Below are 56,574 nucleotides of genomic sequence, written 5' to 3' on the forward strand. Positions count from 1 at the left end.
AGGCCTTCCGCGACCAAGCGGAAAGCTTCGCTCGCGTCCCTGGTTCCTATGCAATACCCAGCCCGATTGCCGCTCAAATTCGGAGTGGCTCCCACAGTTTCCTACGGCCAAGCGGACGAGCGGTGGGCCAAGCTGGCAGCAAGGTAGATACGCGCGGGGCCTCCCAAAATCAACCAATGACACTCTGGAGGATTAGTTAGCGATGCGCGCCTGTCGGACTACGGCTGAACAACATCCGCTACGACTTCCAAGGTGCTGCCACCAGTCCTGTGACCATGACTCTCTTACGAGATAGGTCCTACGCCAACCTTGCTGCTCCTCCAGCAAACCGGCTGCGATGTAAACCACTTCAACGATTGACTCAACTCAACCCGGAGCGTTGCCTGGCGCTGCGCACTAGTTGGGGTCGCTTCCCCGGCAGCTGAAGCGGCGCCTAACGTATCTGGCGTTGGCCGATGCATTAGCGACTTACACGCCGCAAGTCTCCATTTGTCAAGCTTTGTCAACAGTAAAAAGACAAAAGGCCTCTGACCTGCGGAAACACTGTGCCCGAGGTGGGACTCGAACCCACACACCTTTCGATACCGCATTTTGAGTGCGGCGCGTCTGCCAATTCCGCCACTCGGGCGCGGAATACGTGAAGTCCAGCGGGTACGCCCACAGCTGATTGTGAGCAACGCGATCGCTTCACGTACGCGGAATTACTCTACATGCAGATAGGCTGAAGTCCAGAATCGCGCCGCCGCTGCCGCACCAGACCATGCAGTCCAAGTAACAACCGCGGTGGCACCTAAGATAGTGATGTCCCGCCGTACCCCTCCAAGGAGATCCCGTGACTGAACAGACGGAGTCCAAATCCACATCCCAGCCGGCGCGCCGCGTCATTGTGGCTGAGGATGAAACCCTCATCCGCCTCGACATCATCGAGATCCTGCGCGGCGAAGGCTACGACGTTATCGGCGAGGCGGACAACGGCGAAAAGGCCGTGCAGCTGGCCGAGGAACTCAAGCCGGACCTGGTCCTGATGGACGTCAAGATGCCCGTCATGGACGGAATTTCCGCTGCGGAGAAGATCGTCAAGGCACGCATTGCCCCGGTGGTACTGCTGACCGCCTTCAGCCAGAAGGAACTGGTTGAGCGCGCCCGCGACGCCGGCGCCATGGCCTACGTGGTCAAGCCCTTCACTCCCGCGGACCTCATCCCCGCCCTCGAGATCGCGCTCTCCCGCCACGAGGAGATCAAGGCCCTCGAAAGCGAGGTGTCCGACCTCCAGGAGCAGTTCGCCACCCGCAAGCTCGTGGAGCGCGCCAAGAGCCTGCTCACCACCAAGATGGGCCTCACCGAGCCCGAGGCCTTCCGCTGGATCCAGAAGACGTCCATGGACCGCCGCCTCAGCATGCGTGAGGTCGCCCGAGACCATCATCAATCAGGTCAACTAGTCGGGCCAGGCCCGGAGCGATTACGACGACGGGCCGCACCAAAGCGAAAAGGACCCCTGCCAGCCGGCAGGGGTCCTTTTCCGTTCAGAAGAGCTAGGCCTTCTTCTTCTTTTCCGGCCAGGGGCCGAGCTTTTCCTTGTTGCTGGTGACTTCTCCCGCACGTGTGGAGTCGGCGAGGTCGCCCACCTTGTGCACCTTCAGGGAGTTCGTCGAACCCGCCTTTCCGGGAGGCGAACCGGCGGCGATGACCACCAAGTCACCGTCCTCAACGAGTCCCATGTCCGAAAGGCTGCGGTCCACCTGCGCGGTCATCGCATCGGTGTGGTCCACCATCTGCACCAGCACCGGCTGGATACCCCAGGTCAGGGCCAGCTGGTTCCAGACCTGCTCCACCGGAGTGAACGCAAAGACCGGCTTAATGGGACGCAGGCGGGACAGGCGGCGGGCCGAGTCACCGGACTGTGTGAACGCACAGATGTACTTGGCATCCAACTGGTCGGCGATTTCGACGGCGGCACGGGTGATGGCGCCGCCACGGGTCTTGGGCTTGGTCCCCAGCGGGGGAACGCGCTCCAGGCCGTGGACCTCGGTGGACTCGATGATCCGCGCCATGGTCTTGACCGTTTCAATCGGATACTTGCCCACGCTGGTCTCACCGGACAGCATGACGGCGTCGGCACCATCGAGCACGGCGTTGGCGCAGTCGGATGCCTCGGCGCGGGTGGGCCGCGGGTTGTCGATCATGGACTCGAGCACCTGCGTGGCCACGATGACCGGCTTGGCCCAGCGGCGGGCCAGTTCGATGGCACGCTTCTGCACGATCGGAACTTCCTCCAGCGGAAGTTCCACACCAAGGTCGCCACGGGCCACCATGATGGCATCGAACGCGTCGACGATTTCCGGCAACTGGTCCACGGCCTGCGGCTTTTCGATCTTGGCGATGACCGGTGCGCGGCGGCCTTCCTCGTCCATGATCTCGTGGACGCGGGTGATGTCAGAGGCGTCCCGGACGAAGGAGAGTGCCACCAGGTCCACGCCGCGGCGCAGTGCCCAGCGGAGGTCGTCCTCGTCCTTTTCGCTCAGTGCGGGAACGTTGACGGCCACACCCGGAAGGTTGATGCCCTTGTTGTTGGACACCATGCCGCCCACGGTCACCTCGGCAACGACCTTCACGTCGTCGACCTCGATGGCACGCAGCGCCACCTTGCCGTCGTCGATCAGGAGGGCGTCGCCCACCCTGACGTCTTCGGTCAGGGTCTTCAGGGTCGTGGAGCAGATTTCCTGCGTGCCGGGAACGTCTTCGGTGGTGATGGTGAAGATGTCACCGACGGCCAGGGCGTGCGGGCCGTCAACAAAGCGGCCCAGACGGATCTTGGGACCCTGCAGGTCGGCCATGATGGCAACCGGCTTGCCCAGGTCCGCGGCGGCCTTGCGGACGTTCTCGTAGGTGTTGTCGTGCACGGTGTAGTCGCCGTGGCTCATGTTCATGCGGGCAACGTCAACGCCGGCTTCCAGCACCGCGAGGGTGTTCTCGTAGCTGGCGATGGCCGGACCGAATGTCGCCACAATTTTTGCGCGTCTCATATACCTACCCTATTGGTCACTTGCATTGGTTAAGTTGTCGAGGAGGTGAACCCTCCATGCACCGCTGGAGGACGGCGGCTAAAGGACAGCGATGGCGCGGTCCGTCGGGGCAACCGGCGCCGGCAGGATGGTGCTGCCCATCAGGTACTTGTCCACTGCCGCAGCGGCGGCGCGGCCTTCCGCGATCGCCCAGACGATCAGTGACTGGCCACGTCCGGCGTCGCCGGCAACGAAGACGCCCTCGGTGTTCGTCATGTAGTAGCCGTCGCGGGACACGTTCCCGCGGCCGTCGAATTCGGCCTTCACCTGTTCGGTGATGTTTGCAGGCTCTGCGCCGGTGAAGCCCAGCGACAGGAACACCAGGTCGGCGGGGATAACCCGCTCGGTGCCGGCTTTGGGCAGCCGCTTGCCGTCGACAAACTCGGTTTCGGCAACCTTGACGCCGGTCAGTTTGCCGTTTTCTCCAACGAACCCGATGGTGGAGGCAAGGTAGGTACGCTCGCCGCCTTCTTCGTGGGCGCTGGCAACTTCGAACAGGGTGGGGAACGTGGGCCACGGCTGGTGGCCGGCCCGCTCGGCCGGCGGCTGCTTGCCAATGGCCAGCGTGGTCACAGATGCAGCGCCGTGCCGGTGCGCCGTGCCGAGGCAGTCCGCTCCGGTGTCGCCGCCGCCCAGGATCACAACATGCTTGCCCTGCGCATGGATCTGGTTTTCGATGGTCTCCCCCGCCACTGCGCGGTTGGCCGGAACCAGGTAATCCATGGCGAAGTGCACGCCGTCCAGGTCGCGGCCCGGGATGGGCAGGTCGCGCGGCACGGTGGCGCCGGTGGCGATGACCACGGCGTCGTACCGGCGGCGCAGCTGCTCCCAGGTGACGTCCGTACCAACAGCAACACCCGTGCGGAAGCGGGTGCCTTCGGCCTTCATCTGCTCGAGCCGGCGGTCCACCTGCTCTTTTTCCATCTTGAAGTCGGGGATGCCGTAGCGCAGCAGGCCGCCGATCTTGTCGTCCCGTTCGTAGACGGCGACGGTGTGGCCCACGCGGGTGAGCTGCTGGGCAGCTGCCAGCCCGGCCGGGCCCGAGCCAACGACGGCCACAGTCTTGCCCGTGAGCCGGTGCGGCGGCAGCGGGTTGACCCAGCCGTTGTCAAAGGCCTCATCGATGATGGAGACCTCAACCTGTTTGATGGTCACGGCGGGCTGGTTGATGCCCAGCACACAGGACGCTTCGCAGGGGGCAGGGCAAAGCCGGCCGGTCCATTCCGGGAAGTTGTTCGTGGCGTGCAGGCGCTCGATGGCTTCCTCGCCCTTGTCCCGCCACGTGAGGTCGTTCCATTCAGGAATCAGGTTGCCCAGCGGGCACCCCTGGTGGCAGAACGGAACGCCGCAGTCCATGCAGCGGCCTGCCTGGGCCTTCAGCGTGCCCTTCTCCTGGGCCTCGTAGACCTCTTTCCAGTCCATGATGCGGACAGGAACGGGACGGCGCGGCTGGGTTTCACGCTGGCGTACTTTCAGAAATCCGCGTGGGTCAGCCACCGGTCACCTCCAGGATTCGAGACCAAACTTCTTCGCCGTCGGGGTCAAGGCCCTCTTCGATGGCGTCAAGACGGGTTTGCAGCACGGCCGCGTAGTCGCGCGGCAGCACCTTGGTAATGCGGGCAACGGTGTCATCGAAGTTCTCCAACAGGCGCGCGGCCAGCTGGGAGTCGGTTTCCTCGATGTGCTTCACCAGCAGCCCGTGGACGATGTCGCGGTCCTCGGCGTCCAGTTCGCGCAGCTGCAGTTCACCGGATTCGAGGGCCTGCTTGTTGACGCGGGTGGTCCGCAGGTCAAGGACATACGCGGTTCCGCCGGACATGCCGGCACCGAAGTTGCGTCCCGTGCGGCCCAGGATCAGCGTCTGGCCACCGGTCATGTACTCGCAGCCGTGGTCGCCAATGCCTTCGACGACGGCGGTGGCACCGGAGTTGCGGACCAGGAAGCGTTCGCCCACCTGGCCGCGCAGGAACATCTCACCACTGGTGGCACCGTAGCCGATGACGTTGCCGGCAATGACGTTGGTCTCCGCCTTGAACACGTTGGTACGGTCCGGGCGGACAATGATCCGGCCGCCGGAGAGGCCCTTGCCCACGTAGTCGTTGGAATCGCCGAAAAGCCGCAGCGTGATGCCTGCCGGCAGGAAGGCGCCCAGCGACTGGCCGGCAGTGCCGTTCAGGGTGATGTCGATCGTGTCCGTGGCCAGCACATCCGTGCCGAACGCCTTGGTGACCGTGTGGCCCAGCATCGTGCCCACCGACCGGTCGGTGTTGATGACGTCCACGGTGATCTTTACCGGGCTGCGGTCCGTCAGCGCTTCGGTGGCCATGGTGATCAGGCGCTGGTCGAAGTGCTTGTCCAGCTCGTGGTTCTGGCCGGTCATATTGCGCAGCGGCGCGTCGTCGTCGAACTCAAGGCCGTGCAGGATCGGATCCAGGTCCAGGCCCTCGGCCTTCCAGTGGTCGATGGCCTCACGGGTGTCCAGGACCTCGGCGTGTCCGATGGCCTCTTCAAGGCTCCGGAAACCGAGTTCCGCCAGGATCTCACGGACTTCCTCGGCCAGGAACTCGAAGAAGTTGACCACGAACTCGGGCTTGCCGCTGAAGCGGGCCCGCAGCTCGGGGTTCTGGGTGGCAACGCCCACCGGGCAAGTGTCCAGGTGGCAGACGCGCATCATGATGCAGCCTTCCACCACCAGCGGAGCAGTGGCGAAGCCGAACTCCTCACCGCCCAACAGCGCGGCGATGACAACGTCGCGGCCAGTCTTGAGCTGGCCGTCCACCTGCACCACCACGCGGTCGCGCAGCCCGTTGAGCATCAGGGTCTGCTGGGTTTCGGCCAAGCCGAGCTCCCAGGGAACACCCGCGTGCTTCAGCGAGTTCAGCGGCGAGGCGCCGGTGCCGCCGTCGTGTCCGGAGACGAGTACGACGTCGGCCTTCGCCTTGGTCACGCCGGACGCCACGGTGCCGATCCCCACTTCCGAGACGAGCTTCACGTGCACACGGGCCGAGGGGTTGGCACGCTTGGCATCGTAGATGAGCTGCGCGAGGTCCTCGATCGAGTAGATGTCGTGGTGCGGGGGCGGCGAGATGAGTCCCACGCCGGGGGTTGAGTGACGGGTCCGGGCTACCCAGGGGTAGACCTTCTGCGCCATCAGCTGGCCGCCTTCGCCGGGCTTGGCCCCCTGGGCCATCTTGATCTGGATGTCGTCGGCGTTGGTCAGGTAGAGGCTGGTCACGCCGAACCGTCCGGAGGCGATTTGTTTGACGGCGGAGCGGCGCTCCGGATCGAGCAGGCGGTCCACGTCCTCGCCGCCTTCACCGGTATTGGACTTGCCGCCCAGCCGGTTCATGGCGATGGCCAGGGTCTCGTGCGCTTCCTTGGAGATGGAGCCGTAGCTCATGGCTCCGGTGGAGAACCGCTTGACGATGCTGGAGACAGGCTCCACTTCCTCGAGCGGAACGGCGGGGCGCCCGTCCTTGAACTTGAGCAGGCCGCGCAGCGTCATCAGGTTTGTGGACTGGTCGTCCACCCCCTTGGTGTAGGCCTTGAAGATGTCGTAGCGGCGTTCGCGGGTGGCGTGCTGCAGCCGGAAGACCGTCTCCGGGTTGAACAGGTGCGGTTCGCCGTCGCGGCGCCACTGGTATTCGCCACCACCAAGCAGCGGGCGGTGCGGCTGCTCGATGCCGCCCTCGGGGTAGGCCATCTGGTGCCGCGCGGAAACCTCGGCTGCGATGACGTCGAGGCCGACGCCGCCGAGCTGGGAGTGGGTGCCGGCGAAGAATTCGTCCACCAGGTCCTGGCCCAGGCCGAGGGCCTCGAACGTCTGCGCACCGGTGTAGGAGGCCACGGTGGAGATGCCCATTTTGGACATGATCTTGAGGACGCCCTTGCCGAGGCCCTTGATCAGGTTGTAAACACCGTCCTGCGGGGTCACGCCGGTGACGTCGCCTGCCGCGATGAGCTGCTCCACGGATTCCATGGCCAGGTACGGGTTCACGGCGGAGGCGCCGTAGCCGATCAGGACTGCAACGTGGTGCGTCTCGCGGACGTCGCCGGCCTCGACCACCAGGGCGGTCTTGGTGCGGTTGGCGCTGCGCAGCAGGTGGTGGTGCACGGCGCTGACCAGCAGCAGCGACGGGATGGGCGCCCACTGGGCGTTGGAGTCGCGGTCGGACAGCACGATGTACTGCACGCCGCGGTTGATCGCACCGGAAACCTGTTCGCAGATTTCGGTGAGGCGGGCGCGGAGCGCGTTCTCGCCGCCTTCGGGGCGGTAGAGGCCGCGGACCTTCATGGACAGGCGGTCGCCGTCGGGGCTTTCGATGTTGGCGATCTTGGCGAGCTGGTCGTTGTTTATCACCGGGAACGGCAGCTGGACCTGGGGCTGGCGGACCTGCTTGGTGTCCAGCAGGTTGCCGTTGGGGCCGATCGCACAGGTCAGGGAGGTGACCAGTTCTTCGCGGATGGCGTCCAGCGGCGGGTTGGTGACCTGCGCGAACGACTGGACGAAGTAGTCGAACAGCAGGCGCGGGCGCTTGGACAGCACGGCCACCGGCGTGTCGGAACCCATGGCGCCGAGCGGCTCGGCACCGGTGCGGGCCATCGGGCCCAGCAGGATCTTCAGTTCCTCGGTGGTGTAGCCGAAGGTCCGCTGGCGGATGTTCACGGACGCGGCCGTGTGCACCACGTGCTCGCGCTCGGGCAGTTCGTTGAGGTCGATCAGGTTGTCCTTGACCCACTCAGCCCACGGGTTGGCGGCGGCCACCTCGGCCTTGACCTCTTCGTCGTCGATGATACGGCCGGCGTCGGTGTCCACCAGGAACATCTTGCCCGGGGACACGCGGCCCTTCTTGACCACGCGGGAAGGCTCGACGTCGATGACGCCCACTTCGGAGGCGAAGACGATCAGGCCGTCTTCGGTGATCCAGAAACGCCCGGGGCGCAGGCCATTGCGGTCCAGGGTGGCACCCACCAGGTTGCCATCCGTGAACGACACTGCAGCGGGGCCATCCCACGGCTCCATCAGCAGCGAGTGGTACTCGTAGAACGCGCGGCGGGCCGGATCCATGGTGGCATGGTTTTCCCAGGCCTCAGGGATCATCATCATGATCGAGTGCGTGATGGGACGGCCCGAAAGCCACAGCAGCTCGGCCACCTCGTCGAAGGACGCGGAATCGGAGGCACCGGGGGTGCAGATGGGGTACAGCTCTTCCGGCGAGTCACCGAGCAGCGGGTTGGCCAGCTGTGACTGCCGGGCGCGCATCCAGTTGCGGTTGCCCTTGACGGTGTTGATCTCGCCGTTGTGGGCGATGGTCCGGAACGGCTGCGCGAGCGGCCAGGACGGGAACGTGTTCGTGGAGAACCGCGAGTGGACGATCGCCAGCTTGGTCTTGAAGCGCTTGTCCGATAGGTCCGGGTAGAACGGCTCCAGCTGGGCCGTGGTGAGCATGCCCTTGTAGACGATGGTCCGGGAGGACAGCGACGGGAAGTAGACGCCGAACTTGTTCTGGGCGCGCTTGCGGATCCGCCAAGCACGGGAATCGAGCTCGTTGCGCTCCAGGGTCTCGCCGGTGGCGGACGCCAAGAACGGCTGGGAGAAGTACGGCATGCAGGCGCGGGCCATGGCTCCGACGAGGTCGGCGACCACCGGCACTTCGCGCCAGCCGAGGACGGTGAGGCCCTCGTCAGCGGCCAGGCCCTCGATACCGGCCTTGGCGGCGTCGGCCTCGCGCTGTTCAGCCGGAAGGAAAGCGGTGCCGGCGACGTACTGGCCGGGTGCCGGCAGTTCGAATTCGGTGACGGCCCGGAAGAACTCGTCCGGGATCTGCATCAGCAGGCCCGCGCCGTCACCGGTGCCCTCGTCGGCGCCGACAGCGCCGCGGTGCTCGAGGTTGCGCAGCGCCGTGAGCGCGGCATCGACGATGTCATACCCGGGCTCGCCGCGGAGGGTGGCGATAATCGCAAGACCGCAGGCATCCTTCTCCTGCTCCGGGTTGTACAGCCCGGCGGCCTCCGGCAGGGCCGCGAACCGCTTAAACGGCGACATGGCGGCCTCGGGCTGATCCGGTTCGGACCAGCTGGGAGTTTGAAGAGTTTGGGTCATGGGAGACGTCCTTCCTCCTGATCGTGCGTATGGAAGGGACACCGTTGGCCCCACTCGTCGGCGCCACTGTGATGGGCACAACAAAGTGTTATTTACTGGAAATTGTAGGTCAGCCCGGCCTGCTGAACTAACAGTTACGCAGGCCCCTGCCCAGGGCCTCACCGGACGGCAGCTCTATGCTGTCCAAGTTCGGCCCCATGCCACGACGTTGTGGTTTCGGGCCCTTCGAGCGGTGGCTCTGCTGCCCTGCCTTGGCCGGCGCCCTACTTGGTGCTGCCGGTTTCCGGTGCCGTTCCGGTGGCCGTGCTGCCGGAGTGTCCGGAAGCCGCTGCGTCCGTGCCTGGCTTGCCGCCGGCCGGTGCTGCCTGGGCCTTCTCCGCGGGGACGGAAGCAGGCCTGGAACCGCTTTGGTTATCAGGGAGATTATCACGCGATTCACTATCTGAGACAACAGAGTCCGCATCACGGACTTCTTCATCTGTGTGTGTGACGCCTCCCGGAGCATCCGCGTCCGCGGGCTTTTCCACCGCTTTGTCCGCGGGCTTCCGGCCCGGAAGATACACCGTGTCCGGCTCCGTGCGCTTCTTCAGGCCAAGCAGGATGAAGGCCGCCAGCGCCACAACGAAGACCAGGATGCTGGTCCAGACGTTCAGCCGCGTAGTGATCCCGAGCAGCGAAACCTGCTCGGCGTCGTCAATGCGCATGGCCTCGATCCACACACGCCCCAGCGTGTAGTACATCGCGTAGAGCCAGAAAAGCCGGCTTCGGCGGAAGTCAAAGCGGCGGTCCAGGGCGAGCAGGATCACGACGCCGGCAATGTTCCACAGCGATTCGTAAAGGAACGTGGGGTGGAACAGGGTGTCCGCCGGGACGCCGGCGGGGAAGTTCGGGTTGTCCGCGTCAATTTGGAGTCCCCAGGGCAGGGTGGTGGGACCACCGAAGAGTTCCTGGTTGAACCAGTTGCCCCAACGGCCCAGGGCCTGTGCGAGCAGCAGACCCGGTGCTGCGGCGTCCAGGAAGGCGGAGAGCTTGACGCCGCTGCGCCGGCAGCCGATCCAGGCACCGACAACTCCGAGCACCACGGCACCCCAGATGCCCAGTCCGCCGCGCTGGATCTGCGGAATCAGCGACAGGTCGCCGGTGCCATCGAAACCCGGGCCGAAGTAGGCATCCGGCGATGAGAACACGTGGTAGAGCCGGCCACCGATGATGCCGAACGGGATGGCCCAGATGACGATGTCCCAGACGCTGCCTTCCGGAGCTCCTCGCTTCGCCCAGCGGACGGACGTGAGCCAGAGGCCCGCGATGATGCCGGCCAGGATGCACAGAGCGTAGGCGTGGATGCGGAGGGAACCCCACGGCAGGGGGATGTCGAAGCCCGACCAGCCGGGGCTCGGGATGCTGGCGGGAACCAGGGTGGGCGCCAGTTCAGCGGCGGCGAGGAGGGTCTGCATCCCCCTAGGCTTCTTCCCCGGCGTGGCCGGTTTCCCGCGCCAGGCCAGTGCTCAGGTCTTTGGTGAGTGCCGCGACGGCGTCAACACCGCCGTCGCGGACGGCTGCCACCAGCGCGGTTCCCACGATGACGCCTTCGGCGTACGCAGCGATCTCGCGGACCTGGCCGGCGGTGGACACGCCGAGACCCACGCAGACGCGCTCGGCGCCGGCGGCGTGGGCGGCGGCCACCACGTCCTTGGCGGCGGAGCTCACGGAGGTCCGCGCGCCGGTGACGCCCATGATGGATACGGCGTAGACGAAGCCGCGGCTGGCGTCGACGGTGCGCTGCATGCGCTCGGCGGTGGACGACGGCGCGACCAGGAACACCCGGTCCAGGCCGTACTTGTCGGACGCTTCAAACCATTCGGCGGCCTCGTCCGGGATCAGGTCCGGGGTGATGAGCCCTGCTCCCCCGGCCTCGGCGAGGCGACGGGAGAATTCGTCCACGCCCATCCGGACCACGGGGTTCCAGTAGGTCATGACCAGGACGGCGGCATCGGTCTTGCTGGTGATGCCTTCCACAACGTCGAAGACCTGCCGCACGTGGAAGCCGTTGGCCAGGGCCTCGGTGGTGGCGGCCTGGATAACCTGGCCGTCCATCACGGGGTCCGAGTACGGGATGCCGATCTCGATCAGGTCGGCGCCGTTCTCGGCCAGCGCGATGCCGGCGGCAATGGTCTGCTCCACGGTGGGGTACCCCGCGGGGAGGTAGCCGATCAGTGCGGCGCGGCCTTCGGCACGGGCCTTGTCGATGGCTGCTGCGGACTTACTGATGGTCTGTGCCTTACCGGCCGCCTGTGCGCTGCTCACAGCTGTTCCCCTTCTTTGCCGATCTCCGATTCGGCGGAATCCTTGTCCAACAGGTCGAACCATTCAGCCGCGGTGGCCACGTCCTTGTCACCGCGTCCGGAGAGATTGATGATGATGATCTTGTCCGCGGCGGTTTCGCCCCCGTCAGCCGCTTCGGCGGCGAGCCGCTGGCCCACCTTGATGCCGCCGGCCAGGGCGTGCGCCGACTCGATGGCGGGAATGATGCCCTCGGTGCGGCACAGGACGCGGAACGCCTCCATCGCTTCACTGTCGGTGATGGGCTCGTAGCTGACCCGGCCAATGTCGGACAGGTAGGAGTGCTCAGGTCCGACGCCGGGGTAGTCCAGGCCAGCGGAGATGGAGTGGGACTCGATGGTCTGGCCGTCGTCGTCCTGCATGAGGTAGGAACGGGCACCGTGCAGGACGCCCGGCTTGCCGAGCGTGATGGTGGCGGCGTGCCGTCCGGTTTCCACGCCGTCGCCGCCTGCTTCGAAGCCGTAGATCCTCACGGACGGGTCGTCCAGGAAGCCGTGGAAAATACCGATGGCGTTGGAACCGCCGCCGATGCAGGCGCACACGGCGTCCGGAAGGCGGCCGGTCTGCTCAAGGATCTGGGCCCGGGCTTCCTCGCCGATGACTTCGTGGAAGTAGCGGACCATTGCAGGGAATGGGTGGGCGCCCGCGGCGGTGCCCAGCAGGTAATGGGTGCTTGCCACATTGGCCACCCAGTCGCGGAGGGCATCGTTGATGGCATCCTTCAGGGTCTGCGAGCCGCTGGTGACGGGGATGACGGTCGCGCCGAGCAGCTCCATGCGGGCCACGTTGAGCGCCTGGCGGCGGCAGTCCTCGGCCCCCATGTAAACGACGCACTCGAGCCCCAGCAGCGCGGCGGCCGTCGCGCTGGCAACGCCGTGCTGGCCCGCGCCGGTCTCGGCGATGATGCGGGTCTTGCCCATCCGCTTGGCCAGCAGGGCCTGCCCCAGGACGTTGTTGATCTTGTGCGAACCGGTGTGGTTCAGGTCCTCGCGCTTGAGGAAGACGCGGACTCCCCCGGCGTGCTCTGAGAAGCGCTTCGCCTCGGTGAGCAGTGACGGCCGGCCGGAGTAATTCTTGTTCAGGTCTGCGATCTGGGCCCGGAAATCGGGATCGTTTCTGGCCTTGTCAAAGGTTTCCTCGAGCTCGTCCAGGGCGGCGATGAGGGATTCGGGCATCCAGCGCCCGCCGAAGCTGCCGAAGTACGGCCCCGGGGCGTGGCGCAGGGAACCGCCCTGCAGGAAGGCGTCCGTGGCATTGTTGTCAGCGTTGCCTGAGGGTGCGTGGGCCATCAGTCCCGTCCTGTTCCAGTAGTTCGATCAAAGTATGGGTCCGGGCGGGGCCGCCCGGACTGTTGTACCGCGCCAATGGACCGGCATCAGCAGCCTCGCGGCCTGCCGGCAGGCGTGTGCCGGTCAGCCCCGGGCCGCTATGGCGGCGGCACCTGCGGCGGTGAACTCCGCGATGCGCTCCAACGGCGTGGAGTGGCTGACCAGGGCCTCGCCCACCAGGATGGCGTCGGCGCCGCTGGCGGCATAGTGCGTGACATCGTCCACATCGCGGACTCCGGACTCGGCCACCACCACTGCGCCGGCCGGAATCCGGCCCGCAAGGGAGGCAAACACGGACCGGTCGACGTCGAGCGTTTTCAGGTTGCGCACGTTGACGCCGATGATGCGGGCGTTCGCCGCGGCGGCGCGGTCGATTTCCTCTTCCGTGTGCGTTTCCACGAGGACGTTCATGCCGAGCTCATGGCTGAGCGCGCTGAAGTCGGCCAGTTGGGCGTCGGACAGCGCTGCGACGATCAGCAGGATCAGGTCCGCACCGTGCGCCCGGGCTTCCCAGATCTGGTAATCATCCAGGGTGAAGTCCTTGCGCAGCAGCGGGATGTCGACGGCGGCGCGGACGGCATCGAGGTCGGCAAGGGAGCCGTTGAAGCGGCGCTGTTCGGTGAGGACACTGATGACGGCGGCACCGCCGTCGGCGTACTGCCGTGCGAGGGATGCGGGATCGCCGATGCTGGCGAGGTCCCCTTTGGAGGGGCTCCGCCTTTTGATTTCGGCGATGACCTTGAGCTGGTCGCGCGAGGGTGAGGGTCCGCCCAGTGCCGTCCAGGCGTCACGGGCGGGCGCGACAGCCTGCGCGAGGTCCTTCAGTTCAGCCAGGGAAACGAGCCGCTTCCTGGCCTCCATATCCTCCCGGACACCTGCGTTGATGTCGTCGAGAACAGTTGCCATCAGTGGCCGGAGTTCTTGAGCTTGCTGCCCTCGACGCCGTAACCTGCCTTGCGCATGACGTAACCGAGGAGCAGGCCCACCACCATGACGACGCCACCTGCGATGAAGATGGGGGTGTTGGCGATGACGAAGGCGATGGACATGATGAGTGCACCGACGAGCATGACGATGACGCAGGTCCATGCGGCGGGGCTGTTGCCGTGGCCCAGTTCCTGGCTGTGGTCAATGGCGCCCGGGGCTACCTGGCGGGTGCCGGACTTGGAAACGGACGCAGGTGCTTTGCTCATGGAAAATCTCCTCAGGGTGGATACTGCTTACATTCTGCCATTTTTTGGCCGGTGATCCGGAACCGGCCCGCTGCCCTGCGGGCCTGTACCGGTGGCTATCTGCCGGATCAGGTGGGGTCGTCCCCGCGCGAGAGCCTGTCCCAGCTGTCGATCTCATCCACGGGGCCGCTGGCCGCCGCAGTTCCGGCCATGGCGCGGGCGTCATATTTGGTCCGTGCGGCCCAGTGGCGGGACGCGGGCAGGATCAGCAGTCCGCCCAGGGCAAGCAGGCAACCGGCCACGACGGCGAGCACAGGGAAAGCGGTGACCGCCACCTGGGCCTGGGTGCCGGTGACGCCCGTGGCCGCGCCGATGGATCCCTGGGACGCCGCCAGCGGGTCGGCCAGGACGGTCCCCGCCGCAGCGACGATGCCGGCCGAGGCCAGGACGATGATGGCGGCAATAATCCAGCGGGCGATCCTGCCGGCGATGGCTGCGGCGAGCCCGCCTGCCAAAGCCACCAGGGCAAGGGCCGTCACCGCGGTGGCAGCCTTGCTGCCTTGGACCTGCAACGGTTCCTGGCCGGCGCCGGCCTGGCTGGGGTCGAGGGTGACGGTCATCCAGGTCTGGGTGGTGGTGCCGAAGACGGCCAGGGCCAGGACAGCGATGAGCAGCACCACACTGGACTTCCGCGCCCACGCAGGAGCTGCCGTCCGGGTTTTCACTGCGCCGCTCGGTGCGGGGCTTGGGTCAGGCATCAGGAATCGCCGCCGGGCAGGGAGTCTGCGGTGATGTCGTGAAGGGAACCGGCGGTGTGCACTGCCCGCAGCGGCGCGGCCGCCTTGTTGACGGTCTCGAGTGCTTCGGTGGGGTTCACGGAGTCAGCCACGATGCCGCCGCCGGCCTGCACATAGGCCCGGCCTTCCCTCACCAGGGCGGAGCGGATGGCGATGGCCATGTCCATGTCCCCGGCGAAGTCCAGGTAGCCCACCACACCGCCGTAGATGCCGCGGCGGTGCGGTTCCAGCTCGTCGAGCAGGCGCAGCGCCCGCGGCTTGGGGGCGCCGGAAAGCGTGCCGGCCGGGAACGTGGCCTTCAGGACGTCGTAGGCTTTTGCGTCCGGGGACAGCTGTCCCACCACGGTGGACACCAGGTGCATGATGTGGCTGAAGCGCTCCACTTCCATGAACTGGGTGACGTCCACGGTTCCGGCAACGCAGACCTTGGAGAGGTCGTTGCGCGAGAGGTCAACCAGCATGAGGTGCTCGGCGCGTTCCTTCTGGTCCGCGAGCAGTTCCTCCGCCAGGGCCTTGTCAGCCTCCACCGTCTTCCCGCGGGGCCGGGATCCGGCGATGGGGTGCGTGATGACCTCTTCACCGGTGACCGTCACCAGGGCTTCGGGTGAGGAGCCCACGATGGAGTACTCCCGGCCATCGGCGTCTTCGAGGCTGAAGATATACATGTACGGGCTGGGGTTGGTGTTCCGCAGCACGCGGTACACATCCAGCGCGGAGGCCTTGCACTCTATTTCGAACCGGCGCGAGATGACCACCTGGAACACTTCGCCGTCGACGATCGCTTCCTTGCCGCGGTCAAGAGCGGCCAGGTAGTCGTTTTCATCCCAGCGTTCCTGGACACTGGAGGCAAAGTCCAGGGCGGCGGGGGCAAGGACGGAGACCGGCTGCACCACGGGGGTGCTGACTCTGGCCAGGAGCGCCTTGACCCGTGCCACGGCATCGTGCCAGGCCTCGTCCACGCGCTCGGTGCTGTTATCGAAATTGATGGCGTTGGCGATCAGCAGCACCGTACCGTCCACGTTGTCGTGAACGGCCATGTCGGTGACCAGGTTGAGCGCCATCTCCGGCAGGTGGAGGTCGTCTTCGGGCGGGCTTACCAGCCGCTCCCAGTGCCGCACGGTTTCCCAGCCGAGGAAGCCCACCAGCCCGGAAGTGAACGGCGGCAGGCCGTCGAACCGGTCCGTACGGAGGGCATCGATGGTGTCCCGGATGGCGTCCACGGGGCTGCCGTCCACGGGTACGCCCGCCGGCGGTTCGCCCAGCCAGTGCGCCTGGCCGTCCTTGGTGGTGAGGGTGGCACGTGATTTGGCACCGATGAAGGAGTAGCGGGACCACGTGCCGCCCACGGCAGCTGATTCCATGAGGAACGTGCCGGGCTGGCCCTGTGCGAGCTTGCGGTACAGGCCGATGGGAGTTTCGGCGTCCGCGAGCACCTTCAGTCGTACCGGAATGACCCGGCTGTGGCCGGCCAGCTCCCGGAATTCCTCAAGGCTGGGGCTGATGGTTCCAAGGTCCTGCATGGCTATGCTATTCCGCCTGTTCTTAGAAGGGCCGGCTGCGCCGGGCGCCTGAAGTTCTGCGGGGAGCCGGACTCCCCTTCTGCCGGGTGGGCCTGCGGTGCGGGGCTCAGCCGGCGGCCGCGGTCACCACGTCCAGGTCCCTGCCGTCGAAGCAGGTCCTGGTGCCGGTGTGGCATGCGGCACCCACCTGGTCCACCCGCACCAGCAGGGCGTCGCCGTCGCAATCCATGGCTACGGACTTGACCCACTGGACGTGGCCGGACGTGTCGCCCTTGCGCCAGTACTCCTGGCGGGACCGGGAGTAGAAGGTGACCCGGCCGGTGGTCATGGTCCTGTGCAGCGCCTCGTCATCCATCCAACCGAGCATGAGGACCTCGTTGGTGTCGTACTGCTGCACGACGGCGGCCACCAGGCCTGCGTTGTCACGCTTCAGCGCGGCGGCAAGCGCCGCCGGAAGGGGGCTGGCCGGTGCATAGCCTTCCGGAGCGCCCCCGGCGGCGCCGGGCAAGGCAGCGCCGGGCAGGGCGGCACCGGGCAAGGCAGCGCCGGGCAGGGCGGCACCAGTGGTTTGGGCGGTGGTTTGTGCGGGGGCAGGCTGCTCAGACATCAAGTCAAGTCTAGTGCCTTGGCCACTGCCGGACCCGATGTGAACAACGGCACGCCAGCCGCAGGGGCCGTGCTGCCCAACTCCGGGCCTCTCATGCTAGTTTTCCAAGTGATGCATTTCGTCGAACCGTCCCGAGAAGTCCTGGCCGAAACCTTGCTTGCGGCCGGCCCTGACGCGCCCACGCTCTGCAAGGGGTGGCGCACCAGGGACCTCGCCGCGCACCTTTACCTGCGCGAGCGGAAGGCTGCGGTGGGGCTTGGCCTGATCATCAAGCGGCTGGCCAAGGCCTCGGACCAGGCCACCGCAAAGCTGGCTGCGAAGCTGACGAACACCGAGGACTACGCCGGCCTGGTCAACACCTTCCGCGCCGGGCCCCCGGCGCTCTCGCCAATGAGCATCAGGGCATTGGATGAGAGTGCCAACCTGATCGAGTACTTCGTGCACACCGAGGATGTCCGCCGTGCCGTCGACCGCTGGGCGCCCCGCGCCCTCGACGAGGCCTACTCCGACGCGCTCTGGGATGAACTCGTCAAGCGGGCAGCCATCCTGTACCGCGGTGTGGATCTGGGCATTGTGCTGGTCCGGCCGTCGGGTCCCCGCCACGTGGCCAAGCGCGCACCCGTATCAGTGGCCATCGTTGGCGAGCCGGGCGAACTGCTGATGCACGCCCACGGCCGCACCCGCCACGCACTGGTCACCTTCGAAGGCCAGCCGGACGCCGTCGCGCTCCTCCAGTCAGCCGAAGTCGGCCTTTAACCTACACAACTGAGTAGCACTAAATGTCGTTTTGAGCCCTCAAAACAGCATCCGGTGCTACCCACTTGGGTTGGGACATTCTTTAGCGGACCTCGAAGCCGGCGTTCCTGATGGCGTCCTTGACCTGGTGCATCATATCGTTCGGGCCCCAGTGGAAGATCGAGGCGGCCAGGACGGCGTCGGCCCCCGCCGCGACAGCGGGCGGGAAGTGTGCGGGCTCCCCGGCGCCGCCCGAGGCGATCAGCGGCACCTTGACGGCGGCGCGGACCATCCGGATCATTTCAAGGTCAAAGCCGTCCTTGGTCCCGTCCGCGTCGATGGAGTTCAGCAGGATTTCGCCCACCCCGCGGTCGGCCGCCTCCTTCGCCCATTCGATCGCGTCGATGCCGGTCCCGGTCCGCCCGCCGTGGGTGGTCACTTCGAAGCCCGAGGCCGTGGGCTTGGATCCGGGACGGGTCCGGCGGGCGTCCACGGACAGGACGAGGACCTGGGAACCGAAGTGCCGGGTGATCTCGTCGATGACGTCCGGGCGGGCGACGGCGGCGGTGTTGATGGCTGCCTTGTCCGCGCCGAACCGCAGGAGCTTGTCCACCTCGGCCACGCCGCGGACGCCACCGCCGACGCACAGCGGGATGAAGACTTCCTCGGCGGTGCGGCGGACCACGTCAAAGGTGGTCTCGCGGTTTCCTGAGGATGCCGTGACGTCGAGGAACGTCAGTTCGTCGGCCCCGGCTTTGTCGTAGCGGTGGGCCAGCTCAACGGGGTCGCCGGCGTCGCGGAGGCCCTCGAAGTTGACGCCCTTGACGACGCGGCCGGCGTCAACATCAAGGCAGGGAATGACGCGGACTGCTACTGCCATGGGTACTCCTGGAGAAATCAGCGGTGCTGTGGGGGTTTCCGGCGCTAAATGCGGCAGGCGTGGATGCTGCTGACCAGGATGGCACGGGCACCGAGATCGTAAAGTTCGTCCATGATCCGGTTGGTTTCCTTCTTCGGCACCATGGACCGGACAGCAACCCAGTCGGAGTCGCGCAGCGGTGACACGGTGGGCGATTCCAGGCCGGGGGTCAGGGCAGCCGCTTTTTCCACCAGTTCCTTGCGGATGTCGTAATCCATGAGGACGTACTGGCGGGCCACCAGGACACCCTGGAGGCGGCGGATGAGGACGTCGACTTCCTTGGCGGTTCCGTTGGCGCCTCCACCGGTACGGCGGATCAGGACAGCCTCGGACTTGAGGATGGGGTCGCCAAAGATTTCCATGCCGGCGGCCTTGAGGGTGTTGCCCGTTTCCACGACGTCCGCGATGGCATCGGCGACACCAAGGCGGACTGAGGACTCAACAGCACCGTCAAGGCGGACCACCTTGGCGTTGATGCCGCGTTCGGCGAGGTAGCCACGGAGAAGGCCGTCATAGCTGGTGGCAAGGCGCTTGCCGTCGAGTTCCTCGGCGGAGGCAAAATCGCCCACGGGTCCGGCGAACCGGAAAGTGGAGGCTGCGAACCCCAACGGCAGCAGTTCCTCGGCTTCCACCTCGGCGTCCAGCAGGAGATCGCGGCCGGTAATGCCGACGTCGAGGGTTCCCCGGCCCACGTACACGGCGATGTCGCGCGGGCGGAGGAAGAAGAACTCGATGTCGTTGTCCGGGTCAACCATGACCAGCTCACGGCTGTCGCGGCGCTGGCGGTAGCCCGCCTCGGACAGCATCGCCGAAGCGGCTTCGGACAGGGATCCCTTGTTGGGGACGGCAACTCGCAGCATGGGGGTGTTCTTTCTGGATGGAATGTCTGGTGGTTCAGGCAGTGCAGGCCACGGCTGGACCAGCGGCAGAGTGCGCGCCGGGCCGGTGGCTACAGATGCTTGTAGACGTCTTCCAGGGTCAGGCCTTTGGCGAGCATCAGAACCTGCAGGTGGTACAGCAGCTGGGAAATTTCCTCGGCCGCGGCTTCATCGGATTCATATTCGGCAGCCATCCAGACTTCGGCTGCTTCCTCAACGACTTTCTTACCGATGCCGTGCACACCGGAGTCCAATTCAGCGACGGTGCGGGAGCCTTCCGGGCGGGTGGCTGCCTTCTCGCTGAGCTCAGCGAACAGCGTCTCGAAATTCTTCACGCCCTCCAGCCTACTTGCTGCGGCGCGGCGGGCGCTTCCCGGGCCGTTCCATGACGGACGCGATGTGAGCGAATACACACCGCGCCCGCCCTTGGACTTCGACGTTGCCTGCTCTCAGGCGGCTACGTGTACTGCTTGAGGACGACGGCGGTGGCCAGCACCGCGGTAACTGCCTCATGCCCCTTGTCTTCCTTGGAGCCGGGCAGTCCGGCGCGGTCCAGCCCCTGCTGTTCCGTGTCGCAGGTGAGCACGCCGAAGCCCACCGGCACCCCGGTGCGGACACTGACGTCGGTGAGTCCCGACGTCGCGGCCTGGCAGACGTACTCGAAGTGCGGGGTACCGCCACGGATGACGACGCCGAGCGCCACCACGGCGTCGAAGTGCGGGGCCAGGCGTGCTGCCGCTACCGGGAGCTCAAAGCTGCCGGGTACGCGGATGACCGTGGGTTCGTTGATGCCGGCGTCTTTGGCCGCGCGCAGGGCGCCGTCCAGGAGGCCGTCCATGATCTGGGTGTGCCAGCTGGCCGCGACGATTGCGAGCCGGAGCTGCGACGTTTCCGCCGGGTTGAGGGTGGTGAGGTCGATATCGGGGGCGCCGTGTCCGCTCATGGGTGCGAGGTGTCCGTTCAGTCTGGTGGTTCAGTGGAGTGGTCAGGTCAGTCTTGTTCGTGGCGGAACGGACCGTCAGGGCCCGGTACCGGCACGGGGTCGGCCCCGGTGTCCAGCAGCAGCCGGTGTTCCATGCGGTCCTTCTTGGTCCGCAGGTACCGGATGTTCTGCTCGCGGGACGGCACCTCGGTGGGAACCATCTCCACTACCTTGACACCGGCCTTGGCCAGCCGGTTCTGCTTGTCCGGGTTGTTACTCAGGAGCCGGACCTCGTGCAGGCCCATCTCGGCGAGCACCTGGGCGGCGGCCTTATAGCAGCGCGCATCCACCGGCAGGCCCAGCTGTTCGTTGGCCTCGACAGTGTCGAAACCGGCTTCCTGCAGCGCGTAGGCCTTGATCTTGTTGGCCAGGCCGATGCCGCGGCCTTCCTGGCCGCGCAGGTACAGCAGGGTGCCGCCGTGTTCATGGATCAGTTCCAGGGCGTAGGCCAGCTGTTCGCCGCAGTCGCAACGGTACGAACCGAAGACGTCACCGGTCAGGCATTCCGAGTGCAGCCGCACCAGCGGCGCCTTTCCGTCGCTGGGCGGGTTGGGCGAACTGACGGCGAGGTGTTCCACGCCGGTCACGAGGTCGGTCCATGCCTGCGCCACAAAGTCACCGAACGCGGTGGGAAGCTGCACAATGGGACCGCCGCTGACGGGGTGTGGAGCCCCACCGTTGCCGGTGTGGTGCTTCCGGTGACCGTTCTGGCTGTCGTCGCTGGCTGCCGATGCCGTCATCGCTTCTCCTTTTCTCCGCCCGGAACAATCCGGACATTCTGATCCAGGCCTCCCCCGGTCCCGGCTTCAAGATACGCCACCAGGTCCTCGATGGAGACCAAAGGGCACCCATGTTCCGCTGCGAACGAACGGAGCCCGTCCAGGCGCATCATCTCACCGTCGTCGTACACCACTTCCGCGATGACGCCGACCGGTTCGAGTCCCGCCAGGCGGCACAGGTCCACCGCGGCCTCGGTGTGGCCCTGGCGCTCCCGCACACCTCCGTCAACCGCACGGAGCGGAAAAATATGCCCCGGGCGGGTCACTGACGCCGGGACGGCCTGCGGATCCGCCAGGACGCGTGCCGTGAGGGCGCGGTCCGTGGCGGAGATGCCGGTGCTGACACCGATGGCGGCGTCACAGGACACCGTGTAGGCCGTGCCTTTGGCGTCCTCGTTGACTGCCGTCATGGGCGGCAAATCCAGGGCGTCAGCCCGCTCCCCCGTCAACGGCACGCAGATGACGCCAGAGCTGTAGCGGATGGTCCAGCCCATCAGCGCGGGCGTGGCGTGCTGGGCTGCGAAGATGATGTCGCCTTCGTTTTCCCGGTCCTCATTGTCCACCACCAGCACCGGCTTTCCCGCTGCCATGGCGCGGACGGCGTCCCCGATGGAATCCAGTCCGCGGGTGGGAACAGCGGCCGGTACGGCTCCGGGATTCAGGCGCGCAGTCCCGTTCACCGGGCACCACCCGGTGCTGCCGCCACGGTGCCCCCGGTACTGGCGGTGCGGAACGAGAGCAGCCGTTCGGTGTATTTGGCGAGGACGTCCACTTCGAGGTTGACCCGGCTTCCGGTGGTCTTTATGCCGAGTCCGGTCTCGGCCAGGGTGGTGGGGATCAGGCCAACTTCGAACCAGGGCTGTTCCTCCGCTGCGGCGCTGACGGCCGTCACGGTGAGGGAGACGCCGTCGATGGCGATGGAGCCTTTCTCGGCAATGTAGCGGGCCAGGTTCGCGGGCACGCCGAAGCGGAGCCGCTCCCAGTTGCCCTGCGGCTCGCGTTCCTGGAGGACGCCGACGCCGTCCACATGGCCCTGCACCACGTGGCCATCCAGCCGTCCTCCTGCGGGAACGCACCGTTCCAGGTTGACGGCGTCGCCTGCGGCCAGTTCGCCGATGGTGCTCCGGACCAGGGTCTCCCCCATGACGTCGACGCTGAATTCCTTGCCGTCGATGTCCGTTGCGGTCAGGCACACGCCGTTGACGGCGATGGATCCGCCCAACGCGAGACCCTCGGTGGTGCCGGGGGCGCGGAGCCGGACGGTGGCGCCGGTATCGCCGTCGCGCTCGACGGCGAGCACCTCTCCCTGCTCGGCGATTATTCCGGTGAACATCAGTAGCCTCCCTGGGCTTGTCGCGCAGCTTCGCGGGACGGTTGTGGGTCAAGTGCAACGTGGCGTTGCGGTTTCAGGTGAAGTCTCAGGTCGCGGCCCAGCGTCCGCACGGGACCGCCGTCGGAAGCGTCCCATTCCCATTGCTGGGCGTCCGGAAGGGTGCTGATTCCCAGCCCGTCCAGCGACGAGGTCCCCGAACCGAGGAGTGTAGGCGCCAGGTAGACGATCAGTTCATCCACCAGTCCTGCCGTGAGGAACGCGCTGAGGATCCGTGAACCGCCTTCCACCATGACGTGGCGGGTTCCGGAGGCGTACAGGGTGGTCAACGCCTCGCGCGGGTCCCGGGTGGGAAGGTGGACGGCCAGACCGTCGTCGCCCAGGATTGCGGCATCTTCGGGAATGTCCCGCAGGCCCATGACGGCGCGGACCGGTTGCCTCGCTGCCGGGTTGCCCGAGGAATCCCTGGCATTCAGGCGGGGATTGTCCACCGCAACGGTCTGGGTCCCCACCAGGATGGCGTCGATGCGGCTCCGGATCCCGTGGTTGTCCGCCAGGGCTTCCGGGCTGGAGATCCACTGGCTGGTGCCGTCTTCGGCCGCGATGCGTCCGTCGAGGGTTTGGGCGATATGGAGGGTGGTGAAGGGCCGCTTTTCTGCTACCGCCTCGAACCACCGGCGGTTCAGTTCCAGGGATTCCGCCGCAGCCAGGCCGCTGCGGACCGAGACACCGGCGTTGCGCAGGGTTGCTGCCCCGCCGGCCGCAGGGTCGTGGGGATCGTCCACGGCGTAGACGACGTCGGTGATGCCTGCAGCGATGATGGCTTCCGTGCACGGTCCGGTCCGCCCCACATGGTTGCAGGGTTCGAGGGTTACCACCATGGTGCAGCCGGCAAGGTCCACGCCGGCTTCCAGGGCGCGGGCCACTGCATCAGCCTCGGCGTGGGCGGTGCCCGCACCGCGGTGGTATCCGGTGGCAAGTTCGCGGCCGTCAGGGCTTACGACGACGGCGCCCACCAGGGGGTTGGCGCCGCGCGGCCCCTGCAGGGCTGCTTCGAGGGCGTGCTCCATGGCCTGGACTTCCGTGGGGGTGAAGGGTGCTGCCACCCGGAGTTCGGCGGCCATCAGAGCTTCACCCGTGGGTCTGGAAAGGCGGTTTCCACCGAGGCCGGCTGTTCCTTGCCCCCGGTTGCTGTGCCAGCCCTGCGGGAGGCATTCCACCAGACGAAGAACCCGGCGAGGGTGAAGAAGCCGTAGAAGAGGTACATGAAAGCGCTGGCGTAGTAGCCGGCGCTGAACAGGAGCGGGACGCCCACGATGTCCACGGCCACCCACATCAGCCAGAACTCGGTCCAGCCGCGCGCCATGCCGTAGGTGGCCAGGAGCGATCCCACGAAGGTCCAGGCGTCAGCCCACACCGGCGGGTAGGACCCGAGGGAGTCGAACAGCGGCGTCAGGGCAACGGTGCCGGCCACCAGCGCGGCCGCGAGGATGAGCCGGGTCCGGTTGCTGGCCCATTGGGGTACGACGGCGGTGTTCCCGCCATCGGCGCTCCGGCCATGCTTCCAGCGGTGCCAGCCATAGGCAGCCACGGCGATGAACATCACTTGGCGGCCGGCCTGCCCCCACAGGGTGGCTGGTGTGGCGGAGCCGAAGACGTTGCCCAGGAACACCGTGAGCAGCAGCAGGTTGCCTGCAATGCCCACGGGCCAGGCCCAAACTTTGCGGCGCATGCCGCCGAATGCACTTGCCAGGCCAAAAATGTTGCCCAGCACTTCTCTCAATATCAGGACAGAACCCCCCACGGGGATCTGAGCGTCAAAGAGCCATCGCAGGAGGTCCATGTCTGTGTGTCGTTCCTTCCCTGTCAGAACCGCGATGGCTCCGGGGGTATACGACAGCAGAACGCTTCGGAGCCCACGGGCACCGAAGATACAGCTGTACGTGCTTCTCTCATCCAGACTTTAACTGTCGGTACCGGAATTTCACCGGTTCAACCGTTCACCGGGGCTTCGCCTGGTCAGCCAGGAAAAACCATCGGTTCACGGGTCGCGGACTATCACCGCCGGTTCGGACTTACACCGACCCCGGAGCACGTATGTGTGTTGTTATTGTGCCACAACCGGATGTGGCTTCTTCTTATTCCGCCGTCGCCTTCCGTAACGAACGGCTGCCTCCTTCACGGAGCCGGTCGATGGCGGCGGCGGGGTCGTCGGCGCCGTAGACAGCGGAGCCGGCTACGAAAACGTTGGCCCCCGCTTCCGCGGCGCGGGTGATGGTTTCCTCAGTGATCCCGCCGTCAACCTGGATGGCCACGCCGATGCCGGAACCGTCAATGGCGGCGCGGGCGCGGCGGATCTTGGGGAGGGTCACGTCGAGGAAAGCCTGGCCGCCGAAACCCGGTTCCACAGTCATGATGAGCAGCATGTCCAGCTCGGACAGCATGTCCAGGTACGGCTCCACGGGGGTGGATGGCCGCAATGCCATTCCCGCTTTCGCACCCCTGCTGCGGAGTTCACGGGCCAGCTTGATAGGCGCGATGGACGCCTCTGCATGGAACGTGACGGAGGCCAGGCCCGCGTCCGCGAAACCAGGCGCCCAGCGGTCGGCGTCGGCGATCATCAGGTGGGCGTCCAGGGGAACCGGGCTGACCGCCTGGATCCGCTGGACCACCGGCAGTCCGATGGTGAGGTTGGGGACGAAGTGGTTGTCCATGACGTCCACGTGCACGGCGTCGGCGTTGCTGATGCGCTTCAGCTCGGCCTCAAGGTTGACGAAGTCGGCCGAGAGGATGCTCGGGTTGATGCAGCATTGCGTCACGGGGATGCCTTTCGAAGGGTGGCTGGGTGCGTGTGCCGAACGGTGGCGTCAGGCCTTTTTGCGGATGAGGGCCAGGAACATGGCGTCGGTGCTGTGGACATGCGGCCACAGTTGCGCGGTCAGTTCATGCCCTGCACCCAGGTTTCCGGTGAGGCTGACGGCGTCGAGCGCGGCCCCGGCGTCAAGGAGTTCCAGGTCATCACGTTTCCGCAGGGCGTCCGCCACCACTGCGGTGGTTTCGGCGGGATGCGGCGAGCACGTCACGTAGGCGACGACTCCCCCGGGCCGGACAGCTGCCAGGGCTGAGGCCAGCAGTTCGCGCTGCAGCGGTCCCAGGTCGGCCAGGTCCTTGGGCGAGCGGCGCCAGCGGGATTCAGGCCGGCGGCGCAATGCCCCCAAACCGCTGCAGGGCACATCCACCAGGACGCGGTCGAAGGACCCGGGCTGCTCTGCGCCGACCTCGCGGCCGTCACCGGTGCGGACCTGCCAGGTGTCGGCCGGGACGGCCGATAATGCCTGTTTGACCAATTTGGCGCGGTGCGGCGCGGGCTCGTTGGCCAGCAACGTGGCGCCGCGTTCCCGGGCGAGGGCGCCGAGCAGGGCCGCTTTCCCACCCGGCCCGGCGCAGAGGTCGAGCCAGGCTTCAGGCGCTGCGGCATCGGATGCGGCAGTTCCCAGCTGCACCGCAGCCATTGCACGGGCCACCAGTTGCGAGCCGACGTCCTGTACCCGGGTGGTGCCTGCGCGTACGGAGGACAACCGGCCCAGGTCCCCACCGCTGGACAGGGCGGACCCTTCAACAAGTTCACCCGGCGTAGCGCCGTCTTCAAGCGCTTCGTCGAGGTTCCCCAGTCCGGGAAGGGCCACCAGGTTGACCACCGGGGCTGCGTTGTCCGCTTCGAGCAGGGCGTTGATTTCCCCGACGGGGCGGCCGTGGGCCACCAGGGCCTGGCGCATGGCCCGGACGATCCATTCGGGGTGGGCATGGCGGAGTGACGCGATGCGGGTCTCATCGGTTTCGTCCGCTACCAGCAGGTCCAGCCATTCATTGAGGCTGTGGGCGCTGACCTTGCGGAGGACCGCGTTAATCAGGGCGGAAGGTCCTGCACCGATGACGGCGCGGGCGAGACCAACTGTCTGGTCCAGTGCCGCATGGGCGGGCACGCGCATGGCAAGGAGCTGGTGGACACCGATGCGCAGCGCATCCAGGACTGCAGGGTCCAGCTGGTCCAGCGGCCGGTCGACGCAGCGCGCCAGGACGGCGTCATAAGTTCCCTGTCCCCTCAGCGCGCCGTAGCTCAGCTCCGTGGCGAACCCGGCGTCGCGCTTGTCCAGCCGGTGCTGCCGGATCCGGGCCGGCAGGACGAGGTTGGCATAGGCGTCCTCCTGCGCGACGGCGCGGAGTACCTCGAATGCCACGAGCCGGGCGGGGTCTGCCCGGCGCGTGCGCTGTGCGGGCGCGTTCTCGGTGAAGTTCCGCTGCGGGCCACGGTTCCGCTCCCGGCCCTGGGCGTCGCGGCGGCTGTTGTCCCGCGGGCCGCCCTGGCCGCGGCCGCTTTGGCTGGCGCCACGCCCGCGGCCGGAGGGACGGCCTTGCTGTGCACCACCGGAATTCGTACCGGATCCACTCATTCGAATACCACGCCTTCCAGCGAACCAATGCCGCGGGCCCAATCGGGCGCGGCCATCATCTTTTTTCCGGCGGGCTGGATGCGGGTCAGCTCCACAGCGTGGGAACCGGTGCCCACCAGCACGCTCTTGCCGTGAACTGCCAGGGCACCAGGTGCGAGGTCCTCAACATCCGGACGCAGCCGCACAGGATCGAGCTTGACGCGCTGGCCATCCAGGAGCGTCCAGGCTCCGGGCTCGGGGGTGGCGCCACGGGCTTGGCGGCCGATGGCCAGGGCCGGGTGGTGCCAGTTCAAGTGCCCGTCTTCCAGGGTGAGTTTTGGCGCCAGCGATACGTCTCCGGCCTGTGGCACCGCAGATGCCTTACCCGTTGCGACGGCGGACAGGGTCTGCGCCAGCAGGACCGCGCCGCTGTGGGAGAGCCGTTCCAGGAGCTGGCCGGCCGTGTCTTCCGGGCCAACGGACTCGGTGAGGGTGCCGAACACCGGTCCCGTATCGAGCCCTTTCTCCAGCTGGAATGTCACGGCGCCGGTGACGTCATCGCCGGCCATCACCGAGCGCTGCACAGGTGCGGCACCGCGCCACGCGGGCAGCAGCGAAAAGTGCAGGTTGATCCAGCCGTGCCGTGGAATGGCGAGGGCTGCGGGGGGAACCAGCCCGCCGTAGGCCACGATGGCTGCGACATCGGGGGCAGCGGCCGAGATCTGTTCGACGGCGGCGTCGTCAACCTTTGCAGCGTAGATGACATCCAGCCCCAGCTCAAGGGCCCGCGCAGCGACCGGCGAAGGCGTGAGGACGCGTTTGCGCCCAATCGGAGCGTCCGGCCGGGTCAGGACGGCGACGACGTCGAAGCCGGCGTCGACGAGGGCATTCAAAGAGGGAACCGCGACGGCGGGAGTTCCCGCGAAAAGGACCCTCACCCGGCGTTACCAAAATTGGAGCCGGCAGTACCGGAACCGCCGAAGCTCGCTCCGCCGAAGCTGGATCCCACTGTCTTGGCGCGCTTGGTGGTGGTGCGCTCCGTGACGGAGTCGTAGTTGGCGTTGCGGATGGAGCGCAGGGCGGCCTTCCGGTCCTCGCCCTCCAGCCGGTCTGTGTAGAGGACCCCGTCCAAGTGGTCGTTCTCGTGCTGGAAGCAGCGGGCCAGCATGCCCTCGCCGTCGATGGAGACGGGGTTGCCGTGCATGTCCACGCCGGTAACGCGGGTGGCGCGGAAGCGGCGGACGGGGAAGCCCAGGCCCGGTATGGACAGGCAGCCCTCCACATGGTCCGGCTGGTAGTCGTCACTGTTTTCCAGCACGGGGTTGATGATGTGCCCTTCAACGCCGTCAATCCGGTAGGTGAAGACACGCTTGCTGACACCGATCTGGGGCGCGGCGAGGCCGGCGCCATCCACGTCTTCCATGGTTTCGGTCATGTCGGCGACCAGCTTGGCAAGTTCAGGCCCGAATTCCGTCACAGGATCGGCCACAGTGCGGAGCACGGGATCGCCGATGATGCGGATATTCAGAATAGCCATGCGCGGATTTTCCTCACGGTTGGCGGCAATGGGACCAATCCAGTTTAGGCGCTAGGCGGTGCGGGCCTGGGCCAACGGCGGCGGGGCGATTGGGAGCAGGGCCGTGCCGGCACTGATGGTGTCGGCCGACAGCTCCCACACGCGCCGGAGTGCGCAGAACTTCCACCAGTGGTGCTTGAGGACCTCGGGGTTGGCCCGCACCGGGCGGACCTCCGTTTCCCCAATGGCTACCGCCAGCAGGACCGGGTCTTCCCCGTACTTCCACGGTTCCCAGGTACCTGCCACCGGGTCCACCAGGCTCTCCTCGGCTTTCATGCCGGCCACCAGCTGCATCACCACTTTGTCGTCGAGGGACTTGACCTGGCCGTCCCGGGTGGTGCCTTTGGTTTTGTAGTCGATGAGGCAGATGCGGCCATTGATCCGCGCCACCAGGTCCAGGGTGCCGGCGTACCCCACCGCTTTGTTCCAGACGGTGATTTCCGGAGCAAGGGGCTCCACGCGGAAAAGCTCCCACCATTCATCGAACCGCACGGCGAAGGCTTCCTCCCCGTTGGCAGCCAGCGCTTCCCGCGCTTCCTTCATGGCATGCGGGCGTCCCAGTGCGCGCAGGGCGACCTGCTCGCAGTACGTGTGGACACGGTCCCCGCGGCGCGCGGCATCGTCCCGATAAGTCTCAGCGGCCCTGGCCGCCCGGTTGATGGCCTGCTTGATCTTCGCCGGGCTGCCCAGGCAATCGGACAGCAGCGGATCCTTGGCCAGGCTGCTTGCCCCCATGTAGCCAAACCAACCGTCCAGGCCGTGCGGCTGCTGGCTGATGACTGTGGTGATGGACGGCACGGAGAACTGCTCCGAGGTGGACCGGGCGTACATCCGGCCGTATTCGGTGGCATGGGCGAGGAGCGGATCAGTCATGGAAAAGACTCTTTCACAGGGGGCCGACAAAATCTCCGGGAGCCAGGCCCGGGCATAAAAAAGGTCCGCCTCCGCTGCTGATGAGCGGAAACGGACCTTCTGCGGTGGGCGATACTGGGTTCGAACCAGTGACCTCTTCGGTGTGAACGAAGCGCGCTACCACTGCGCCAATCGCCCCGATGCATTTGAATGCTAGCCCACCCGGCGGCCATTTCAAAAATCGGCCTCCGGCTTCCGAAGGCAGGCCCGCGGAATGCCCCATTCCCGCGGCCCGCCCCTTGGAAACACACTCCAGTTTTGTGCATCCCGCGGCGGCAGGGACGGCAGGGGATGCACAAATTACATGCTTGTAAGCTGCATCTTTCCGCGCCATTGCTGGGATGCAGGGGCATGTGTAAAGCGGCCGGAACAGCCGATTTGGACTTTCCCGGAACCTCCTATATTGTTTTTACTCGTTGGAAGCGAGGAAATGCCCAAACGGCAAGGAATCAAACCCCAAACTGCGGACGTAGCTCAGCTGGTAGAGCACCACCTTGCCAAGGTGGATGTCGCGAGTTCGAATCTCGTCGTCCGCTCGCAGGACACTGTCACGGCAACGGTTGCTAAACCGGGGCTTACACGGTGGGTTGGCCGAGAGGCGAGGCAGCGGCCTGCAAAGCCGTATACACGGGTTCGAATCCCGTACCCACCTCGGTGAAAACCATGGTTTTTCGGATCCTTTCCGAATCAGCATGGGCGATTGGCGCAGCGGTAGCGCGCTTCCCTGACACGGAAGAGGTCACTGGTTCGATCCCAGTATCGCCCACTCGGCAAGGTCACTTGCCAACAGCAGTCCGGCCCCGGCCGGAAGGCAATTGCGGACGTAGCTCAGCTGGTAGAGCACCACCTTGCCAAGGTGGATGTCGCGAGTTCGAATCTCGTCGTCCGCTCTCTTTTTTGAAACCCATTGGCCGGTCCTCCGGTTCCGGGCGATTGGCGCAGCGGTAGCGCGCTTCCCTGACACGGAAGAGGTCACTGGTTCGATCCCAGTATCGCCCACCCTCAAAGCAGCTCGTAAAGAGCTGCTTTTTTGTTGCCCTTTTAGGCCCCATCCGCTGCGGGCGAACGCCGAATCTTCCCAATGTCCTTGGAACTGCCCTCCCGCAGGTCTAGGATCGATTGCGCAAGGAGCGACCTGGCTCCGCGACCGAAGGGAGGTGCTCGTGGGACTGATTGACGATCTAAAGGGCAAGGCACAGGGTCTTATCCGCGGAAACGAGCAGACCATCAAGGACGGCATCACCAAAGCCGGCGATTTCGTCGACCAGAAGACCGGTGGCAAGTACACCGGCCACGTCGACAAGATCCAGGATGGCGCTTCCAAGCTCGTGGACAAGAATGGGACCCCTGGCGAGGCACCTGCCGCAGAGCAGGTCCCCCCGGTCAATCCCGTCAACCCGGCACCGCCGGCTGACCGGACTCCGTAAGGATCTCGGCCGGGGCATTGCCCCAGCACGTCAACGGGGCGCGGGTCCCGCCGGGAGGCGGCGCCCGCGCCTTTGGCGTTTAAATGCCCCGTGGCTGCCGGCCGCCGTGCTCTCACCGGTGATGGCCTGACCGGCTGACAGGTCGCCCAGTGGCGGCAGCACAGTCCGCAATTGCCACCCGAACCGCAACCACGGATAACCTGCCGGTATGGCGAAGTCTTCCGCACCCATCCGCCCCGGCCGGACGGCCAGGCCCTCCACCTTCGATTCCCGGCCCGTGGTTGCCGGTATTGTCACGGCCCTGGTGGGCTTTACGTCGTCCTTCGCGGTCGTCCTCGCCGGGCTCAAGGCGGCGGGGGCCAACCCGGCCCAGGCTGCCTCCGGACTGCTGGCTCTGACCCTGGCCGTCGGCGTCGGCGTCCTGCTGCTTGCATGGCGGTCCAAAGTACCGGTCACGCTTGCCTGGTCCACACCGGGCGCAGCGCTTCTGGCCACGTCCGGCACGCCCGACGGCGGCTGGCCGGCCGCCCTCGGAGCCTTCCTTGCCGCCGGCGTGCTGATAGCCCTGACCGGGCTGGTCCCTGCCCTCGGCCGGCTGATGGCGCGGATCCCCGCATCGCTCGCCCAGGCAATGCTGGCCGGCGTCCTGCTGCAGTTATGCCTTGCGCCGTTCACTGCACTGGGCACTGTTCCGCTCTTTGTGGCCCCGGTCATTGCCTGCTGGCTGCTCATGATGAAGTTCGCCCCGCGTTGGGCTGTGCCTGCGGCACTTGTGGTGGCGCTGGGAGTAATCACCTTCTCCCTGGCTGGCACCGGCAGTGCGTTCGGAACGGGCGGGGTGCTGCCGGAACTCGTGTGGACCACGCCGTCCTTCAGCCTGCAGGCCATGGCGGGCATTGCCCTGCCGTTGTTTGTGGTCACCATGGCCTCCCAGAACGTTCCGGGTGTGGCGGTGTTGCGGTCGTTCGGATTTGCGACACCATGGCGGGCATCGATGCTGGTGACCGGTGCCGGCACCGTCCTGGGCGCGCCGTTCGGCGGCCATGCCATCAACCTTGCCGCACTGAGCGCGGCACTTGCTGCCGGCGAGGAGGCCGGCAGCAACCGGAACAGGCGCTGGGTTGCAGGATTTACCTCCGGGCTGGCCTACCTGGTCCTGGCCGCATTCTCGGCAGCGCTGGTCACCCTGGTCAGCGCGGCACCGGCGGGCATGCTGGAAGCGGTGGCAGGGCTGGCGCTCCTGGGCACGCTGGCGGCGTCGGTCTCTTCGGCCCTGGCTGATGCCGAGGACCGCATCGCCCCGGCCGTCACGTTCCTGATGGCCGCTTCAGGGCTCGCGTTCGGCGGGATCGGATCGGCTTTTTGGGCGCTCCTTGCCGGCCTGCTGGTCAGGACGCTGCTGGTCCCCCGCCGGGAGCGGGAACTGCTGGAGGAAGGGCACGCAGGCGCGAAGGACAGCGCCTAGGAACTGCCGGTGAGGGGCACTGCGCGGGCCGTCGCCGCCCCGCCGAGCTGACTAGGACGGTTCGTGGTTCTGGCCTTCGCGGGCCAGTGCGGTAAGCCTGGACACCGCGCGGAAGTACTTCTTCATGTAGCCGCCGGCCATCATTTCCTCTGTGAAGAGCTTGTCGAACGGCACGCCGCTGGCAAGGATGGGGACGTCCTTGTCGTAGAGTCGGTCCGCAAGGACCACGAACCGCAGCGCCACGGCCTGCTCGGTGATGGTCTCCACGTTGCGCCACACCACACCGTCGATCCCGTCGATGAGTTGGCGGTACCGGCTGGGGTGCACTCCGGCGAGGTGGTGGATCAGGGTGCTGAACTCGTCCTGGGCCACCGTCTTGCCGTCGAACTCGGCCTTCATGTGGGATGACAGTTCACTGTTCTTCAGCGGGGCCGGGGCCGCCGGCAAGCCGCGGTGGCGGAAGTCTTCGCCGTCAATGCGGATGACGTCGAACTGGTCCGCCAGGACCTGGATCTCGCGCTGGAAATCCACAGCGGCAAAGCGGCCGTCACCCAGCGAGCCGGGCAGGGTGTTGGAGGTGGCAGCCAGCTTTACGCCGGCGTCGGCCAGTTCACGCATCAGCCGGGACATCAGGACTGTGTCGCCCGGGTCGTCGAGTTCGAATTCGTCGATGCACACCAGCTTGTAGCTGCTGAGTGCGTCAACTGTTTTGCGGAAAGACAGGGCGCCCACCAGGTTGGTGTACTCAACGAAGGTGCCGAAGGCCTTCGGTCCGGGGGCGGCGTGCCAGAGTGAAGCAAGGAGGTGGGTCTTGCCCACGCCGAATCCGCCGTCCAGGTAGATACCGGCACGCGAACTGTCCTTCTTGCCGAACAGTTTTTTGAAGAGCCCGCCGCCGTCAGACGGTGCCACGTTGCCGGCGAACCCCTCCAGGGCCTGGACGGCAGCAGCCTGGCTGGGCTGCTTCGGGTCCGGACGGTAGCTGGCGAAGGACACCTGGCCAAACCGCGGCGATGGATAGAAACCCTTAAGGAGTTCGTTCACCGACACTGCAGGAGTGCGCGCCGCAAGCTGTTCGATCTGTACCAAGGTGGTCCGTTCTGCTGGTAGGTGGTCCCCAGAAAGGATACCGGCTTCGCGGTCCCCGTCCGGGCGCAGCGTCGGCGGGACCACCAGGGGTGATGAAGCCAACATTTCGTCCTGTTAACGGAATACGGACAACGCATCTGCCGCTGGATAGTGTGGGGAAAGGTCCCCATGCAGGAGCCGTTTTCCGCACTGCGCGGCCCTCCCGTGTCCTCGATGAAAGGCCAACACCATGCCCTACCCCGTTGAACAGAATGAAAAGTTCGCCGCCTATGCCCACCCGGAGCGGCTGGTTTCCACCGAGTGGCTTGCCTCCGCCCTGGAGAGCGGCGCCGTTGCCAACGGTGAGCTGGTGGTCGTGGAATCGGACGAGGACGTGCTGCTGTACGAGACCGGCCACATCCCCGGCGCAGTGAAGATCGACTGGCACACCGATCTGAACGACGACGTCACCCGCGACTACGTTGACGGCGCAGCCTTCGCTGAGCTGGCCGCCTCGAAGGGCATCTCCCGCGACACCACCGTGGTGATCTACGGCGACAAGTCCAACTGGTGGGCCGCCTACGCCCTGTGGGTCTTCACCCTGTTCGGCCACCAGGACGTGCGCCTGCTCGACGGCGGCCGGGACAAGTGGATCGCCGAAGGCCGGGACCTGACCAGGGACAAGCCTGCGCCCGCCACGGGCGACTACCCCGTGGTGGAGCGCGACGACGCCCCCATCCGCGCCTTCAAGGACGACGTGCTGGCCCACCTGGGCAAGCCCCTGATCGACGTCCGCTCCGCCGAGGAGTACACCGGCCAGCGCACGCACATGCCGGCGTACCCGGAAGAGGGCGCACTGCGCGGCGGCCATATCCCCACTGCTGCCTCTGTGCCGTGGGCCCGCGCAGCGGCCGAAGACGGCACGTTCCGCAGCCGGGAAGAACTTGACGCCATTTACCTCGGCGAGGCCGGCCTTGCCGCGGGCGACGACGTGGTGGCCTACTGCCGCATCGGCGAGCGTTCCAGCCACACCTGGTTCGCACTGAAGTTCCTGCTGGGCTTCGAGTCCGTCCGTAACTATGACGGTTCCTGGACCGAGTGGGGCAACGCCGTCCGCGTTCCCATTGTCAAGGGCGCCGAGCGCGGCTCCTTCCCGGTCGCCGTTGGAGTCTGACGAAGGCTCCCGCGTAAACTTGCCCTGATGACTACTCAAGCCTTGCCTTCCGCCCTCGCGGCGATTGTGGACGACTTCCAGGCCCTGTCCGAGCCCGAGCGGCTGCAGCTGCTGCTCGAATTCTCGGAGGGGCTTCCGGAACTTCCCGAACGGCTCACCAACCATCCCGAACTCCTGGAGCAGGTAGTGGAGTGCCAGTCGCCGCTGTTCCTGACCATCGAAACGGAAAAGGACGGCACTGCCGGTTCTGGCACCGCCGTCCGGCTCTTTTTCAAAGCCCCCGCCGAAGCGCCCACCACGCGTGGCTTCGCCGGAGTGCTGCACGAAGGCCTGGACGGGCTCTCGGCGGCGGAAATCCTTGCGGTACCGGATGATATGCCCGAACTGCTGGGCCTCACGCGGGCCATCACCCCGCTCCGGATGAGGGGCATGACGGCGATGCTGGGCAGGATCAAGCGCAAGGTAGCTGCAGCGTCCGGCGCCAGCGCCTGACGCCACCACCACGTGGCACGCAAAAGCACTGGACAGGGAACCCCGGCCACGGCGGCACTTGCCGCCGCCGGGGTTCCCTTCGTGCTGCACCCCTATTCCCATGATCCGGCCGCGGACAGCTACGGAGCGGAGGCGGCCGCAGTCCTGGGGATCGATCCGGCACGGGTGTTCAAGACCCTGATGGTGGAGGTTGAAGGCAGGCTGGCCGTGGGCATCGTCCCCGTCAGCGGGACCCTGGACCTGAAGGCCTTCGCTGCAGCGATGGGGGCAAAGAAGGCCGCCATGGCAGATCCGGCCGCCGCGCAGCGCCGGACCGGCTACGTGCTGGGCGGTATCTCACCGCTTGGCCAACGGCTCCCCTCCCCCACAGTGCTCGATTCCTCCGCCCTGGAGCTGGACACCATGCTCGTGTCCGGCGGCCGGCGCGGCCTGGATATCGAACTCGCACCGCTGGACCTTGTCCGGCTGACCGACGCAGTCACCGCGCCGATCGGCAGCAACGCGTCGCTGCCTGGCCAGGCTTGCCAGCCAGGTTGATCAGCTCGGCTGCTCTCCCGGCCGGGTACCCGGGTTGAGGCGCGGCGCGAGCTGCTGCCGCAGCCACGCCTTCACCAGCCGCTCCCAGCGCTCGGGGTCCACGTTCCATTCCTTGGTGTGCCGTGCGTGGTTGAAGGCTTCGAAGGTCACCATTTCGGGGTTCCGCTCGGCCAGCAGCGCGGACGGCTTATAGGGCACGTACTCGTCATCGACGCTGTGCAGGATCAGGGTGGGGGTCCGGAGTTCGACGGCGCGTGAGACCCAGTCCATGGCCTTGAGGTCCACAGGCGCGGACAATCCCGTCAGCCTGCGCCCCAGCGGATGCCCCAGCATGAGCTGCCCGTACCGGCCCACCAGCGAGGGAATCCGGTTCAGCTGCGCATGGTGGGCGAGGACGTTGACCCAATCGATGACCGGCGCGTCAAGGACCATGGCCCGGATCAGGTGCCGGTACCGGGACAGGTCCGCTGCCTGCAGGCAGATGGCCCCGCCCATGGACCAGCCAAAGAGCACAATCTCCTCGGCACCGTTGTCCAGTGCATACCCGATGGCCGCCTCAATGTCCTGCCATTCCGTGGAACCCAGTCCGTACCGGCCGTCATCCGCCGACGGTGCCAGGCCGTCATTGCGGTAGGAGAGCAACAGGCTGGTCAGCCCCAGCTCCAGCGCCGGACCCACCGCGCGCAGCGCTTCCTGCCGGGTTGCACCGCGCCCGTGGACCATGAGAGCCCAGGTCCGGGCGGTCCCGCCGGCGCGGACCAGCCAGGCCGGCGCCTCGCCGCGTTCCACGGGGATGGCCACCTCTTCGGCTGAATCGCCGGCGGCGGCAGGGTCAGGGTAGAGTGCGCCGCTCCACCAGCCCCAGCGGGCGGCGGAGAGGTCTCCGGCATAGACCGCTTCGACTTCTCGCAGCACCGTCCGCTCCGCCGGCGAGTACGAGACGATGCGGCCTATCCTGGCGTGCCCCCTGCCGCCGTCGAAATAGAAGCCGTACCGGCCGTCCACCGTGGTGTCGTCCGTGGCGGCCAGGATCACCTGCTGCTTTTGCCCGTCGCGGATGACTGCGAGGACCTCCTGGTCCGACGTCCGCTGCCGTGCCGGCGTAATGACGCGGCGGGCGAAATACACGGCGAGCGCGGACGAACCCGCAGCCAGGAGCCCGGTCAGGGAACTTCCCGCGATGGCACCGGCAATAGCCCATCGGGTCCCCAGCGACATGCCCCCTGTTTCCGGGGTGTGGGCAGTGTGCTCCGGGCGCGTCCGCAAATAAGAAGCCATGCTCCTATTCTTACCGTCAGCTCAAGGATCACCGCATTCCGGCCCGGGCGGGTCCTGTGTGGAACGGCGCCTGTGCACCGTGGCAGGCCCGTGTACGGGTTGGTGCGGCGCCCCACCTACAGGGCTAGGCTAAGGCCATGAGTGAACCCATCGTCATCCTGACCGAAGAGCCACTGGGGGCGGACGACCGCCTGAACATCGAACGCCTGGTGGACGGAGCAGACTCCCGGCTGCTGGTCCTTGTTCCAGCCAATACCGAGCGGCACCTGCTGGTGGATTTCCTCGAACACCTCTCCCTGCTGGAAATTGCCGCGGCTTTCCGCGAACTCACCTCCCGCGCGCCGGACCCCGCAGAGGAACGCGCGCACGCCACGGAAACCCTGTCTGCCTCACTTGCCGCCCTGGAAGGACTGGGGGCCGGAGTCGACGGCGAGGTGGTGGACGGCGGTGCGGTCAACGGACTGGTGGCCAAGGTCAGGGACACCGGCGCCGCGCAGGCAGTGGTGATCACGCGGCCGCACGCGGTGTCCGATACCTTCCACACCGACTGGGCGAACAAGGCCCAGGACCAGCTCGGCATTCCCGTCCTGCACCTGTACGCAGGATCGGGATTTATCGGCGACTCCTAGGCGTTGACCACAGCATGAGTATCTTCGGAAACAACATTTTCGGAAACAAGGCCACCCACGCTGTCGCGGACCCGGCAGCCGATACCCACGGCACCGGAGGGCAGGACGGCGGGGACGTGGCCGCCGTGCAGAAGTCCGATGCGCAGTGGCGCGAAGAACTGACACCCGAGGAGTACCGCGTCCTCCGGCAGGCGGGTACCGAGCGCCCCTACACCGGCGAGTACTGGGACACGCACACTGCGGGCGTGTACCAGTGCCGGGCCTGCGGGACCGAACTGTTCACCAGCAATGAGAAGTTCGATTCGCACTGCGGCTGGCCGTCGTTCTGGGCCCCCCTGGCCGAGGGTACCGTCCGCTACATTCACGACCGGACCATGGGGATGGACCGCGTGGAGGTCCGCTGCGGCGCCTGCGATTCACACCTGGGCCACGTGTTCGACGGCGAGGGCTACGGTACTCCCACGGACCAGCGCTACTGCATCAACTCCGTTTCACTGCGACTCGTCCCGAAGGACGGGGCAGTGGCGGCGGACGGCACAACGGCAGGCTGATTCAGCTGCCGGTGCCGGCGGGCCGGGCGCGGCGGTCAGCCAGGCCTGGCCCGCCCGCCAGCCCGTTTAAGGGCGTGGCCAAAGCGACCATCCCCCAGCGCGGTGCAGGCTCAACGGGACGACCACGGCGCTGAGAAATAGTATTTCTTAGTCTCAACCGCTTTTCAGATTAGTTCTGCTTGTTGCTTGCTACGCTCCGAAGAGAGAAGCAAGCAACGCCCAGAAAGGCAGCGACGATGACTGAAACCCTCACCGCCGTCCCCCGGATTTCCGCGGACAACCAGGACTGGCTCCGGCTCCGGACCGCAGCGTCGGCCCTCCAGGCCCTGCAGGCCCCGGACGGCTCCGTGCCGGATGCGGCCAGCCACACCACGGCAGCACTGCACGTGGACACCATCGTGGACGCCGTCCGGGCCCTTGCTCCAGCCTTCCCGCACGATGCCACCTACCTGGACACCGTCTGCGCCGACTTCACGGCCTGGGTGGCCGGCGGATTCGCTGTTCCGGATTTCCTCTCTTCGCTGCTGTCCTTCCAGCCCCAGGAGCAGCGGCAGGACGGCCTCCAGCACTTGGTGATCTTCCCCATGTACACCCAGAACGGCAGCAGCAGCCGGCTGGTGGAGGCCGTCCTGATCGAGGTCATCTGGCCGGAGTTCATCGCCGGCCTGGAGGCGGGCGACTACTCCAACAGACTGTTTGTTCCCATCCGGTTCGTGGACTTCACCGCAGGCTACGACACCAACTCCGCAGTCCTCTTCCCGGAAACCGTGGCCGTCAGCACCACACCCACCTTCACCTGGGGCGCAATCTTTGCCGACCGCGAAGCTGCGCGCTTCCGGCGCGTGCTCAAAGCCGCCGCGGAAACCACCCGCCTGGAACTGCCCGAAGGCGCCGCTGAGCTGCTGGCCGACCAGGACCTGACCGAGGCCACGTTCGTCATGTGGGACCTGATCCACGACCGGACCCACATGCGCGGCGACCTGCCCTTCGATCCGTTCATGATCAAGCAGCGCATGCCCTTCTTCCTTTACTCACTGGAAGAACTCCGCTGCGACCTCACAGCCTTCCGGGAATCCGTGCGCATCGAAAAGGACGACGAGGCGGACCCCGAAGCCCGCCGGCACGCCAAACTGGTGCAGTATGCCGTGATCTTCGACAGGATCTTCCGCTTCGCCATCACCGGCAGCCGCGTCCGCAACTACGACGGCCTGGGCGGCCAGCTGCTGTTCGCCTGGCTGCACCAGCAGCACGTCCTGCACTGGACCGACACCCGACTCACCATTGACTGGGACGGCGTGCCGGACGCGGTAATCGCACTGGGTGCCCGCATTGACGATCTCTACTGGCGCTCCATCGACCGGCCCAAGACCGCCCACTGGCTGGCCGCCTACGAACTCATCTCCGGCACGGTCACGCCCAACCCCGCGTCCGTCTGGGCAAAGGGCCCGGACGCCCTCCCGCTGTCCGGTGCCCCGCGCGGCTTGACCGACCAGGTGTTGGACGATGAATTCCCGCTCTCCATGTTCTACGAGGCTTTGGAGAAGAAGATGCGCCCTGTCATCGAGTCCACCGCGGGCATCACCGGCAGTTCGGCGCTGTGAGCGGAACCTCCGGCTCGCTTCCGGCCCTCACCGTCCTCGTCACAGGCGGCAGCGGAGCCTCCGGGGTTGCGGTCGCGGGCGCCCTCCGCGCGGCCGGGCACCGGGTCATCACGGTGGGTTCCGATCAGCAGCGGATCGAGGCAGCAGCACAACAGGCGGGCGACGGCGTCACGCCCCTCACGTGCGACCTCGCCCGGCTCGACGACGTCAGGCAGCTCCGCGACGACGTCGCGCTCCAGGCCGGGGCCGTCGACGCCGTCATCCACCTGGTGGGCGGATGGCGGGGAGCGCAGGGAATCCCCGACCAGTCCGACGAGGACTGGGATTTCCTCGAGCGGGGTGCCGTCACGACGCTGCGCAACATCACGCGGGTGTTTTTTGACGATATCGCCGCCTCCCCGCACGGCAGGTTCGCCATGGTCTCCTCCACTGCCGTGGAAAGTCCGGCGGCCAGCGTGGCCAACTACGTGGCCGCCAAAGCTGCCGCCGAAGCGTGGACCATGGCCGTGGCGGACGGTTTCCGCCGCGCGGCCGCGGCCGGCGGCGGCGGGCAGGCGGCCGCCGTTGTCCTCGTGGTGAAGGCCCTCGTGGACGACGGGCTGCGCCGCAGCCACCCGGAGCGGACGTTCCCGGGAGCCACGGACGTGGCCGAACTCGCGGCAGCGGTGGTGGGGCTGTTCGACGCCCCGGCGGCCGAGCTGAACGGCACCCGGGTCCGGCTCGCTCCGTGACCCGTCAGGACCCCGCCGCACAGGGGCAGCCCGCCCCTGCAAGCCATACATAGACTGGGAATGTGAGCAAAGCCATGACAACCACAGCAGAGACCGGCGCGGCCCTTAGGCTGCACGACCCCAATGTGCGGGGCTTCGCCTCGGACAACTACTCCGGCGTCCACCCGGAGATCCTTGCGGCGCTTGCCGCCGCCAACGAAGGCCACCAGGTGTCCTACGGCGAGGACGACTACACCTCGCGGCTGCACGAGGTCATGGAGGAACACTTCGGGCCAGGCATCGAATGCTTCCCCGTGTTCAACGGAACCGGGGCGAACGTCCTCTCGCTGCAGTCCCTGCTCCCCCGCTGGGGGGCCGTGGTGTGCGCCTCCACAGCCCACATCAACATGGACGAAAACGGGGCACCGGAACGCATCGGCGGCATCAAGCTCCTGCAGGTCCCCACCCCGGACGGAAAGCTGACTCCGGAACTGATCGACAAGGAGGCGTGGGGCTGGGGTGACGAGCACCGCGCACAGCCGCTGGCCGTCTCGATCACCCAGACCACCGAACTGGGCACGTGCTACACCCCGGAGGAAGTGCGCGCCATAGCCGACCATGTCCACGCCAAGGGCATGAAGCTGCACATGGACGGTGCCCGGCTGGCGAACGCCGCAGCCCACCTGCAGGTGCCGCTGCGGGCCTTCACCCGGGACGCCGGCGTCGACATCCTCTCCTTCGGCGGCACCAAGAACGGCCTGCTGTTCGGCGAGGTGGTGGTGGCGCTGAACCCCGAAGCCGCCCACGGCCTGGTGTACCTGCGCAAGATGAACATGCAGCTGGCATCCAAAATGCGCTTCATGTCCGCCCAGTTCATTGCCCTGCTCGAAGGCGGCCTCTGGCTGCGTTCGGCCTCCCATGCCAACGCGATGGCTTCCAGGCTCCGCGCCGCCGTGGACACCATCGACGGCGTCCGGCCCACCCAGAAGACGGAGTCCAACGGAGTCTTTGCCGTGCTGCCCGAAGGAGTGGCGGACCGGCTCCGTGCATCCTTCCGGTTCTACGACTGGGACGAAGCCGCCAGGGAAGTGCGCTGGATGTGTTCGTTCGACACCACCGAAGAGGACGTGGATTCGTTCATCGCCGCCATCCGCCACGAACTGCGTGACTACGACGGCGGGCAGGCCGGCTGAGGCGCACGTGACGGCGAGCCTCCCCGGACAGCGCTGAAGGGTTGCGTAATCTGCCATGGTGAACGCACTTGACCAGGTTCCCCCGGATTTCCTCCACGCTCTGGGAACCCTCAGGAAAGCCCGGTGCCGCAAGGAACTCCACCTCGCGGAAATCCCCGCGCCGGCCCGCCTGGCACCCTTCGCCGTCGCCCTGGGCGCGGAAGTCATGGCCCAGGGCGCCGGGACCGCAGCACCTCCCCTGCACGGACCGGCGGCAATGGCCCTGGCGGCCGCCGGGACCGCGGAGGACAGCGACACGGAGCTCGCCACCGGGCGCTTCATCCTGCTGCACGACCCCGAAGGCTCTGCAGTGTGGGACGGGGAATTCAGGATCGTCACCTATATCCGTGCGGAGCTCGAACCGGACATGGGCAACGACGAGATGCTCGGTACGGTGGCCTGGACCTGGCTGGTGGAGGCCCTGGAAAACCACAACGCCCCCTACCGGGCCGCCGGCGGGACCGCCACCCGGGTCCTGTCCGAAAGCTTCGGGACCCTCTCCGAACGGCCCGGGACCATCGACATCGAACTGCGGGCGTCCTGGACACCCGCCACACCGGACGTCACGGCACACCTCGAAGCCTGGTCCGATATGGTGTGCACCTTCGCGGGCCTCCCGCCCCTGCCCGACGGCGTCACGCCCCTGCCGCAACGGCGCCGGAACTGACGCCCGTCCAGCCCTGCCGGGAGCCGGCCAGCGGACTGCCGGCGCGCAGGACCGGTAAACTGGGGGCATCATGACCCCTAACAACCCGGAAAACACCACGGCCGGCGCTCCGGCTGCTGATACCGCACCCCATATCACCGTGGAGGGCTTCGACAGCCCCATCCCCGAAATCATCGAACTCGACGCACCCCGTGAGGGCGTCCCCCTGGTCATTGAGACCCAGGCAGGGCTGGAACGCTCCGCAGCCGCCATCGCTGCAGGAACCGGACCGGCAGGAGTGGATGCAGAGCGAGCCTCCGGATTCCGCTACGGCCAGCGTGCCTTCCTCGTGCAGATCCGCCGCGAAGGCGCCGGCACCTGGCTGATCGATCCCGAGCCTTTTGATGACCTCGCCATTATTAACGATGCGCTCCGCGGCGTCGAGTGGATCCTGCACGCCGCAACCCAGGACCTTCCGTGCCTGTCGGAGCTGGGCATGTGGCCGGACAAGCTCTTCGACACAGAACTCGCCGCCCGGCTGGCAGGGCTTCCCCGCGTGGGCCTTGCCGCCGTCATCGAACAGCTGCTTGGCTTCGGCCTGGCCAAGGAACACTCCGCCGCCGACTGGTCCACCCGCCCCCTCCCGGAGCCGTGGCTGCGCTACGCAGCCCTGGACGTCGAGGTCCTCAGTGAGCTGCGGGAAGAGCTGGTGGAACTGCTCCAGGCCGACGGCAAGCTGGAATATGCCGAGCAGGAGTTTGCCGCGATCCTGTCAGCGGGCATCGCTGCGCCGCGGCTGGACCCGTGGCGGAAGACCTCCGGCCTGCACCAGATCAGGGACCGGCGCCAGCTGGCCGCCGTCAGGGAACTGTGGCTGGAACGCGACGCGCTGGCCCGTAAGCGCGACGTCGCACCCGGCCGGCTGATTCCGGACTCCGCACTGGTGTCCGCCGCCAAGGCCATGCCCGCCACCGTTCCCCAGCTCCTGGGGACCAAGGGCTTCCACGGCCGTGCGGCGCAGCGTGAGGCTCCGCGCTGGCTCCGTTGCATCGCCGCCGCCCGGGACCTGGACGACCTTCCCCCGCTGCACCTGGCAACCAACGCCCCGCCGCCGCCCAGGGTCTGGGCGGAACGCGACCCCGAGGCTGCCGCAAGGCTCGCCACGGCAAGGCCGCTGCTGCAGGAGCGCGCCGACCAGCTGAACCTCCCGGTGGAAAACCTGCTCACGCCCGACTACCTCCGCCGGGTTGCATGGCGCCCGCCGGCAGCGATCAGCGTAGAGTCGGTAGCCGCTGAGCTGCGCGGACTCGGTGCGCGCGAGTGGCAGGTGGAGCTCACCGCCCCGCTCATCACCCGCGCATTCCTGGACCCACAGCCGCTTCCGCCCAAAGAGCAAAAAGCCGCGGTCACCGCGGGCAGCTAGCCTTCCGGCGCCCTGTCACTCTGGCCTTGCAGCCTAAGTTACTCGCGAGTAACATCGGACGTACTGCCGCACACCCTGCCGTCCTTCGGCATGTGCGCGGCGCCTACGTCTCGATGAGGAGTTACACGTGAGCCACACCGGAAGCGGCGCCCCCCGGCGCACTGTCCGCGACGTCGTCTTTGTTGACGGCCTCCGCACGCCCTTCGGCCGGGCCGGTGAGAAGGGGATCCATGCCGGTACCCGCGCCGACGACCTGATCGTAAAGTGCATCCGCGAGCTGCTGCGCAGGAACCCCTCGCTGCCGCCGGAGCGGGTGGATGAGGTGGCCATTGCCGCCACCACCCAGACCGGCGACCAGGGCCTCACCCTGGGCAGGACCGCTGCGCTGCTGGCCGGACTGCCACGCACCGTCCCGGGCTTTGCCGTGGACCGCATGTGTGCCGGCGCCATGACCGCCGTGACGTCCACGGCCGGCGGCATCGGTTTCGGCGCGTACGACGTCGTCATCGCCGGCGGAGTGGAGCACATGGGCAACCACCCCATGGGCTCCGGCGCCGACCCGAACCCCCGCTTCATGTCCGAACGGCTGGTGGACCCCGCCGCCCTGAACATGGGCAACACCGCCGAGAACCTGCACGACCGCTTCCCCGCCATCACGAAGCAGCGCAGCGACGCCTACGCCGTCGCATCCCAGGACAAGCTGGCCGCAGCCTACCGCGAGGGCCGGATCCAGCCCGACCTGGTGCCGGTAGCCGGCCGGAAACCGGGCCAGGGATGGACCGTGCACAGCGTGGACGAACCGCCACGTCCCGGGACCACCATTTCCGACCTCGCCGGACTCCGCACTCCCTTCCGCGCGCACGGCCGCGTAACCGCCGGCAATTCCGCGGGCCTCAACGACGGCGCAACCGCCGCGGTCCTGGCCTCGGGTGAAGCGGCGGCTGAGCTTGGCCTCCCGGTGAAGATGCGGCTGGTCAGCTACGCCTACGCCGGCGTGGAGCCTGAAGTCATGGGCATCGGCCCGGTCCCGGCCACCGAGAAGGCACTGCAGAACGCGGACCTCACCATCGGCGACATCGGCCTCTTCGAGATCAACGAGGCGTTCGCCGTCCAGGTCCTGAGCTTCCTGGACCACTTCGGCATTGCCGACGACGACCCCCGGGTTAACCGCTACGGCGGCGCGATTGCCGTGGGCCACCCCCTCGCCTCCTCCGGCGTCCGGCTGATGACCCAACTGGCCCGCCAGTTCGAAGAGGACCCGTCAGTGCGCTACGGCATCACCGCCATGTGCGTGGGACTCGGGATGGGCGGGACCGTTATCTGGGAAAACCCGCACCACGCCGATTACAGTGGCGGCACCGGCACCGCAGGAACAGCAACCACCGCCCCGGCAGCAGTCCAGACCGAAGGAGCCACAGCATGAGCGCCGCAGATTTCACCGGATTCGCCAGCCTGTTCCCCAACGAAACCGTCACCCATTCCTACGTCCAGGACATTCCGCTTCCGGCTGCCCCGGGCGAGGAGAGCCCCGGAACGTTTGCCCTGGTCACGCTGGACAACGGCCTGGACCACGGCAAACCCACCACACTGGGTCCCAACACGCTCGTGGAACTCGGCACGGTGCTGGAAGGCCTGCGGGACCGTGCCGCCCGCGGTGAGATTACCGGCGTCGGGGTTACCGGCAAGCCCTACTACCTCGTGGCCGGAGCAGACCTCTCTGCGGTGAAATCGCTGGAAGAGCGCGAGCACGGACTCCACATGGCCCAACTGGGCCACGATGTGTATGCAACGCTGGCCAATTTGGGCGTTCCCAGCTTCGCGTTCATCAACGGCACCGCCCTTGGCGGCGGACTGGAAATCGCACTCCAGTCCACCTACCGCACCGTGTCCACGGGCGCCGGCGCCCTGGCCCTCCCCGAAGCCCTCCTGGGGCTGGTCCCGGGCTGGGGCGGCGTCTACCTGCTCCCCCGCCTGGTCGGGCCTGAAAACGCCGTCAAGGTGATGATCGAGAACCCGCTCAGCAACAACCGGACCCTCAGCGGCCCGCAGGCCTTCGACCTTGGCATCGCGGATGCCCTGTTCGAGCCCGCCGACTTCCTGGAGCAGTCCCTTGCCTGGGCCGCGAAAGTCATCTCCGGCGAGCTGGTCCCGGAACGCGCCAACGCCGTCGACCCTTCCCACCCGGACACCGCAGGCCGCTGGGCCGCCGCGGTGGCTGCGGGCCGGAAGTTCGTGGAGTCCAAGACGTCGAATGCGGCGCCCGCCCCGGGCAAGGTCCTGGACCTGATGGAAGCCAACCGCACCATGAACCAGTCAGAATCGGCAGCCGCCGAATGCGAGACACTGGCCGGGCTGATGCAGACTGATGAATTCCGCGCCACCGTCTACGCCTTCCTGGACCTCGTCCAGAAGCGGTCCAAGCGTCCCGCCGGCGCCCCCGACCGCAAACTCGCCCGCCCCGTCACCAAAGTCGGTGTGGTGGGAGCCGGCCTGATGGCCGGCCAGCTGGCGCTGCTGTTTGCCCGCCAGCTGAAGGTGCCGGTGGTACTGACCGACATTGACCAGGCCCGGGTGGACAAGGGCGTTGGCTACGTCCACGGCGAAGTGGACAAACTGCTGGCGAAGAAGCGGATCAGTGCGGACGCCGCCAACCGCACCAAGGCGCTGGTGTCCGGCTCGGTGTCCAAGGAGGCCTTCACGGATGCTGATTTCGTGATCGAGGCGGTCTTTGAGGAACTCAGCGTCAAGAAGCAGGTGTTCGCAGAGCTGGAGGCCGTCGTTTCGGCAGACTGCATCCTCGCCACCAACACGTCGTCGCTCTCGGTGACGGCCATGGCCGAGGACCTGCAGCACCCGGAACGGCTGGTAGGGTTCCACTTCTTCAATCCGGTGGCCGTGATGCCGCTGCTGGAGATCGTCCGCGCCCCGCGGACCGATGACGCCGTACTGGCCACCGCCTTCGAACTCGCAAAGACGTTGAAGAAGACCGGCGTCCTGGTCAAGGACGCCGCCGCCTTCGTGGTCAACCGGATCCTGCTGCGCCTGATGGGCGAGGTGACGGCCGCCTTCGATGAAGGAACACCGGCCGATGCGGCGGACAGCGCCCTGAAGCCGATGGGCCTGCCGATGTCCCCCTTCACGCTGCTGGCCATGGTGGGCCTGCCGGTGGCCCAGCACGTCCAGGAGTCGCTGAACGCTGCCTTCGGTGACCGGTTCCCGGTGTCCGCCAACCTCCACAAGCTGATCGACAACGGTGTGAAGGGCCTTTGGGAAACCGGGCCGGACGGGTCGGTGGCCATCCCGGACTCCACCCTGTCGCTGATGTCTTTCGGCACCAGCCCCTCCACCGCCGGCCAGGTGCTGCGGCGCACGCAGGACGCCCTGGCGGAAGAAATCGGACTCATGCTGGACGAAGGCGTGGTGGCAGGACCGGAAGACATCGATCTCTGCATGATCCTGGGCGCCGGGTGGCCCATGTTCCTCGGTGGCATCACGCCGTACCTCGACCGGGTGGGTGCCTCCGAACGGGTCAACGGCAAGCGGTTCCTCCCGCCCGGCGTGGCGTCGGGCGTGGCGTCGGGTCCGGCCGCCGGCTAGGCCTGCCGCGGCCGGCCGCCGCTCAGCGCTCCGTGAGCCGGCCGCCGTCGAGGGCCACCAGGCGGTGGGCCGCCGTCCGTGCATAGTCCAGGTCATGGGTGACCAGTACGACGGCGGCCCCCTCCGCGGCCGCGGAGCGGACGGCTGCGTCCAGCACGGCCAGGCCGTCGCCGTCCAGTGCCACGGTGGGCTCGTCAAGGGCGATGACCGATGGCTTCCGGGCCAGGACGGTGGCCAGTGCCAGCAGCCGCTGGCCGGACGCGGGCAGCTCAGCGGGGTGTCCGTGGGCGGCACCTTGAAGCCCGACCGCCGCCAGCGCGGCCGCAGCCCGTTCGCCTGCTGCGGCAGCGCCGGCCAGGCGGTCCAGGCCGAAGCGGACCTCACGCAGGAGCGTCCGTTCGAACAACTGGTCGCGGGGATGCTGGAAGAGCAGGCCCACCGCGGCGGCAGTCTCCCCCGCCGCACGTCCCGCGATGTCGCTGCTGTTCACCAGCACGGAGCCGGTTGTCGGCCGCAGCAGCCCGTTCAGGTGCCGCAGGAGGGTCGACTTGCCCGCACCGTTGGGCCCCGTGACGGCAACAATCTCCCCCGGACGCACCGCCAGGTTGATGCCCGCCAGGACCAGGGGCTGCCGGGGTGGCGGGGCGGCGTTCCTGCTGCGGGCCGGCCAGCGGCCTTTGTTGCGGGGCCGTCTGGCGTCCGGACCATAGCTGAAGGAGACGTCACGCAGCTCCAACGCCGCGCCGGCTCCGGCTTTCTCCCTCGGCGCCACTGGAACCGCGGCGGTGCCTGCTGCGGCTGGAACCTCCGCATTGCCTGTGGAGCCTGGGGCCGTTCGCGCGGTTGGCAGGGCGCCCCGGTCGGCCCCCGCGGCGCCACCCACCCGCCGGATTCCCGCAGGAACCAGGCCGGTATCCGGGCCGAGGCTGGCAGGATCGCCGGCGGCCGCCACGGTCCCGGCAGCGAGCACCAGCCACTGGTCCGCTGCCAGCAGGAGCCCGTCGATCACCTGGCTCAGGATCACGACGGCGGTTCCAGACGCCACGAGGTGCCGCACCAGGGCCGCCAGTTCATGAGCCCCTGCCGCGTCCAGGGAGGCGAACGGCTCGTCCATGACCAGCACGGCAGGCCCGCTGATGACGGCGCAGCCAATGGCCAGGCGCCGCAGCTGCCCGCCGGAGAGCCGGGCAGGGTTCCTGTCGAGCAGCCCGGTGAGCCCCAGGAGGCCTGCGGTGCGTGCCACAGCGGCAACCATGTCGGGGCGGGGTACTCCTGCGTTCTCCAGCCCGAAAGCCAGTTCCTCGGCGACCGTCGCACTGACAGTGGAAAGGGCCGCTGCCGCGTCCTGGGGAACGAAGCCCACCTGCCGGCCCCACTTGGCGGGGTCGATGCGGGGTTCCACCCGGTGCTGGCCGTAAGCGTCGGCGTCTGCCCGTCCGCTCCCGAAGTCCAGCCGCGTGCCTCCCAGCTCCAGGTAGCCGTGCAGGGTGCCGCCGCTTCCTGGCGTCAGCCAGCCTGCCAGCAACCGTCCCAGGGTGGTTTTTCCGCTGCCTGACGCGCCCAGTACCGCGGTCAGGGTGCCCGGCGCGGCAGCGAACCCGATCCTCTCCAGGACGGGGCCGCCGCCGTCGTGGAATGTGAAGCTCTGGATGCCGGCCTCCAGGACCGGACCTGTTGAGAGGGGCACGCCTAGCCTCCCGCTGCTGAGGTCAACAGCCGCAGGACGACGGCGGCAGCCGCAGCGAGCAGCAACACAGCGCGCAGGAGGCGCTGGGCGGTGGAGTCCGGGACGGTGCGGTAGCTGGTCCGGGGTCCGCTGCTGCTGAAACCACGTGCTTCCAGTGCAGCGGCGCGGGTACCGGCATCATCCACCAGCGCCAGGACCAGCGGTACAGCCTGCAGGCGGAATGCGGCCGCCCGGTGGACCAGCCCCCTGCGGATCACGAGCCCGCGGGCTTCCTGGGCGGTGCGGATACGCTCCGCCTGCGCTGCGATGGCCGGCAGCAGGGTGAGCGTGGAGGCCAGCACGAAGGCGAACCGTCCGCTGACTCCCTTGGCATTCATGGCGGCTACCAGGTCAGGGACGCTGACGCTGAAGGAGAAGGCCAGCAGCGCCAGCACGGCGGCGCATACCTGCACGCCCCGCTGCAGGGCGAAACCGAGTCCTTCGGCCGTGACCCGGGCAGGGCCCCACTCGGCCAGGACAGTGCGGCCCTCGGGATACGCCAGCCCGTGCACCATCAGGAGGGACAGGGTCAGCGGCACCAGCACTGCCGCAGCCGCCGGAAGCAGCCGGCGGGCCGTGCCGCCCGCGGCGGACACGGCGAGGGCACCCGCAACGACGGCGAGGGACAGCGGCCAACTGCCCGCCGCCGTCGTGATCACGGCTGTGCTGCCGGCCGCGGCGAGGCCGGTCAGCGGGTGGAGGCGCATGGGAAACGGGATTCAGGACGCGGGCGTCGAATCCTGCCCTGCACCCTGTCCCGGAGTCTTTCCGGCCAGGACGCGGTGCCGGCGCACAAACGGGAACTGGAACCTGGTCCGGCGCGGCAGCGCATACACCAGGACGGCAACCACGGTGAAGACGATGGCCTTGTCCATGGGGTCGGAAATGAGTGCCTGCTTGGTGATGGCGGCCAGCAGGGTGTCGCCCATCGACCTGAAGGCGCTGACGATGGCACCGGTTGCCACCCCCGAGGTGCCGCCGAAGACGAAGGCGGCCACAGGTGCTGAGACGACGCCGCCGATGATGCCGGTGGCGAAGCCGGCAACGGGTGCCAGGTAGAAACGGCGGAACAGGCCGTACCGTGCAGCAAGGCCGGCGAGGCAGCCGATCAGCGCAGCGCCGGCGGCGAAAGGCAGGACCGTGGGATTGAAGAAGGACCAGACGATGCTGCTGAGTGCCCCGGTGGCCGCACCCGCGGCGGGACCGGCCAGCACTGCGATCAGGACCGTACCGATCGCGTCCAGGTAGAAAGGCACCAGCGTGCTGCCGACGAACTGGCCCAGCACGATGTTCAGGACCAGGGCCACGGGAATCAGCACGACGGTGGACGCCGGCAGGCTGGGCAGCACGGCAATGATCAGCAGGATGGCACCCACCAGGAAACCGGAAAGGGCAATCAGCGCCGAAGCGCTGCCGGGGCCGCCGGTAATGTCGGCGGGCTGGTTGAGGACCAGGAAGACGTAGGTGCCGGCAATTGCCAGGGCACCGAGGATTTCCAGTAGCCGGCGCCGGCGGGCAGCGGCGGGCGCCGGGGACGGCAGCGTCAGGGAGGGCGATGACATGTTGGTTCCTTTGGGGTGCGGCACGGACGGCACGGAAGAACCGGGCCGTGCGGAACGCCGCCTATGTCACCTCGGCGGCAGGCGCCGGAATGAACCGGCAGACGGGAACAGTCTACCGGCGCTGCAGGGTGCCGGCCGGTGTCCTCCCTTAGACTGCCGGAAGGGGCACCGGCAGTTGGGCTGCCGGCCCGCCCGAAGAACACCGGCCCTCCCTGGCAGGGGGTCCTCCACTGAAAGTCGGCCGCATGCCTCACTACGAACTCGCCATCATTGGATCCGGATCAGGGAACTCTCTGATCACCCCCTACTGGGACGGCAAACGGGTGGCCCTGATAGACGGCGGTGTGTTCGGCGGAACCTGCCTGAATGTGGGCTGCATCCCCACCAAGATGTTCGTCTATCCTGCGGGGCTTGCCGCCGCACCGGCGGAGGCACGTCGGCTGGGCGTGGACCTGAGCATGGACAAGGTGCACTGGAACGGCATCCGGGACCGGATCTTTGGCCGGATTGACGCCATTTCCGCATCGGGCCGCCGGTACCGGGCAGACGAGCTGGACAACGTTGACCTGTACGAGGAGCACGCGCGCTTCACCGGTCCGCGGTCTTTGCGGACGGAGTCCGGGGTGGAGATCACGGCGGACCAGGTAGTGGTTGCCGCGGGTTCGCGGCCGGTGGTGCCGGACGTTGACGGCATGGACCTGCCCCAGGTGCACACCTCGGACACGGTGATGCGGGTGGACGGGCTGCCCCGGCGGGTGGTGGTGGTCGGCGGCGGATACATCGCCGCAGAGTTCGCCAGCATTTTTGCCGGCCTTGGCTCCGACGTGACGCAGGTGAACCGGTCCGGGCGACTGCTCCGCGGCCACGATACGGACATCGCGGAACGTTTCGCAGCCGCTGCCGCCGAACGCTGGACGCTCAGGACCGGTTTTGCGCTCGACTCCGTGGAAGACAACGGTGATAGCAGCGTCACCGCCGTCTTCGCGGGCCGCGGCGGCGAGCAGCTGCGGGTGCCGGCTGACCTCGTGCTGATGGCCACGGGCCGGGTTCCCAACACCGACAGGCTGGCCGCCGGGGCTGCGGGCTTTGACCTGCGCGAGGACGGGATACTCGCCGTGGACTCCAGGCTCCGGGTCCTCTCCGGAGGCGAACCCCTGCCGGGGGTGTACGCACTGGGTGACGCCGCCAACCCGTACCAGCTCAAGCACGTGGCCAACCGGGAAGCCCGGGTGGTGGCCCACAATCTTGAGCACCCGGACAGGCTCCGCAGCATCGACTACACCGCCGTCCCCTCTGCCGTGTTTTCCAATCCGCAGATCGCTTCGGTGGGACTGACGGAAGAGGAGGCACGGTCCGGCGCTGCGTCCGGATCCGAGGTTGTCACCGCCCTGCAGGAGTATGGCAGTACCGCGTACGGCTGGGCCATGGAGGACCAGGAGGGGGTGGTGAAGCTCATCGCGGAGCGCTCCACGGGACGGCTGCTGGGGGCCCACATTTTGGGCCACGAAGCGTCCAACCTGATCCAGCCGCTGGTGCAGGCCATGTACCAGGGAACGCCCGTGCACGTACTGGCCCGCGGCCCGTACTGGATCCACCCGGCGCTGATGGAAGTGGTGGAGAACGCGTTGCTGGCCTTGGACACCGATGTACCGGCGGACGCCCCGCTCTAGGCTGTCCCCGTCACCTGGAAGTCTGTGCCGCCCGGAATGCCATCAGCCGGGTCCGCGTTATCGGGCGGTGTCAGCCCAACCGGGCGGCCAGGTTCCCCACGGCTGTGATGAGTTCCCGGAACGCCTGCTCCGGGTTGTTGGCCGAGACGATCCGGGCGTTCGGTGCGCTCCCCCACAGTCCCCGGTAGTCCGCCACAGTTGTTCCCATCAGCAGTGGCGAGTCCGCCTCGACGTCGATGGTTGCCGGCCGCGCACTGTACTCGAGCGTGCCCGCGGCAACGCCTGCGGCAAAGAAGTCGTGGACGTGCGCAAGGTAGCCCTGTTCGTACAGCCGGTGGAACTCGAAGTAGAACCGCAGCGCGTCCGAGAGGTGCCGGATGACGCGGTTGTCAGAGGTGCTGCGCCGGCCCTCAGCCTGCTCCGGGAGCACAAGCTCGGGAACGGAGGCACCGGCAGCCTCAGCAAGCTGCCGGACATGTTCAGGCCGCATCTCCATCCGCTCGGTGGTGTCCAGCGAACAGACCACCGGCAGCTTCGCGGCGGGCCTGCCGCGGTAGGCGGCGTACACCTCCTTCGCGGCATGGGGATCCACGTGGGTGTTCCACTCTGCGGTGGGCGTGGTGTTCCCCTGGTAATAGAAACTTCCGCCCATGATCACGACGCCGGCCAGCAGCTCGGGCAGGTCCGGCTCCTTGCGGAGGGCCAGGGCAAAGTTGGTCAGCGGCGCAGTGATGAGCGCGGTGAGTTCGCCCGGCCGCGCGCGGGCATGGTCGATCCAGAGGTCGACGGCGTTCCGCGCCGAGACCTGCCCGTCCGGTTCGGGCAGTACGGCGTAGCCGATCCCCTGCGGACCGTGCGTTTCCGGGGTGGTGACCAACGGGACGGACAGCGGTACCCGTGCCCCGATAGCCACCTCAACCCCGGGGCGTCCGCACAGCTCCAGCAGCGCCAGGGTATTCCGTGCCACCTGGTCCGCGTCCACGTTTCCGGGGGTTGCCGTGACGGACACGAATTCCGTGTCCGGCAGGGCGGCCAGGTAGGCAAGAGCCAGGGCGTCGTCGATGCCGGTGTCGACGTCCAGCAGGAATGCGGTCATGGTTTCGGGTCCGGTTGCGGGGTTCGGGCGTTGAGGTTCAGCTGCCGGGGGTGCCGGTTGTCCGGCCCCTAGAAGAGGGCTACCTTGGGCACGGCCGGGAAGATGGTGTCCAATTCCGCGAGGTCGTCCGCCGAGGGCTGCCAGTGGGCCGCAGCCGCGTTCTGCCGGACCTGCTCCGGTTTCGTGGCGCCGGCGATGACGCTGGCCACGGACGGCTGGGCCGCGAGCCAGGAGAAGGCGACCTCCACTTCGCCCAGGCCGCGTTCCTTGGCGAACAGGCTGAACTTGCCCAGCTGGTCCCAGTCGGCGTCGTCCACCATGTTGGTGCGTGTGTGGCTGAGCCGCGAACCGTCCGGCGCGTGGCCCGGCGCGTATTTGCCGGTCAGCAGGCCGTTGGCCAGCGGGAAGTACGGGAGGACGCCCAGGCCGAATTCCCCGGCAGCGGGGGTGACCTCCAGTTCCGCCCGGCGGTCCAGCAGGTTGTAGTGGTTTTGGGTGGAGATGAAGCGGGCCCCGCCGAGTTCGCGCGCCACGTACTCGGCCTGGGCGATCTGCCAGCCGGCGCGGTTCGAATGGCCGATGTATCGGACCTTCCCGCTGCGGACAAGGTCGTCCAAGGCCGAGAGGGTCTCGTCAATGGGCGTCTGAGGATCCGGGGTGTGGAACTGGTAGAGGTCGATCCAGTCGGTGCCAAGGCGCCGCAGGGACGCTTCGACGGACTGGATGATGTACCGGCGGGAACCGCGCGCGCCGAAGTCCGGACCATTGACGCCCTTGGCATCCATTCCGAACTTCGTGGCCACCACAACATCGTCCCGGCGGCTGCCGAGCGCCTTGCCCAGCATGGTTTCGCTGAGTCCGGGCTCCCGGCCGTAGTTGTCCGCCACGTCGAACAGCGTGATGCCGGCATCCAGTGCCGCGGAAACGACGGCGTCGGTGCCTTCCTGGGATTCGGTAACGGTGTTGGCGCGGCCCAGGTTATTGCATCCGAGGCCTACCGTGGAGACGGTCAGGCCCGATTTTCCGACGCGGCGGTACGTTGTCACAGTGAACTCCTAGAGGCTGAAGCTGCTGGCGGGTTTGGCGGAGTGCTTGAGCTTGAAGTTGTCCGGGTCGGTGAACGGCGCAGCACCGATGCTCAGCTTGGTGAAGTCGAGGTCCTCACCGCGGGCACATACCTTGATGGCGGCGACGGCCTTGTTCACGTCCGGGCAGAGGCAGAAGATGTTGAGCTTGAAGTCGCTGAACCCGCTGCGGTCCACGGTGCCCAGGCCCCGCCAGGCGAGGTGGCTGATGAGGGCGTCGGACGCCTTCTGGGCAAGGTGGTGGTCGCGGGCCGTGCCTTCACGGGTTTTCAGGGCAAACTGGGCCACTACCCAGAACTGGTCTTCGGCGGGGATCTCGGCGTAGCCATCCTCAGTGCACTGCGCGGCGAAGGCATCCATCAGTCCTTCTGCGGCGTCAGCATCCGGTACGTCGGTCTCCTGGGTCTTGCTCTGGTGCCCCACGACACCAAAATTCATGACGAACTGGCCGTACTCTTCGTCGTACCAGGCCTCCCGGAAGTGGAGGGCGCCCTCGTCGTCGCGTTTGTAGACCCGCATGTTGTCGCTCATATTCGTCCCTTGGTAAACCAGCCGACGTCCGTGCCGTCGAACGGTGCCTGTTGCGCCTTAACGGCCTGGAAAAGTTCTGCGGCGGAAGCCTCGAGGGACTCCGCCAGTGCAGCGGGGTAGTTCATGGCGGCGCGGTGGTCCTCGAACTCGTCCTCGTCGTCGATGAAGACGCCGCGGCCCGCTGTGCTGACCACGTCCAGGTCCATGTCGATGACGTGGAATTCCGTGACGTGCGGCCGAATGGGGTTCCACTCATGGCCCACGGCCAGGTCGATGTAGGTCCGGACGCCGCCAGGGTGGGCATCATGCCGGGATACGCGGGCCCGCGTTGGTCCTTCAGCCTGTCTTCCCGCCTCACAGGATGGGAAGGCTGCCGGTGGTGGGGTGTTGCTGCCCCGGCAATGGACGCGCAAAGGGGACCTTTGTCCCCAAAACCTGTGCGACGACGTCGTGCGTGATCTGTTGGGCGGTGAGGCCAACGCGCTCCAGCACCTCGCTGCGGGTGCCGTGGTCCAGGAACTCGACCGGAAGGCCCACCTCGTTCAGTGCGGTGTCCACCCCTGCCGCCCGCATTTCCTGCCGGATCCGCGATCCCACTCCGCCGGCGCGGACGCCGTCCTCGATGCAGATCACCAGGCGGTGGTGCGAGGCCAGGGCAATGATGGAACGGCGGACCGGAAGCACCCAGCGGGGGTCCACCACGGTGGTGCTGATCCCCTGCGCGCCGAGCCGGTTCGCCACGTCGAGGGCGAGCTCGGACATGGCGCCGACACTGACGATGAGGACATCGTTGGCGGTGGAGCCCGCGGGCCGGCGTGCCAGGACGTCAACGCCGTCGCTGAGGCGTTCCAGCGCTTCGATTTCGGCGCCGACGGATCCCTTGGAGAAACGCACCACGGTGGGCGCGTCATTGATGGCCACGGCTTCGCGCAGCTCCTCGCGCAGGCGTGACGCGTCGCGGGGCGCTGCCAAGTGGAGGCCGGGGACAATCTGGACCATGGACATGTCCCACATGCCGTGGTGGCTCGCGCCGTCCGGGCCGGTGACACCCGCCCGGTCCAGGACGATGGTGACGCCGGCCTTGTGCAGGGCAACGTCCATGAGCAGCTGGTCGAAGGCACGGTTGAGGAAGGTGGCGTAGACGGCCACCACGGGGTGCAGTCCGCCGAAGGCCATGCCGGCTGCGGACGTCAGGGCATGCTGTTCAGCAATTCCGACGTCGATGACCCGGTCCGGGTGCTTGGCGGCAAACTTGTGCAGGCCCACCGGGATGAGCATGGCGCCGGTGATGCCCACAACGTCCTTGCGCTCGTCGGCGATGGCGGCGATTTCGTCGGCAAAGACCGACGTCCAGGACTTTGCTCCCGCAGTACCGGTAGGTTCGCCAGTTTCCGGATCGATGATGCCGACGGCATGGAACTGGTCTGCCTCGTGGGCGCGGGCGGGAGCGTAGCCGTGGCCCTTTTCGGTCATGGCGTGGACGATCACCGGGCCGTGGTAATTCCGTGCGGTGGCGAGGGCGTGTTCCAGGGCCTGGAGGTTGTGCCCGTCCACGGGACCGATGTATTTCATGCCGAGGTCTTCAAACATGCCCTGCGGCGCCC

The 56,574-nt window shown here is 67.2% G+C and carries 51 protein-coding genes, 7 tRNA genes, 1 pseudogene and 1 riboswitch (1 of these 60 cut by a window edge); of the genes and pseudogenes, 22 read left to right on the forward strand and 37 right to left on the reverse strand.

Going from position 1 to position 56,574, the window contains the following annotated elements:
• Window positions 1-546: 546 nt before the first annotated feature.
• Window positions 547-628, reverse strand: a tRNA-Leu gene (locus OVA06_RS09890).
• 204 nt (window positions 629-832) lie between these two features.
• Between OVA06_RS09890 and OVA06_RS09895 the strand changes: the two are divergent.
• A pseudogene (locus OVA06_RS09895) lies at window positions 833-1,439 on the forward strand (ANTAR domain-containing response regulator).
• Between the two features lie 93 nt (window positions 1,440-1,532).
• On the opposite strand, the gene pyk reads toward OVA06_RS09895, so the two are convergent.
• The 11 genes from pyk to hisI all read right to left on the reverse strand — a co-directional run bounded on the left by pyk (window position 1,533) and on the right by hisI (window position 16,929).
• Entirely contained in the window at window positions 1,533-3,023 is a 1,491-nt protein-coding gene (gene pyk, locus OVA06_RS09900) for a pyruvate kinase (protein WP_268157968.1), read from the reverse strand.
• Window positions 3,024-3,101: 78 nt separating this feature from the next.
• Entirely contained in the window at window positions 3,102-4,559 is a 1,458-nt protein-coding gene (locus OVA06_RS09905; RefSeq protein ID WP_268157970.1) for a glutamate synthase subunit beta, read from the reverse strand.
• Window positions 4,552-9,165: a glutamate synthase large subunit gene (gene gltB / locus OVA06_RS09910; protein ID WP_268157972.1), complete on the reverse strand. Its 4,614-nt coding sequence runs from the start codon at window positions 9,163-9,165 to the stop codon at window positions 4,552-4,554. Before gltB ends, OVA06_RS09905 begins: the two co-directional genes overlap by 8 nt.
• 263 nt (window positions 9,166-9,428) lie before the next feature.
• Window positions 9,429-10,619: a prolipoprotein diacylglyceryl transferase gene (lgt, locus tag OVA06_RS09915; protein ID WP_268157974.1), complete on the reverse strand. Its 1,191-nt coding sequence runs from the start codon at window positions 10,617-10,619 to the stop codon at window positions 9,429-9,431.
• A 4-nt stretch (window positions 10,620-10,623) separates the two neighbouring features.
• Window positions 10,624-11,469 (reverse strand): tryptophan synthase subunit alpha, encoded by an 846-nt coding sequence (gene trpA / locus OVA06_RS09920; protein ID WP_268157976.1) that lies wholly within the window; start codon window positions 11,467-11,469, stop codon window positions 10,624-10,626.
• Window positions 11,466-12,794, reverse strand: a complete 1,329-nt coding sequence (trpB, locus tag OVA06_RS09925; protein WP_268157978.1) for a tryptophan synthase subunit beta — start codon at window positions 12,792-12,794, stop codon at window positions 11,466-11,468. The genes trpA and trpB overlap by 4 nt, the downstream gene beginning before the upstream one ends.
• A gap of 123 nt (window positions 12,795-12,917) precedes the next feature.
• Window positions 12,918-13,739: an indole-3-glycerol phosphate synthase TrpC gene (gene trpC, locus OVA06_RS09930; protein WP_268157980.1), complete on the reverse strand. Its 822-nt coding sequence runs from the start codon at window positions 13,737-13,739 to the stop codon at window positions 12,918-12,920.
• Entirely contained in the window at window positions 13,739-14,026 is a 288-nt protein-coding gene (locus OVA06_RS09935) for an HGxxPAAW family protein (protein ID WP_015936888.1), read from the reverse strand. Before OVA06_RS09935 ends, trpC begins: the two co-directional genes overlap by 1 nt.
• Window positions 14,027-14,133: 107 nt before the next feature.
• Entirely contained in the window at window positions 14,134-14,763 is a 630-nt protein-coding gene (locus OVA06_RS09940; protein WP_056084579.1) for a Trp biosynthesis-associated membrane protein, read from the reverse strand.
• A complete protein-coding gene (locus OVA06_RS09945; RefSeq protein WP_268157984.1) occupies window positions 14,763-16,322 on the reverse strand; it encodes an anthranilate synthase component I in 1,560 nt (519 codons plus the stop codon). Before OVA06_RS09945 ends, OVA06_RS09940 begins: the two co-directional genes overlap by 1 nt.
• A 106-nt stretch (window positions 16,323-16,428) precedes the next feature.
• Entirely contained in the window at window positions 16,429-16,929 is a 501-nt protein-coding gene (hisI, locus tag OVA06_RS09950; RefSeq protein ID WP_268157986.1) for a phosphoribosyl-AMP cyclohydrolase, read from the reverse strand.
• A gap of 111 nt (window positions 16,930-17,040) precedes the next feature.
• Between hisI and OVA06_RS09955 the strand changes: the two genes are divergently transcribed.
• Window positions 17,041-17,685, forward strand: coding sequence for a TIGR03085 family metal-binding protein (locus OVA06_RS09955; RefSeq protein ID WP_043794572.1), 645 nt, complete (start codon window positions 17,041-17,043; stop codon window positions 17,683-17,685).
• Between the two features lie 82 nt (window positions 17,686-17,767).
• Here OVA06_RS09955 and hisF read toward each other — a convergent pair whose 3' ends face one another.
• From hisF to OVA06_RS10030, 15 genes are all read right to left on the reverse strand, one after another.
• Complete coding sequence (gene hisF / locus OVA06_RS09960) at window positions 17,768-18,544, reverse strand: imidazole glycerol phosphate synthase subunit HisF (RefSeq protein ID WP_056084586.1); 777 nt, start codon at window positions 18,542-18,544, stop codon at window positions 17,768-17,770.
• Window positions 18,545-18,588: 44 nt separating this feature from the next.
• Window positions 18,589-19,443, reverse strand: coding sequence for an ATP phosphoribosyltransferase (gene hisG / locus OVA06_RS09965; protein ID WP_056084590.1), 855 nt, complete (start codon window positions 19,441-19,443; stop codon window positions 18,589-18,591).
• An 89-nt stretch (window positions 19,444-19,532) separates the two neighbouring features.
• The gene (locus OVA06_RS09970) at window positions 19,533-19,796 is read right to left on the reverse strand and encodes a phosphoribosyl-ATP diphosphatase (RefSeq protein WP_015936881.1); all 264 of its coding nucleotides are present in this window, start codon (window positions 19,794-19,796) and stop codon (window positions 19,533-19,535) included.
• Between the two features lie 122 nt (window positions 19,797-19,918).
• A complete protein-coding gene (ribH, locus tag OVA06_RS09975; RefSeq protein ID WP_268157992.1) occupies window positions 19,919-20,404 on the reverse strand; it encodes a 6,7-dimethyl-8-ribityllumazine synthase in 486 nt (161 codons plus the stop codon).
• A gap of 47 nt (window positions 20,405-20,451) precedes the next feature.
• Window positions 20,452-21,183, reverse strand: coding sequence for a GTP cyclohydrolase II (gene ribA / locus OVA06_RS09980; protein WP_091719650.1), 732 nt, complete (start codon window positions 21,181-21,183; stop codon window positions 20,452-20,454).
• Complete coding sequence (gene ribB / locus OVA06_RS09985; protein ID WP_268157996.1) at window positions 21,180-21,902, reverse strand: 3,4-dihydroxy-2-butanone-4-phosphate synthase; 723 nt, start codon at window positions 21,900-21,902, stop codon at window positions 21,180-21,182. The genes ribA and ribB overlap by 4 nt, the downstream gene beginning before the upstream one ends.
• Window positions 21,899-22,555 carry a riboflavin synthase gene (locus OVA06_RS09990; RefSeq protein WP_268157998.1) on the reverse strand — a complete coding sequence of 219 codons (657 nt, stop codon included), beginning with the start codon at window positions 22,553-22,555 and terminating at the stop codon, window positions 21,899-21,901. Before OVA06_RS09990 ends, ribB begins: the two co-directional genes overlap by 4 nt.
• Complete coding sequence (gene ribD, locus OVA06_RS09995; protein ID WP_268158000.1) at window positions 22,555-23,676, reverse strand: bifunctional diaminohydroxyphosphoribosylaminopyrimidine deaminase/5-amino-6-(5-phosphoribosylamino)uracil reductase RibD; 1,122 nt, start codon at window positions 23,674-23,676, stop codon at window positions 22,555-22,557. Before ribD ends, OVA06_RS09990 begins: the two co-directional genes overlap by 1 nt.
• Complete coding sequence (gene pnuC / locus OVA06_RS10000; RefSeq protein ID WP_268158002.1) at window positions 23,676-24,395, reverse strand: nicotinamide riboside transporter PnuC; 720 nt, start codon at window positions 24,393-24,395, stop codon at window positions 23,676-23,678. The genes ribD and pnuC overlap by 1 nt, the downstream gene beginning before the upstream one ends.
• A 96-nt stretch (window positions 24,396-24,491) precedes the next feature.
• Window positions 24,492-24,651: riboswitch (FMN riboswitch) on the reverse strand.
• A 39-nt stretch (window positions 24,652-24,690) separates the two neighbouring features.
• Window positions 24,691-25,371, reverse strand: a complete 681-nt coding sequence (gene rpe / locus OVA06_RS10005; RefSeq protein ID WP_268158004.1) for a ribulose-phosphate 3-epimerase — start codon at window positions 25,369-25,371, stop codon at window positions 24,691-24,693.
• A 48-nt stretch (window positions 25,372-25,419) separates the two neighbouring features.
• On the reverse strand, window positions 25,420-27,003 hold the full coding sequence (locus OVA06_RS10010) for an RsmB/NOP family class I SAM-dependent RNA methyltransferase (protein WP_268158006.1): 1,584 nt from the start codon (window positions 27,001-27,003) through the stop codon (window positions 25,420-25,422).
• Window positions 27,000-27,920 (reverse strand): methionyl-tRNA formyltransferase, encoded by a 921-nt coding sequence (gene fmt / locus OVA06_RS10015; RefSeq protein WP_268158008.1) that lies wholly within the window; start codon window positions 27,918-27,920, stop codon window positions 27,000-27,002. The genes OVA06_RS10010 and fmt overlap by 4 nt, the downstream gene beginning before the upstream one ends.
• Window positions 27,917-28,519 carry a peptide deformylase gene (gene def / locus OVA06_RS10020; RefSeq protein ID WP_268158010.1) on the reverse strand — a complete coding sequence of 201 codons (603 nt, stop codon included), beginning with the start codon at window positions 28,517-28,519 and terminating at the stop codon, window positions 27,917-27,919. Before def ends, fmt begins: the two co-directional genes overlap by 4 nt.
• 51 nt (window positions 28,520-28,570) lie before the next feature.
• Window positions 28,571-29,431, reverse strand: coding sequence for a cytochrome (locus tag OVA06_RS10025; RefSeq protein ID WP_056084626.1), 861 nt, complete (start codon window positions 29,429-29,431; stop codon window positions 28,571-28,573).
• Between the two features lie 105 nt (window positions 29,432-29,536).
• Window positions 29,537-29,608, reverse strand: a tRNA-Val gene (locus tag OVA06_RS10030).
• A 325-nt stretch (window positions 29,609-29,933) separates the two neighbouring features.
• Here OVA06_RS10030 and OVA06_RS10035 point away from each other — a divergent pair.
• From OVA06_RS10035 to OVA06_RS10065, 7 genes are all read left to right on the forward strand, one after another.
• Window positions 29,934-30,006, forward strand: a tRNA-Gly gene (locus OVA06_RS10035).
• Window positions 30,007-30,051: 45 nt separating this feature from the next.
• Window positions 30,052-30,122, forward strand: a tRNA-Cys gene (locus OVA06_RS10040).
• Window positions 30,123-30,164: 42 nt separating this feature from the next.
• Window positions 30,165-30,236: transfer RNA gene (locus OVA06_RS10045), tRNA-Val, on the forward strand.
• A 51-nt stretch (window positions 30,237-30,287) separates the two neighbouring features.
• A tRNA-Gly gene (locus OVA06_RS10050) sits at window positions 30,288-30,360 on the forward strand.
• A 37-nt stretch (window positions 30,361-30,397) separates the two neighbouring features.
• Window positions 30,398-30,469, forward strand: a tRNA-Val gene (locus tag OVA06_RS10055).
• Window positions 30,470-30,633: 164 nt separating this feature from the next.
• Window positions 30,634-30,897: an antitoxin gene (locus OVA06_RS10060; protein WP_056084828.1), complete on the forward strand. Its 264-nt coding sequence runs from the start codon at window positions 30,634-30,636 to the stop codon at window positions 30,895-30,897.
• A gap of 208 nt (window positions 30,898-31,105) precedes the next feature.
• The gene (locus OVA06_RS10065; RefSeq protein ID WP_268158014.1) at window positions 31,106-32,362 is read left to right on the forward strand and encodes a benzoate/H(+) symporter BenE family transporter; all 1,257 of its coding nucleotides are present in this window, start codon (window positions 31,106-31,108) and stop codon (window positions 32,360-32,362) included.
• 51 nt (window positions 32,363-32,413) lie between these two features.
• Here OVA06_RS10065 and zapE read toward each other — a convergent pair whose 3' ends face one another.
• Window positions 32,414-33,451: a cell division protein ZapE gene (zapE, locus tag OVA06_RS10070; RefSeq protein WP_261620543.1), complete on the reverse strand. Its 1,038-nt coding sequence runs from the start codon at window positions 33,449-33,451 to the stop codon at window positions 32,414-32,416.
• Window positions 33,452-33,680: 229 nt separating this feature from the next.
• On the opposite strand from zapE, the gene OVA06_RS10075 reads away from it, so the two are divergent.
• From OVA06_RS10075 to ybaK, 3 genes are read left to right on the forward strand one after another with little or no spacing between them, the layout of a single operon-like run.
• On the forward strand, window positions 33,681-34,604 hold the full coding sequence (locus tag OVA06_RS10075; protein ID WP_056084633.1) for a sulfurtransferase: 924 nt from the start codon (window positions 33,681-33,683) through the stop codon (window positions 34,602-34,604).
• A 27-nt stretch (window positions 34,605-34,631) separates the two neighbouring features.
• Entirely contained in the window at window positions 34,632-35,096 is a 465-nt protein-coding gene (locus OVA06_RS10080; protein WP_268158016.1) for a SufE family protein, read from the forward strand.
• Window positions 35,097-35,108: 12 nt separating this feature from the next.
• Window positions 35,109-35,633, forward strand: a complete 525-nt coding sequence (ybaK, locus tag OVA06_RS10085; RefSeq protein WP_268158018.1) for a Cys-tRNA(Pro) deacylase — start codon at window positions 35,109-35,111, stop codon at window positions 35,631-35,633.
• Here ybaK and OVA06_RS10090 read toward each other — a convergent pair whose 3' ends face one another.
• On the reverse strand, window positions 35,634-36,911 hold the full coding sequence (locus tag OVA06_RS10090; RefSeq protein ID WP_268158020.1) for an alpha/beta hydrolase family protein: 1,278 nt from the start codon (window positions 36,909-36,911) through the stop codon (window positions 35,634-35,636).
• Between the two features lie 137 nt (window positions 36,912-37,048).
• Between OVA06_RS10090 and OVA06_RS10095 the strand changes: the two genes are divergently transcribed.
• From OVA06_RS10095 to OVA06_RS10135, 9 genes are all read left to right on the forward strand, one after another.
• Window positions 37,049-37,540 carry a hypothetical protein gene (locus tag OVA06_RS10095; RefSeq protein WP_261620537.1) on the forward strand — a complete coding sequence of 164 codons (492 nt, stop codon included), beginning with the start codon at window positions 37,049-37,051 and terminating at the stop codon, window positions 37,538-37,540.
• 14 nt (window positions 37,541-37,554) lie between these two features.
• Window positions 37,555-38,091, forward strand: coding sequence for a peptide-methionine (R)-S-oxide reductase MsrB (msrB, locus tag OVA06_RS10100; RefSeq protein WP_268158024.1), 537 nt, complete (start codon window positions 37,555-37,557; stop codon window positions 38,089-38,091).
• A 236-nt stretch (window positions 38,092-38,327) separates the two neighbouring features.
• A complete protein-coding gene (locus OVA06_RS10105) occupies window positions 38,328-39,692 on the forward strand; it encodes a DUF6421 family protein (protein WP_268158026.1) in 1,365 nt (454 codons plus the stop codon).
• A complete protein-coding gene (locus OVA06_RS10110) occupies window positions 39,689-40,423 on the forward strand; it encodes an SDR family oxidoreductase (RefSeq protein WP_268158028.1) in 735 nt (244 codons plus the stop codon). The genes OVA06_RS10105 and OVA06_RS10110 overlap by 4 nt, the downstream gene beginning before the upstream one ends.
• A gap of 74 nt (window positions 40,424-40,497) precedes the next feature.
• Window positions 40,498-41,595: a threonine aldolase family protein gene (locus OVA06_RS10115; RefSeq protein WP_268158030.1), complete on the forward strand. Its 1,098-nt coding sequence runs from the start codon at window positions 40,498-40,500 to the stop codon at window positions 41,593-41,595.
• A 55-nt stretch (window positions 41,596-41,650) separates the two neighbouring features.
• Window positions 41,651-42,301: a DUF3000 domain-containing protein gene (locus OVA06_RS10120; RefSeq protein WP_056084653.1), complete on the forward strand. Its 651-nt coding sequence runs from the start codon at window positions 41,651-41,653 to the stop codon at window positions 42,299-42,301.
• A gap of 70 nt (window positions 42,302-42,371) precedes the next feature.
• Window positions 42,372-43,703 (forward strand): HRDC domain-containing protein, encoded by a 1,332-nt coding sequence (locus OVA06_RS10125; RefSeq protein ID WP_268158032.1) that lies wholly within the window; start codon window positions 42,372-42,374, stop codon window positions 43,701-43,703.
• Between the two features lie 127 nt (window positions 43,704-43,830).
• The gene (locus OVA06_RS10130) at window positions 43,831-45,126 is read left to right on the forward strand and encodes a thiolase family protein (RefSeq protein ID WP_268158034.1); all 1,296 of its coding nucleotides are present in this window, start codon (window positions 43,831-43,833) and stop codon (window positions 45,124-45,126) included.
• The gene (locus OVA06_RS10135) at window positions 45,123-47,300 is read left to right on the forward strand and encodes a 3-hydroxyacyl-CoA dehydrogenase NAD-binding domain-containing protein (RefSeq protein WP_268158037.1); all 2,178 of its coding nucleotides are present in this window, start codon (window positions 45,123-45,125) and stop codon (window positions 47,298-47,300) included. Before OVA06_RS10130 ends, OVA06_RS10135 begins: the two co-directional genes overlap by 4 nt.
• Before the next feature lie 22 nt (window positions 47,301-47,322).
• Here OVA06_RS10135 and OVA06_RS10140 read toward each other — a convergent pair whose 3' ends face one another.
• The 3 genes from OVA06_RS10140 to OVA06_RS10150 are packed head-to-tail and all read right to left on the reverse strand — an operon-like array spanning window position 47,323 to window position 50,588.
• Complete coding sequence (locus OVA06_RS10140) at window positions 47,323-48,987, reverse strand: ABC transporter ATP-binding protein (RefSeq protein ID WP_268158039.1); 1,665 nt, start codon at window positions 48,985-48,987, stop codon at window positions 47,323-47,325.
• Between the two features lie 2 nt (window positions 48,988-48,989).
• The gene (locus tag OVA06_RS10145; RefSeq protein ID WP_268158041.1) at window positions 48,990-49,733 is read right to left on the reverse strand and encodes an energy-coupling factor transporter transmembrane component T; all 744 of its coding nucleotides are present in this window, start codon (window positions 49,731-49,733) and stop codon (window positions 48,990-48,992) included.
• Between the two features lie 12 nt (window positions 49,734-49,745).
• Window positions 49,746-50,588 (reverse strand): ECF transporter S component, encoded by an 843-nt coding sequence (locus OVA06_RS10150; protein ID WP_268158043.1) that lies wholly within the window; start codon window positions 50,586-50,588, stop codon window positions 49,746-49,748.
• A gap of 245 nt (window positions 50,589-50,833) precedes the next feature.
• On the opposite strand from OVA06_RS10150, the gene OVA06_RS10155 reads away from it, so the two are divergent.
• Window positions 50,834-52,258 carry a mycothione reductase gene (locus OVA06_RS10155; protein ID WP_268158045.1) on the forward strand — a complete coding sequence of 475 codons (1,425 nt, stop codon included), beginning with the start codon at window positions 50,834-50,836 and terminating at the stop codon, window positions 52,256-52,258.
• A gap of 70 nt (window positions 52,259-52,328) precedes the next feature.
• On the opposite strand, the gene OVA06_RS10160 is transcribed toward OVA06_RS10155, so the two are convergent.
• The 5 genes from OVA06_RS10160 to dxs form a co-directional block, all read right to left on the reverse strand.
• A complete protein-coding gene (locus OVA06_RS10160) occupies window positions 52,329-53,354 on the reverse strand; it encodes a nucleoside hydrolase (protein WP_268158047.1) in 1,026 nt (341 codons plus the stop codon).
• A 68-nt stretch (window positions 53,355-53,422) separates the two neighbouring features.
• Window positions 53,423-54,400 carry an aldo/keto reductase gene (locus OVA06_RS10165; RefSeq protein ID WP_261621128.1) on the reverse strand — a complete coding sequence of 326 codons (978 nt, stop codon included), beginning with the start codon at window positions 54,398-54,400 and terminating at the stop codon, window positions 53,423-53,425.
• A 9-nt stretch (window positions 54,401-54,409) separates the two neighbouring features.
• Window positions 54,410-54,970, reverse strand: a complete 561-nt coding sequence (locus OVA06_RS10170) for a hypothetical protein (protein WP_268158050.1) — start codon at window positions 54,968-54,970, stop codon at window positions 54,410-54,412.
• Window positions 54,967-55,383 (reverse strand): DUF402 domain-containing protein, encoded by a 417-nt coding sequence (locus tag OVA06_RS10175; protein ID WP_268158052.1) that lies wholly within the window; start codon window positions 55,381-55,383, stop codon window positions 54,967-54,969. Before OVA06_RS10175 ends, OVA06_RS10170 begins: the two co-directional genes overlap by 4 nt.
• On the reverse strand, window positions 55,325-56,574 hold the 3' portion of the coding sequence (dxs, locus tag OVA06_RS10180) for a 1-deoxy-D-xylulose-5-phosphate synthase (RefSeq protein WP_056084688.1). 724 nt of this gene lie beyond the right edge of the window; the window shows 1,250 of its 1,974 coding nt (coding positions 725-1,974); the start codon falls outside the window, past its right edge; its stop codon occupies window positions 55,325-55,327. Before dxs ends, OVA06_RS10175 begins: the two co-directional genes overlap by 59 nt.

Origin of the sequence: Pseudarthrobacter sp. SL88 (assembly GCF_026672455.1) — a bacterium.
In the GTDB taxonomy this organism is placed as follows: Bacteria; Actinomycetota; Actinomycetes; order Actinomycetales; family Micrococcaceae; genus Arthrobacter.

What these genes read in the sequence shown, in the direction of transcription:
- pyk (WP_268157968.1), bottom strand. Translation starts at nt 3,023, where the DNA reads ATGAGACGCGCAAAAATTGTGGCGACATTCGGTCCGGCCATCGCCAGC.
- gltB (WP_268157972.1), bottom strand. Translation starts at nt 9,165, where the DNA reads ATGACCCAAACTCTTCAAACTCCCAGCTGGTCCGAACCGGATCAGCCC.
- lgt (WP_268157974.1), bottom strand. Translation starts at nt 10,619, where the DNA reads ATGCAGACCCTCCTCGCCGCCGCTGAACTGGCGCCCACCCTGGTTCCC.
- trpB (WP_268157978.1), bottom strand. Translation starts at nt 12,794, where the DNA reads ATGGCCCACGCACCCTCAGGCAACGCTGACAACAATGCCACGGACGCC.
- trpC (WP_268157980.1), bottom strand. Translation starts at nt 13,739, where the DNA reads ATGGCAACTGTTCTCGACGACATCAACGCAGGTGTCCGGGAGGATATG.
- OVA06_RS09935 (WP_015936888.1), bottom strand. Translation starts at nt 14,026, where the DNA reads ATGAGCAAAGCACCTGCGTCCGTTTCCAAGTCCGGCACCCGCCAGGTA.
- OVA06_RS09940 (WP_056084579.1), bottom strand. Translation starts at nt 14,763, where the DNA reads ATGCCTGACCCAAGCCCCGCACCGAGCGGCGCAGTGAAAACCCGGACG.
- OVA06_RS09945 (WP_268157984.1), bottom strand. Translation starts at nt 16,322, where the DNA reads ATGCAGGACCTTGGAACCATCAGCCCCAGCCTTGAGGAATTCCGGGAG.
- hisI (WP_268157986.1), bottom strand. Translation starts at nt 16,929, where the DNA reads ATGTCTGAGCAGCCTGCCCCCGCACAAACCACCGCCCAAACCACTGGT.
- OVA06_RS09955 (WP_043794572.1), top strand. Translation starts at nt 17,041, where the DNA reads ATGCATTTCGTCGAACCGTCCCGAGAAGTCCTGGCCGAAACCTTGCTT.
- hisF (WP_056084586.1), bottom strand. Translation starts at nt 18,544, where the DNA reads ATGGCAGTAGCAGTCCGCGTCATTCCCTGCCTTGATGTTGACGCCGGC.
- hisG (WP_056084590.1), bottom strand. Translation starts at nt 19,443, where the DNA reads ATGCTGCGAGTTGCCGTCCCCAACAAGGGATCCCTGTCCGAAGCCGCT.
- ribH (WP_268157992.1), bottom strand. Translation starts at nt 20,404, where the DNA reads ATGAGCGGACACGGCGCCCCCGATATCGACCTCACCACCCTCAACCCG.
- ribA (WP_091719650.1), bottom strand. Translation starts at nt 21,183, where the DNA reads ATGACGGCATCGGCAGCCAGCGACGACAGCCAGAACGGTCACCGGAAG.
- OVA06_RS09990 (WP_268157998.1), bottom strand. Translation starts at nt 22,555, where the DNA reads ATGTTCACCGGAATAATCGCCGAGCAGGGAGAGGTGCTCGCCGTCGAG.
- ribD (WP_268158000.1), bottom strand. Translation starts at nt 23,676, where the DNA reads ATGGCCGCCGAACTCCGGGTGGCAGCACCCTTCACCCCCACGGAAGTC.
- pnuC (WP_268158002.1), bottom strand. Translation starts at nt 24,395, where the DNA reads ATGGACCTCCTGCGATGGCTCTTTGACGCTCAGATCCCCGTGGGGGGT.
- OVA06_RS10010 (WP_268158006.1), bottom strand. Translation starts at nt 27,003, where the DNA reads ATGAGTGGATCCGGTACGAATTCCGGTGGTGCACAGCAAGGCCGTCCC.
- def (WP_268158010.1), bottom strand. Translation starts at nt 28,519, where the DNA reads ATGGCTATTCTGAATATCCGCATCATCGGCGATCCCGTGCTCCGCACT.
- OVA06_RS10025 (WP_056084626.1), bottom strand. Translation starts at nt 29,431, where the DNA reads ATGACTGATCCGCTCCTCGCCCATGCCACCGAATACGGCCGGATGTAC.
- OVA06_RS10065 (WP_268158014.1), top strand. Translation starts at nt 31,106, where the DNA reads ATGGCGAAGTCTTCCGCACCCATCCGCCCCGGCCGGACGGCCAGGCCC.
- OVA06_RS10075 (WP_056084633.1), top strand. Translation starts at nt 33,681, where the DNA reads ATGCCCTACCCCGTTGAACAGAATGAAAAGTTCGCCGCCTATGCCCAC.
- OVA06_RS10080 (WP_268158016.1), top strand. Translation starts at nt 34,632, where the DNA reads ATGACTACTCAAGCCTTGCCTTCCGCCCTCGCGGCGATTGTGGACGAC.
- OVA06_RS10090 (WP_268158020.1), bottom strand. Translation starts at nt 36,911, where the DNA reads ATGGCTTCTTATTTGCGGACGCGCCCGGAGCACACTGCCCACACCCCG.
- OVA06_RS10095 (WP_261620537.1), top strand. Translation starts at nt 37,049, where the DNA reads ATGAGTGAACCCATCGTCATCCTGACCGAAGAGCCACTGGGGGCGGAC.
- msrB (WP_268158024.1), top strand. Translation starts at nt 37,555, where the DNA reads ATGAGTATCTTCGGAAACAACATTTTCGGAAACAAGGCCACCCACGCT.
- OVA06_RS10105 (WP_268158026.1), top strand. Translation starts at nt 38,328, where the DNA reads ATGACTGAAACCCTCACCGCCGTCCCCCGGATTTCCGCGGACAACCAG.
- OVA06_RS10115 (WP_268158030.1), top strand. Translation starts at nt 40,498, where the DNA reads ATGACAACCACAGCAGAGACCGGCGCGGCCCTTAGGCTGCACGACCCC.
- OVA06_RS10120 (WP_056084653.1), top strand. Translation starts at nt 41,651, where the DNA reads ATGGTGAACGCACTTGACCAGGTTCCCCCGGATTTCCTCCACGCTCTG.
- OVA06_RS10125 (WP_268158032.1), top strand. Translation starts at nt 42,372, where the DNA reads ATGACCCCTAACAACCCGGAAAACACCACGGCCGGCGCTCCGGCTGCT.
- OVA06_RS10135 (WP_268158037.1), top strand. Translation starts at nt 45,123, where the DNA reads ATGAGCGCCGCAGATTTCACCGGATTCGCCAGCCTGTTCCCCAACGAA.
- OVA06_RS10145 (WP_268158041.1), bottom strand. Translation starts at nt 49,733, where the DNA reads ATGCGCCTCCACCCGCTGACCGGCCTCGCCGCGGCCGGCAGCACAGCC.
- OVA06_RS10150 (WP_268158043.1), bottom strand. Translation starts at nt 50,588, where the DNA reads ATGTCATCGCCCTCCCTGACGCTGCCGTCCCCGGCGCCCGCCGCTGCC.
- OVA06_RS10155 (WP_268158045.1), top strand. Translation starts at nt 50,834, where the DNA reads ATGCCTCACTACGAACTCGCCATCATTGGATCCGGATCAGGGAACTCT.
- OVA06_RS10160 (WP_268158047.1), bottom strand. Translation starts at nt 53,354, where the DNA reads ATGACCGCATTCCTGCTGGACGTCGACACCGGCATCGACGACGCCCTG.
- OVA06_RS10170 (WP_268158050.1), bottom strand. Translation starts at nt 54,970, where the DNA reads ATGAGCGACAACATGCGGGTCTACAAACGCGACGACGAGGGCGCCCTC.